Genomic DNA, 56,827 nt, shown 5'->3' on the forward strand with positions numbered 1-56,827 from the left:
TAGAAGAACTATGGCATTTTGGACAATCCATTTTTTTTATTCCAAAAATATAAAATCTATTTTATTTTAACAATACCAAAATAAGTAATACTTTATTTTGCAATTCTATTTGCTCCGCCAGGGTTTCCAGGGTTTGATGGATTTCCAGGAGTGGTAGTAGAAGTGCAAGATTTTGAAGAAACTGTTCTGGTAGTCCCTAATGGACAGCAAAGAAAATACTTAGTTACAACTTTATAAGTAACGGTACAAGAGCCTTCTTGTCTGGTTTCATAACAAACTTTAAACCAACAACATAGTGTTTTTTCACTGTTAGCATTAGCTCTAAGCTCTTTTGTGTTTGCACTCATAAGTGACGAAGTGCTGAATGTTGCAAGTAATAAACCTGCCAAAATTGTTTTTTTCATCGTGAATTTAATTTAAAAATTAGGTTAAAATATTTTTTGTAAAAAGAATTATTAGTAAAAGGCTATTGCCTGAAATCTGGCTCCTGATAAATTGCCACCCTGTTCACAGGAGATATATGGGTTGCATGTACCTTCCAATTTAATCGTGTGGGTTCCTGCATTTAGTTTTATGAAGAAACTGCCAGTGTTATAAAAAATACCAGTTAAAGCAGGAGGTGGAGTAGGTTCATCAGGGTTTACATAATTAGTAACGGTGTTTGTTGATTTTGTAACGATGTTACCATCCACGACCAAATTGGTTCTAAGCATTTTGATTCTTCCATCTTTTGGAGGTTGGGCAGTGCCATGTTCATAAACCTTATTGAGAGGAACAGAAAAATTAATCTGCACCAGAGCATCTTTTGCAAGGGTTAAGGAATTGTTTTGAATTTCAACAGGAGTTCTGGGATTGCTTGCACTGGTATCAGCATCATCAATAGCAGCAATTCCTAAAGAAGTTTGGTCAAATAAAATATCATAGGAAAGAGGGGTAGAAATAGCACTTTCAGGGACAGATTTTAATATTCCGGATGCATTTGCTACTACTATTTTGTCAACACCAGAAACATAAGTATTGGGAACTAAAGTTCTTACACGGGCGGTTCCGTTAACGTCTAATGTGTTGGTAGGAGCATTGGTATTTATGCCTACAGCACTGGCTTGTGCGTTAAGCATCGCTGAAGCAGCAATTGCTATAACAATTGAATAATTTTTTTTCATATTTATGAGTTTAAAAATGTGTTTTTTGAAATGTTTATCAGGTTACAAATAGCAAATGATTTTTAGTATTGATTATTTCACTTTTGGTAGAAGTGGAATCATTATACAAAATGAATTTGATCTATGAATCTTCAAACTTTTCGACTGTGAAACTATATATTTATCACTTCTTTTTGATAAACAATGTATACTACACATATACGACATTTGCATAACTATTTTGTTTACAGTTATATAAATTTGCATAAAACGGGATTTTTAAAATTTTATATCTTTATCAAGGGAAAAAACTAGTAAAAAACGTTTTCTTTTAAAATTTGACCATTAATTTTAATAATAATAATGCATTAAATGTTAATGTTTTTTTACAAATGTCATACTAAAATCTTATATTTTTATTTTACTATAAAGCTTTAGCACGTATATTTTTCTTATCTGATTATAGGTGTAAAAAGAGAATGATATTTCTGATCAAGCATTTTTGTATCAGGTTCTCTCTGTATGAACAGAAATTGTATTCCTTTAATAAAAAAATATTTAAAACTGTCTGATAATTGCAAATAAGGTATTAAATTTGATCATTTGTAACAGTACCAAACTTACTGCTACTAATTACTATACTTATTTAAAAATTAATAAATAAAGACAGTTTATGTGGAAAAATTTCAAACTGAATAAATTTTTACTTCTTATTCCATTAACCAGTCTGATGTTTTGTTTCAACTCGCCAAAGAATGACGATGAAAAGATGCAGACGATCATGGTGAGTGTAAAAAACACACTTTCTTATCTGCATTATAGCCCAAAGACTATCAATGATGCCTATTCGAAGGACGTTTATAAGCATTATTTCGAATTGGTAGATCCGGCAAAAAGATATTTCCTGCAATCTGATATGGATGAATTCAACAAGCATGAAACAAAACTTGATGATTATATCGGCCAGGGAGATCTTACATTCTATAAGCTTACGATTGACAGACTATACCAAAGGGTAGATGAGATTGATAAAATTACACAGGATATCTTCAGCAAGCCCATTAACCTTCAGGAAGATGAAACGCTAACTTTAGAGCCAAAACTTAAAAAAGTACCTGCCAATAAACAGGAACAGTATAATGAGTGGAAGAAGTTCATCAAATACAATATCCTTCAGGAAGTTGAATCGATGAACAGCAAAGAAGAAGCTCAAAAAGAAAAGAAAGACTCTGTTCAGAAATATAAACTGAAAGATACCATCAAATTTAAGCCGCTTACTCAGGACGAAAAGATCAAAAAAGCGACTGATGAAGTAAAAGACCTTGTAAAAGATACCTTTACCAGATTCAAAAAGAGAAAGAAAATGGATTGGTTTACAGTGTATATGAATGCCTATACAGAAGTATTCGATCCGCACACCAACTATTATTCTCCAAAAGATAAAGAAGATTTTGATACCCAGTTTACCGGAAAAGTAATTGGAATCGGAGCTCTTATTCAGGAGAAAAAAGGAAACCTTTATCTGGGGGCTCTTACAATCGGTGCACCTGCATGGAAATCCAAGCAGCTTTCAGAAGGAGATAAAATTCTGAAAGTAAGATCTAAACCTAAAGAAGATGCTGTAAATGTGGTGGGAATGCTTTCTGACGAAGCTGTAAGATTGATCAGAGGAGAGAAAGGAACACCTGTTACACTAACTGTTCAGAAAAAAGACGGTACGATCAAAGATGTAACAATGATCCGTGAAGAAGTGGCTATTGAAGATACTTTCGCAAGAAGTATTGTAGTGAACACTCCAAATGGCAAGAAATACGGATTCATCAACCTTCCAAGCTTTAATGCAGATTTTGAAAATGCTAAAGGAAGAAATGCTTCTGATGACATCAAAAATGAAATCATTAAGCTTAAAGAACAAAATATTCAGGGAATTATTCTTGACCTTAGAAACAACGGAGGAGGGTCACTAACTGAAGTAGGGGACATTATGGGACTTTTCATGGAAGCTGGTCCTTACGTTCAGGTGAAAGACGGAAACGGAAAAATACAGACGCTTAAGAATAAAAATGAAGCACCAATCTGGACAGGTCCGCTTGTGATCATGCAGAATGAACTTTCTGCTTCAGCTTCAGAGATCCTTGCAGGAGTAATGCAGGATAACGGAAGAGCAATGATCATCGGATCTCCACAATCTTTTGGAAAAGGAACCGTTCAGACCTTTGTTGACCTGAACAGATTCCTGAACACGGAAGATGATTTTGGTTCTTTAAAACTGACGATCCAGAAATTCTACAAAATTACAGGAGAATCTACACAGAGAAAAGGGATCGTTTCTGATATCCAGATGAAGGACTTCTTTACTTATGCTGAAGTAGGAGAGCGATATGATGATTATGCCTTAGCTTGGGATAAAATTCCACCTACAAAATTCCAGAAACTGAACTATTTCAATATTCAGGCTCTTGAGAAAGCAAGTGCAGACAGAATGGCTAAAAACAGCAATTATCAGTTATTACTAGAATCTGCTCAGTGGAGAGAAAAACTGGATAAAGAAGAGAATATCACTTTGAATATAACCAAGTTTAATGAGCTTATGAAGAACAGAAAATCTCAGATTGAAAAGTTCAAAGCTTTGACTAAATTTGAGAACGGACTTCAGTTTATGATGTATCCAAGTGAGATTGAAAGAGAGAAAAAAGATGAAGCTTTCAAGAAAAAATCTGAAATGTGGATCAAGAATCTGAAAAAAGATCTTTACCTGCAGGAAGCAATGAATATTGTATCAGATATGGGAGCTAAATCCTAAACATAAAAAAACCGCTAATGAAAATTAGCGGTTTTTTTATTGAGTAACAAGATTACTTAATTTCTACACATCCCACTCTTCCGCCTGCGTTTCCTGTAGGTTGAGTATGGAAGTCATCAGCTGCTGCATGTACAATAAGACCTTTTCCGATGATGTTCTTAGACTCATCTGTACAGCCCAGACACCATTTGTCTGTCTTGAAAGTCAATGTTGCAGTTCCGCTTTGATCAGCAACCAGGTTTCCTATATCTCCCATATGGAAATGTTCAGCACCCCATTTACCGTGATCATTCTTGGAAGGATTCCAGTGACCTCCGGTAGAAGTTCCATCTGCAGCAGAGCAGTCACCCTTTTCATGAATGTGTACTGCATGGATTCCAGGAGTAAGGTTGGTTATATCCAGCTTCATTGTTACCTCATTTCCGTTTTGAGTAAACTTCGCAGTTCCTCCTGTCTGTGTTCCGCTTTTGGCATTTACAGAGTACATTTTTGTTGTTCCGCATGAAACTGCTAAAAATGCAAATCCAGCCAATAATGCTAATGTTTGTACTTTCATTTTTTAAATGATTTATAGTGATTTTACGATAAATTTAAAAAAGATTTTCCAAAGCGCTTTATGATCTTGGTCTTTTTTAAAAAGTTACTTTGATTGATCAACATAATCAGGGTTCGTTTAATCCTCAATTCTGAAACTTTATCATATAGGCTAACTTCTTTAAAAAGAGGCGAAAAAAAGCTTATTTTAGTGGTTAGAAAGCAATTTATAAATCAGGCTTCTCTACAGGGAAAAAAATGATTATTCTGTATACATTCATCAGTGAAAAAGAGCACCAGTCTATTCTTGACAGGTATTTATCTGCTTTTTCTCAGGAGATCAAGCAGAATATTCTGAGGTACAGGAGGTGGCAGGATGCACAGCTTTCTTTACTGGGAAAGGTTCTCTTACAATATGGATTGAAAACGTATTACAACATCCCAGATGCAGAAATAGAGATTCTACCTAACAAAAAGCCTTATTTAAAAGGTCATAATCTTCATTTTAATATATCGCATTCTAAAGATCTTGTGGTCTGTGCAATTGCGGATTATCCTTTGGGTATCGATGTAGAATTCAGTGATTCTAAAGTCAGTTATCTGGATTTTACATTTCAGATGACTGCTGATGAGTTTCAGGAAGTCCATGATTCTGAAGATAAAATAAAGAGTTTCTTTACCTATTGGACAAGAAAAGAAGCTGTAATAAAAGCCCACGGAGCAGGAATGATGCTTCCTCTGGAATCCTTTGAAGTGTTGAACAATGAATGCGTTATTGAGGGTGAAAAATTCTTTACCAAAGAGATTTTTATTCATGAAGGCTACTACAGTTATATTGCTTCAACCGATCAGAGTATTAAAGATGTTATACCCCTTATTAAAGATTTTAAAGAAGAGATTTAGTGAAAAAATGGAGCAAATTTCTCATAATAGCAATAATAAACAACAGAATCTGGTTCCGGAAAAATATCTTTGTAAATTAACAACTTTGAAGTGGAAGAGTATAAAAAACGGATTGTAAAAACAATTCAATATATTGATAATCATATTGATGGGAATTTGTCTCTGGAGAAAGTTTCAGAGGTGAGTGCATATTCGCCATTTCATTTCCACAGGATATTTAAGCTGGTTACGGGAGAAACTCTTCAGAATTATATTATCAGGAAGAAAATAGAAAAAAGTGCTCTTCATCTGGCGATACATAAAAGTATGGAGATCAAAGAAATCTATTGGAATCTCGGATTTTCAAACCACTCAGCTTTCTGCAAAACATTCAAAAAATATTACGGTCTGGCACCTACAGAATTCCGCAGATCGGCTCCGGAAAAATTTCACAAGATTTTACAAACACACAGCAAGAACGGACAAGTTGATACAGTTTTCAGCCAATACATTTGCAACATTGAAAACCTGTTAAACTGGACCAATATGAATTTAAAAATCGAAGTAAAAGAAATGCCTGAAATGAATCTGGCATCCGTAATGAGCCTTGGAATGGCTAATGTAGAACCTTCTTTCAATATCTTGATTGACTGGGCGAAAAAGAAAAACCTGTTTCCTCGGGAGAATGTTAAAATGATTTCTGTATATCACGACAGCTGCAAAATAACACCTCTTGACAAAGTAAGAATTCATGCGTGTATGCTTTTGGATGAAAAACTGAAACAACAGGAGGGAGAGATATTTCCTGAAATCCTAGATGGCGGAAAATACATTGTGGGAAGCGGTGAAGTTACCCTCAACGACTTTGAACAGTGCTGGGTTTCTTTGTTTTTATGGATGAATGAAAACCATTATTCTACAAGAAGAACCTTCCCCTATGAGATCTATCACACCAATTTTAAAGAGCATCCTGAAGGAAAGATGATCGTGGATTTTTGTATTCCGATTCATTAATTACCATTCGGTAGCAAAAGAATGCCTTTCGGTAATAAATTTTTTACAGAAGGGCATTTCTCGTACTATTTTTGACCCAGAAAACAATAAAAATGAAAACACAAGGACAAAACATACTGTTTCTGATTCTCCTTCTCACTTCCATCATGGGATATACTCAGGTGAAAATATCGGGAAAAGTATCCTTTAAAAATAAAGGGGTAGCAGAAGTAAACGTGACGCTGAAAGATACCTACGATGGAACTACAACGGATGCTCAGGGTAATTTTACATTCGAAACTTCCGAAAAAGGAGCTCACGTCATAACTTTTACCCATCCAAAATATGAAAATATTGAAAGGACGGTTTCTATTGAGAATCAAGATATTTCTTTGAATGTAGATCTTAAAGAACAAATCAGTGAGATTGATGCAGTAGTAGTTTCTGCAGGATCTATTGAAGCCAGTGATAAGAAAAGAGCAACCGCATTGCTGAGCCCCATTGATATTTACACCACAGCTGGAGCAGACGGACAGATCTCTTCAGCATTGACGTATCTTCCGGGAGTTCAGAAAGTAGGAGGGACAGAAGGTCTATTCATCCGTGGAGGTACCGGAACGGAATCCAAGATTTTTATGGATGGAAGCCTTATCAATAATTATTTTTCTAATTCTGTTCCGGGAATTGCAGGGAGAGACCAGTTCAATACTTCTCTTTTTAAAGGCAATATCTTTTCAAGTGGTGGTTATTCTGCATTGTATGGGCAGGCTCTTTCTGGAGCACTCATGCTGGAAAGTGTGGATCTTCCTGATGAAAGTTCTTATAATATTGGAATATCACCTATTTTCGTGAATGCCGGATTTCAGAAGCTGGGAGACAATAAAAACTATTCCTATGGAGCTACAGCAGGATATTCTCTTTTAAGCCTGATGCAGAAAGTCTTTAATTTTAATACAGACTTTGTTGAAGCACCACAAGGGCTTAATGGGGATCTGAATTTCAGGTTTAAAACAAAATCAGGAGGCTTCTTCAAATATTACGGAATGTTTAATTCTAATAAAATGGGTGTAAGATCAGAAAGTCTTGAACCCGGATATGATTTCAGCCTGGTCAAACTTAACGGTAAAAATACATTTCACAACCTGTCTTTTAGACAAAAATTTGGAAAATATCTCCTAAATGTAGGTGGTTCTTATTCCTACAACAGATCAGATCTTCATTTTTCTACAGAAACCAATAATATTGAATCCAATAGAAGCCAGTTGCTGACTGATGGAAATTATCTGAATTTTAAAGCTGTTATCGAAAGAAAAATCAACAGAATCAGTGCTGTGAGAGGAGGGATTGAATTGAATAATACCGATGAAAACCTGAATTTTGAAGCCGTACAGAAGCATTATAAAGATTTAATTTCTTCTGCTTTCGTGGAAACGGATCTTGGATTTAGCAATGCATTGTCAGCAAAAATTGGAGTAAGAGCAGAGCATTCTTCTTTTTTAGGTAAGAATAATATTGCTCCACGTTTTGCCATTGCCTACCGTCTTGCAAAGGACTGGACAACTTCCCTGGCTTATGGTCTTTTTTATCAAAACCCGGAAAGTAAATACATCAATGGACCCGCCAATCTTGATTTCCAGAAATCCCAGCATTATATTTTCCAGGTTCAGAGAGCTTCAGAAGGGAGAACTTTACGTTTTGAAGCATTTTATAAAAAATATGACCAGCTGATCAAGACATTTAATGTTACCCCGGATAAGGAGCAAAACCAACAAACCCAGACTGCTTTAAACAATAATGGATACGGATATGCAAAAGGAGTGGAGTTTTTCTGGAGGGATAATAAAAAGACCTTTGAAAATATTGACTATTGGATCAGTTACTCCTATTTAGATTCCAAAAGAGATTTCCTGAATTATCCTGTAAGCCTGCAGCCAAGTTTTGCTGCCCAACACACACTTTCAGCAGTGGCAAAAAGATTTATTCCGGAATGGAAACTAGGTGTAAACTTATCTTATACTTACGCAAAAGGACGCCCTTATTATGATATTGCCTCTACATTAGAGAATGGAAAAGCTATTAATTATACCCGAAATGAAGGAAGATTAAAAGATTACAATGCCTTGAATTTCAGTCTTAACTATTTGCCCAACATCGGTAAAAAAAATGCAAAAGCTTTTCCTGTATTTGTATTGAGTATCAGTAATATTTTAGGATCAAAGAATGTATATGGCTATAATTTTTCCGCAGATGGTTCCAGAAGCTCAGCCATTGTGCCGCCAGTCAATACTTTTGTATTCATAGGAGCATTTATAAGTTTTGGAGTAGACAAAACAGATGATGCTATTAATAATAATTTATAAAAAACATATCTTAGAACAACCAAACATAACTAACTTTTAAAATTTGACTTCATGAAAAAATACATTTTAAGCTTTGCTTTAGCTTTTGTAAGCTTAACCGCTTTTGCACAGGCAGATTATGACAAAATAATGTCTGAAAAAATAGGAAGAATAGAAACCTGTAAAACATCTGAAGATTTCCAGACGCTGGCCAATGATTTTCAGAGAATAGGAAGTAAGGAAAGTACAAAATGGCTTCCGGCCTACTATGCTGCATTTTCTTATATTCAAAAAGGAAGAACCCTGATGAGAGACGGAAAAATGCAGGAACTGGATGTCATTGCGGATCAGGCAGAGAAACACCTGTCCATGGCTCAGAACCTGGCCGGGGCAGATAATGCAGAAATTCATCTGTTGAGAAAAATGTCTTACTCTTTGAGAATGATGGTGAATCCTGCACAACGCTATATGACAGATGGGGCAAGAGCTGCTGAGGAAATGAGTGCTGCAGAAAAGCTAGACCCAGCAAACCCAAGAGTTGCCCTTATCAAAGCGGAAGATGTATATTTTACTCCTGAACAATACGGAGGAAGCAAAACAAAAGGGCTGGAAATGTTTAAAGATGCTCAGGCAAAATTTAAGGCATACAAACCAAAAACAGTTTTAGATCCTAACTGGGGAAAAGCAGAAGCAGATTATTTTCTGAGCTTGCCCACAGAAAAAGCAAAATAATTTTCTCTATATATCACAAAAATCAACCTTCATTCGTGAAGGTTTTTTTATACTGTTCAGGGAGAAAAAATAGCCTTTCGGTAAGAATTAATTTTTGATACCTTTAATAAAAACTAATTTTGAGTCAAGAAAATAGATCATGAAACGGAAAAACTTTATTGTACTATTCTGGGTGTCGCTTACAGTCTCCATGTTTTTCTTTTTTGTCTTTACAGAAGAAAAGAATCTTGAGAACTTTTTATATACCATACTCATCTCATTTATTTATTCGTTTGTGCTGGGAGGAGGAAACGGAATGCTGAACAGCTTTCTGAATAAAAAAATCCCATGGTCAGAAGCTACCACTAAAAGAGCGGTTATAAGTATTATTTCAATTATTGTAGCCAATTTTGTGCTGGTCTATTTTTGTAATTACATCAACTTTGTAGTCATTCAGAAAACGGCCACTACAGAAGAGTTTTTCCTTGGAAAATATAATTTCCTCAATTGGTTTACGATCAATATCGCATTGTTGATCTCCGCTTTCCTTCATGCCAGAAGTTTCATGGAAGAGCTGAAGAAGACTTCCAGAAAAGAAGTGGTGGAACAGAAGCTTATTGCCAAGTCTGCGAATGCCCAGTTTGAAAGTTTAAAAAATCAGCTGGATCCGCATTTCCTTTTCAATTCATTAAATGTTTTAAGTTCTCTGATAGATGAAAACCCTCTTCAGGCTCAAAAGTTTACGGCATCAATGTCAAAGATTTACCGGTATGTACTAGAACAGAAAGACAAAGAACTGGTAACGGTAGAAGATGAAATAGAATTTGCCAAAACCTATTGTGATCTTTTAAAAACAAGGTTTGAAGACAGTGTAGATTTTACTTTTGATGTTGCTCAAGAAGACTATCAGAAATTTGTAGTTCCATTGGCTTTGCAATTGCTGCTGGAGAATTGCATCAAACACAATTTTGCAACGTCATCAAAACCTTTAATCATCAGAATTTTTTCAGACGGAAATACCCTCTGCATTGAAAATAATCTCCAGGTGAGAGAGCAGATCAAAGAAAGCTCAGGGATCGGGCTTGCCAATATTGTACAGCGTTATTCGCTACTTACTGAACGAAATGTTTTTATAGAAAAATCTGAAGATCATTTTAAAGTAAAACTGCCGATGCTTTTAGCTAAGCCACATATTTCCAGTACAAAACCCGAAGATGAAACGGCTGCCTACAAACGTGCACAAAAAAGAGTAAAAGAAATAAAAAGCTTTTATATGAATCTGATTTCTTACTGTACTGTATGTTCCTTTTTGATCTTTATCAATCTTTATACAAGCAGCAGAAATCAATGGTTTTGGTTTCCCGTGCTGGGATGGGGAATAGGGGTTGCGTCTCACGCATTTCAGGTGTTTGGAGTAGGAGAATCATGGCAGGAAAAGAAGATTCGTGAAATTATGAACAAACAAAAAAAATAGAAATATGGAAAGGTTTGACGAAAACGATATTGAATATCAACGTGCCAGAAGACAGGTAGAAAGACTGCGTGGATTTTACGGACATTTATTCGCGTATATCGCAGTAAATGCAATGATTGTTGTATACAATTGTATGCATCTGAAACCTGGAGAAAGCTATTTTCAGTTTAAAAACTTTTTTACGGCTACTTTTTGGGGAATAGGATTGGCAGCACACGCTGTTACTGTTTTTCTGCCTCGTATTAATTTTATCAGAAAATGGGAGGATAATAAGATTAAAGAACTGATGGATAAACAGAAAGACCATTAGAAGAAAAACACTTTTAACCTTTAAAACTTATTGAAAATGAGCGTCTTATCAACCGTGTTTTACATTTCAATGGCCGCCTGGTTTCTCACAGAATTCTTTTATAAGACCATTTTGAAATCTGGAAAGGAAGATCAAAAGAACAAAGATAAATCTACCCTGAATATTTTATGGCTTGCCATTCCTTTTTCTATCGTAAGCTCAATCTTCATGTCTTATAATACTCATTTTCCGATTGTTGAAAGCAGCTGGATTCTTTATGTCGGAGAGTTTTTGATTCTTATTGGGATTATTATAAGATATATTATCATCAGATCACTGGGGAAGTATTTCACAGTTGATGTCACCATCAGACAGGATCATAAAATCAAAAAAGAAGGGTTTTATAAATACCTGAGACATCCTTCCTATGCTTTCTCTCTTTTAACTTCTCTGGGACTTGGTTTATATTTAAATAACTGGCTGTCATTAATCTTTGCTTTCGTACCTCCATTTTTAGCTTTTGCCTATCGGATAAAGATCGAAGAACAGGCTTTGATTGAACAGTTCGGTGATGAGTATATTGAATACAGAAAAAGCACCAAGAAACTGATCCCGTTTATCTATTAAATACAGGTTTTACGGTTCGGATAGCATAATCTACCATTCAGTAATATAAAATTGATTGAAGGTCTTTTCCTGACTTACCTTTGATTCAAGAAAAAAACAAATCAACCTTTAAAACAAAGCATTATGGAAATTTTACCAAATAAAGAGACGATTGCTTACAGAAAAGCTTCAAGAAGAGTAAAAGAATTAAAAGAGTTTTATGGAAACCTTACTTCGTATTGTGTAGTAATTCCCTTTTTAGCAATACTGAACCTTGTGACTGCCCCAGGATATTTATGGTTTTTATGGCCTTCACTGGGATGGGGAATAGGAATTACATTCCATGCAATAAGTGTATTTGGAATTGGAAAAAGCTGGGAAGAAAGAAAAATAAAAGAACTGATGGAGAAGGAAGAAAAACCGAAAATAAAAACTTTTTAAATAATAACCATAACAAAAAATAGATACAACCATGGATTACGAAACTGCCTCTGCAAGAACAAACAGCATCAGAAGATTCTATAAAAGCCTTTTTATATTTGCGATCTTTGCTGTTCTTATCATTCCGGATGATATTTTTGGTGAACACATTGTTCAATTCAGATTGTTTGACAGATATATCATCCTTGGAATCTGGGCATTTATCATTCTTGTAAAAGCTGCAAAACTATTTCTTTTTGATTCCGAATGGGAAAGAAATATGATTGAAAAAGAACTTAGAAAAGAGAAAAAACGAATAGATTATTAAAATTTGCCCTCTTTTATCTAACTTTATTTCCCAAAATCTGAAAACCAAAATTAAAGCTCAATGATCAAAACTGTCATTATAGAAGACGAAAAACCTGCTTCAAGGAAATTAGAAAGAATGCTGAGTACTTTCCCTGAAATAGAAGTAGTTGCTAAAATAGAATCTGTAGAAGAAGGCGTAGCCTGGTTTTCTGAAAACGAACACCCGCAGCTGATCTTTTCTGACATTGTTTTAGGTGACGGATTGTCTTTTGATATCTTTGAGAAAGTGCCTACAAAAGGTTTTATTATCTATACCACAGCTTTCGATCAGTATACATTGAAAGCCTTTAAACTGAACAGCATTGATTACCTTTTAAAACCTATTCTTGATGAAGACCTGCAAGGTGCCGTTGAGAAGTTTAAATCTTTTATCCCAGCCAATGATACCAATGGCTCTCAGGATATCAAACAGTTGATCAGAAAAGAAAAATCTACGCTTTCCAGGGTTCTGGTAAAAATAGGGTATAATCTTAAAATCATACAGACTCCTGAAATAAGCTGTTTTTTCAGTGAAAATAAAATCGTTTACCTTCAGACGGAAGACCGTACTTATCCCTCAGATTTTACGTTGGATGAGCTTGAAGATGTTCTGGATCAGAAAAAGTTTTTCCGCGTCAACAGACAGTTTATTATAAGCTCGGATTATATCAAAAACATCCATACTTCACCTTATTATAAAGTGGATCTGGAATTTCAGCCGGAAGAAGAAATTACGGTAAGCAGAGACCGTGTGAAAGATTTCAAAGACTGGCTGGTCAGTTGATCAATAAGGAAGATATATGATTAAATATACTTCCTAATAACCTAAAAAAAAAACTAACACCATGGACCTTATATTGCTGATTTTTAAATTATTCCTTTCGCTTTTTTATACCTGAAAGAATTATACTCAGGTGTTATAGAAGTCGCTGGCAGATTGTACAAAATCATGAAAAGCTTCTGTAATTTCCTTAGAATGCTTATGGGTAAGCGGAAACGGAACCATATGGGAATATTCAAACGGAAAATCTTTAATTTCAACATCCACTTTGATATTTCTGTAACCTCCCTGTAATGTATTTAATGCTTCTATTGGAGGGGCAACACTATCTTTTTCCAGTACATACGCTTTGACCTGAGACTGAATTTCCTGAATTCTTTCTTCCCTTTCTTTTTGAAAATAATTGTAACGGAGCATCTTTTTGAACCAGCTTTCCTGAGGATGTAAGTCTTCGTTCTGATAATGTTTTAATCTCTTATCTGATTTAAAATCAGAGCTCAATAATTCCGTGAAAACAGACTGCATTTTAACGGTTGCCTGAGTATCCATGATGTATTTGGAAATCGGAAACATCCTGTCGATGGTCATTCCTCCACAAAAACAAAAAACTTTAGAATGGGTAAAATAATGATGAGGATCCGCCATTTTGATAATCAACGAAAGAAAAGAGCCTATAGAATAACCGAATAAATCTATATCTGCCTCTCTGGAAATACTCTTTATTTTACCGTTTTTAATCTCTTTTACCACTTCTGTAATATCAGAATAGGTCTGCAGCCCGGACCAGAAAATTCTTTGAGGATGGGCTTCCAATCTGGAACTTATAGCAGCATTCACGTAGGAATAATTCATGTTTTCCGGATATTTTTTCTTCCTGAAATTGACAACTTCCATCATATGATGGCGGTCACTCCAGATGGGTTCCGCGCGATCCATATGAAATGCAATAGGGAACAAAATAATGGCTTTTCGAGTTCTTTGAGCCAGTTCATACGCCCATGGAAGGTATTTATCCCATTTCTTTTCATTCAGGCCATGGAAGAAAAATATGGCTCCCTGAGCTGTTTCAATATCTGCGCGTTTCAGGATATGGTATTCAAACCTTTTATTGCATTCAATATCAAAATCCTTGATGTCTACAGCTGGCTGACCGTAAAAGAGATAGCCATTTTTGTTGATTTCAAGAACTTGCTGATGTCTACTGCAATGTTGATTTTCTGAACCGTAAAGAAAATCACAAACTTTAGATTCGAAAGAAATTGATTCAATGGTTACGTTCAGTTCTTTAAGTTGAGTCCTGTCTTTTCCGGAATCAAAATGATCTTTCAAAACTTCATACAATTCATAATATTCCATAGCAAGACGATTGAAGGGTTCCTATTTAGAACTATCAATTTAGAGAAATATTGCTGTAATGGATTGATTTTTAAGGGTTAAATGTATTCTAGGCATAGGAGAAATACAATAAGTTCTGAAATATCCCTATTCCAATGTAATCCAATAGGGATATATGTTTGATATAACTATCTGTAATCGATTCTATTAGATTCAGTGTCTTCAAGTTGTTTAATGATAGACTCAGGAATTTCATCACTATCAATCGGGAAGCTTATAGAATCTGAAATAAAGTTTTTCCTGTCCGCCTTTCTGAAAATTTCAAACAAAGCAATCGGTTCCTGATTGAAGCTGATACAAGTGCTTATAAAATGGATTTCTAGGAGTTTATAGTCTGGGTTCTTAAGTTTTTCTTTAATATCTTTTATTCTTGAAATAAAATGCCTTTGTCGGATAAAAGTATTGCTGTTCATGATAATAAAAACATAATCCGAATAAGCCGTTACCTTACCGTAATATTTATGATGATCCCCTCCGCTTCTTTCAATAAAATATTCTCCTGTAGTTTCAGATTTATAAATTTCCATAGCAGAACGCCATATCCGGTCTTCTTTTGCCATCAAAGGATTGTCGGGCAGATTTCTGTTATAAGAATACCAACAGCCCACCAAACGGTCTAAAAGAGACGTATTCTGGGTTACATTATTCATGTCAATCCTCAGATCATTAAAATTAAATGATTCCGTATTGGAATTAATGAAATCTATATAATTTGAATATCCCAAAACTTTTACAATCTGGCTCAGTTTTGCAAGATTGGGCCTGCTCAGAACCGCATTTTCATTCTGTTTGAATTTCTTTAGCTTTTTGATAATCAAATGTTCATACAGATAATTGTTCCCGAGAAGATCAGGTTCTTTTTTGATTTCTTTCTCTGAATGGTTATGGATAACCAGATCCTTCAGTTCATTACTTATATAAGACCATTCTGTTTTGGTAACATCTTCCCAATGGTTTTTCTTTAAAAACTGGCGGCTTAAGAAATTCATCAGCTTCTCAAGATGCAGAATATCTTCCTTTTTCATGGTGTTTATTTATAAGACTAATTTAAGATTTTTATCAAACCAAAAAAGACTTTTCAAAGACTTTTATATTTTAAAATCCATTGATATTTGAGTAGAAAAACAAAAATCAAAACAATGGAAACAAAAATGCTATTAAAAGACGAATCCCTGTGGAACCGAATACAGGAATTTTCTCTGGATGCTCCCGGTGTTGATTTTCCTTTCTCAAAAAAACTGGCAAAAGAAGAACGCTGGAGCCTTGATTTTGCAAGAAAAGCAATTGAAGAATACAAAAAGTTCGTTTACCTCTGCTGCATTCTTCCCAATGGCGCATCTCCCAGTGAAATAGTGGATAAAGTATGGCACATGCATCTGATTTACACCCAGAACTACTGGGAAGAATTCTGTCCTCATATTTTAAAAAGACCGCTTCATCATCATCCATCTAAAGGAGGAGCTGTAGAGAGAGAAAAACACAGGAACTGGTTTGAGGACACTTTAACAAGCTACCAGAAGGTATTTCAGCAGGAAGCGCCTGAAGAAATCTGGAAAGAACTCAGAAAAAAGTCCAAAATACAAACCTGGCTGAGAAAGATGGCTTTTTTTTCTCCAATTCTTATTTTACTCCTTTTATTCTCATGTACAGAGGGAGGTAGTTTTACAGGATTGCTGGTCACAGGATTAATATTTACCATTATTCTGATCCTTGGAACTATAGCGTCAATAGTAGGAGATGGCGAAGTCACAGATCCTAACAGAAAAGATAAGCAGAATAATGATGGAGGAGGAAGTTGTGGGGGGGCAAGCTGCAGTGGAGGCGGTGGTTGTGGAGGAGGCTGTGGCGGCTGCGGGGGCTGCGGAGGATAATAAAAACGAATCATTATGAAGAAACTCATCATTCATTCAGTTCCGGTTGTGATAAGTTTTGCATGGCTTATGACAGAAAACCAGACATTTAATCCAATTATTCTTAAAGGACCAGATTTTCTAAAGTTTTATCTCATCCTGATTTTCGGATTCTACGTTTCTATTTTTCTTTTAAATTCTTTGAAAGAAACCATTTCAAGAACAACACTTTATTTCGCAGGATTTATTTTCTTATTGGGAATTATCAAACTGATAAGAGGAATTATGTTAGGAAAACCGATTGGTTTTTTAATCATGATTTTAATAGTGGAAGTTATTGTTATATTGGTATTTATGTTCAATCATGTCAATAAAAAGATGAATTCATAAACCAGTATACAAAACAAACCCGAAACAAAAATGTTCCGGGCTTTATCATGTCTTGTTGATATTAAATATCTTTCTTTTTTTCTTTCGCTGGCTGATAGCCATATTTTCTAACCATAACGGAAGTAAGGACAACTAAAATAAGGCTGATCGCAATATTGGAGCTTTCCGAATGTACAATAGCCTGATAAAAATTATAACCGAAAATAGCAGATATAATAGCAATCAGAATATTGTTTACATAAGCATACTGGTTTCTTGTAGATGTTTTCATAGTAGTATTTTTTTGTTATTTACTCAGTAAGTATAACAATCTGAATTTCGTTACAAGAAAAATCATTATTCTTTAAATTTTAATCTAAAGGCCTTTTTTGAGTTGAAAATATTTATTTTTCTATTGATGATAAGTAAAACTTTTAATTTTAAAAAAATATTGTTCACAGAGGTTTTCAATAGAGTTCACCGAATTCAGATGTCATATGCTGAATTAGGGTTTTATATTATTTTTTAAAATAAGTTAAAGAAATTAACAAATTTGAGAGAGCAGCACCATAATCAGTTAAACTATTGTTAATTTATTAAAGTATTTGTTTATTCATGAACAATGTAAATGTGAATTGGTGTTAATTAAAAAAACAAATTGCTGTTTTTTGATTAAAAAAAATAAGTAGTATTGCCTTTTTTTAACAAATATATTACATATTTGATACAGATAGCAGTGATATTTAGTCATTTTTGCGGGAGATAGGTAAAGGTATACTTTTGCAAAAAAATGATCAAAAATGTTTCGAATTGTTATAGCTGCTATTTTATTGCCTGCTTTTTCTTATGCTCAAAGCACCTATTCTGTAAGTGGAGTTGTAAAAGATAAAGATACTGGAGAATTGATTTCCGGAGCAATAATTAAAATCAAAGAAAAGCCTGACATCAATATAGAAACCAATGAGTATGGGTTTTATTCTTTTTCATTACCTGAAAACGACTATACTCTGTTGATTAGTTATAATAACCGTAGAAATGACAGTAAGGAAATTCATCTTCAAGAGTCTGTAAAATTAGATTGGGATCTTAAAAAAGAAGAAACTCTTATTGACGAAGTAGAGGTAAAAAAAATTAAAACGGTAGTTTCCAAAAGATCTAAAATGAAGGCAGAGATCATGGATATAGAAGGTATCTCGAAATTACCGGTTTTATTAGGTGAGAAAGATATTCTTAAAACAATACAATACCTGCCGGGAGTAAATTCTCAGGAAGGGAGATCAGGCTTTAGTGTGCGCGGGGGAAGTCCTGATCAAAACCTCATGCTGGTAGATGAAGCACCGGTTTTTAATAATTCGCATCTGCTCGGGCTCTTTAGTACTTTTAATAGTGATGCTTTGAGAAATGTTACAGTTTATAAAGGAAATATACCATCCCAGTATGGAGGGAGGCTGTCGTCTGTTGTTGATGTGAAAATGAAAGATGGAAATAATCAGGGATATCATGTAAATGGCGGGATAGGTCTTATTAGCAGCAGGCTAAGTGTTGAAGGACCTATTCAAAAAGGAAAATCTTCTTTTATTGTATCTGGAAGACGTACCTATCTGGATCTTTTTCTTCCACCACAAAACGGGTCAAAAATGAAAATATATTTTTATGACCTGAATACAAAGGCTAATTTTCAAATTAACAAGAATAACAACATATATCTTTCAGGCTATTTTGGCAGAGATATTTTGTCTCATGAAGACTTTAGAAATAATTGGGGAAATATTACGGGAACCTTGAGATGGAATAGCATTATCAGCAGTAAATTGTTTTCAAATACTTCTTTAACATACAGTAATTATGATTACAGGACAAATGCTCAAAATTATAATGGAGAACCTACCGAAGTCAGGCCCAATATCAGAAATATTGGACTTAAGCAGGACTTTACTCATTATGTTGGTTTAAAGCATACATTACATTATGGCTTGCAGGCTTCTCAATATTATTTTTCTACTCGTCAACTTTCAGAATCTGTAAAATCTGATTTTTTGAGAACACCAAGGACAATGTGGGAGAGTGCTTTATACATTAATGATGATTTTAAACTCAACGATAAACTATTCATTAATTATGGCTTAAGATTGTCAATGCTTTCTCTGCAGAAAACAAATGAAGAAACGAACTCATCTGCTGTGAAAAATCTCGCTAGAAATCAAATCAATCTCGAGCCGCGGGTAATGATCAACTATGAATTTGATAAGAACAATAGCGTAAATCTTGGGTATAATAGGAATATTCAAAATATATACACTTTAAATAATATCAACGGCTACCTTAATAATGACTTATGGATGAATGTGAAAAAACCTCAGGTAGCAGATCAGATCAACCTTGGATACTCCAGAAAATTCAATAACGGATATGAATTGAACACCGATATTTTCTATAAAAAAATGTCAAATCTGGTTGATTACAAAGACGGGGTTCAAATTGATATTCTAGATAATATAGAAAAAAATATTGTAGATAACGGAAAAGGAAGAGCTTATGGATTTGAGATCCTGGCAAAAAAAACCAGAGGAAAACTTACAGGCTGGCTATCATATACATTATCTAAAACCGAAAGACAAAATGATGCAATAAATGGAGGAGACTGGTATAATGCATCTTATGACAGAACACATAATCTATCCATCGTTGCCAATTATCAACTGAGTCAGAAATGGACACTGTCAGGAGCGTTTGTTTATAATACAGGTAATGCTGCTACATTCCCAGGTGGAAAATATGTAATAGACGGTGATACTTACCTTCAATATGGGAAAAGAAACAGCAGCCGTATACCAGCTTCTCACAGGCTTGACCTTAATGCTACCTATGAACCTCAGAACAATAAACGTTTCAAAAGTTCATGGTCATTTGGTATCTATAACGTCTATGCAAGACATAACCCTTATATCATTGATTTCACAAATGAATATAACGGCAATAACACTACAATTCAGGCTAGAAAAACTTCATTTGTTTCATTCGTTCCGAATATTAGCTATAATTTCAAATTCTAAAAACATTGTAATGAAAAATAAAAAATATTTAATTCCTTTTACAGCAATGCTTTTTCTGTTGGGATGCACAGATAGCAGTGTAATTGATCTGCCATTAGAAGATTTGAGTGGTAAGGTCGTAATTGAAGGAAATGTTACAGATAAAAATGGCCCCTATCAGGTGAAAGTTACAAGATCTGACAAGACAACACAAACAACAAATCCTCAGCCTGTTTCCAACGCTGTTGTTGTTATTAGTGATAACCATGGGCAATCCGATGTATTGCAGTATAATAATGGGATATATAAAACAGTTAATCTTACAACCCATTATGGTGACACTTACACCCTTTCTGTAACGGTAGATGGCGTTACTTATAAAGCAGAAAGTAAAATGCCCGAAAATGTAGAATTCACAGATTTAAAACAAAAAAATACATACGACTACGGATATGTTGAAAGAAAGCTTATCCCCATATTTAAAGATCCGGATGTAAAAGGAAATTATTATTTGTTTCGGGTAGATGGGTATTACAATTCAAAGTTTACACTTTTCTCAGATTATACGGGAAATGGAGAAGTCAATGGAAGAGCACTTAATAATTCAGGTTTTTTAAAAGGGAGTAAAGTAAAAGTTGAGATGCAATGTATTGATGAAACTGTTTATAATTATTTCAATGCTCTTTCGAAATTATCATCGGATAACACTATAAATAATTTAACCCCTGTAAATCCTCCAAGCAATATCAGTAATGGGGCATTAGGGTATTTCTCAGCACACACAAGTAGCGAAAGAGAAATTATCATACAGGATTAAACTGTTATAAATAAAAAATAGACTTAGAGTTTTTCTAAGTCTATTTTTTTAATATTTTATTGAAATAAAATTAGGAAATCACACCACTTCCGATAAGTTCATCATCAATATACCATGAAGCAAACTGTCCTTCTGCAATAGCGGACTGAAGCTCATCAAATTCTACATACAAAGCATTTTCAAACTGAAATAGAGTTGCTTTCTGCAAAGATTGTCTGTATCTGAATCTTGCCAGTACTTCCATAGATTTTCCATTTTGAAGTTGCATATCCTCACGTACCCAGTGCAGTTCAGTATTGTCAATTTTCAGGGCTTTTTTGTGAAGTCCTGGGAAATGACTTCCTTCTCCAACAAAAATGATATTGTTTTCCATATCTCTGGAGACGATAAAACAACTTTCTTTATGACCACCTATTCCTAGACCTCTACTTTGTCCGATCGTGAAAAACTGGGCTCCCTGATGTTTCCCGATTACTTTTCCGTCAGATTTTTTATAATTGATTTTTCTTGATAAAAACTCAAGTTCTTCTTCTTTAGATATAAATTCAGGTTTTTCTTCCGAAAATAAAGGAGAATCTTTGAAAATTTCTACAATTTCACCCTCATTAGGCTTTAATTGTTGCTGTAAAAATTGAGGAAGGCTTACTTTTCCGATAAAACACAATCCCTGAGAATCTTTTTTATCTGCGGTTACCAATCCGATTTCTTTTGCAATTTCTCTTACCTGAGGTTTTGTAAGTTCTCCGATAGGGAATAACGCTTTAGAAAGCTGATCCTGGCTTAGCTGGCATAGAAAATAAGACTGATCCTTATTGTTGTCTTTCCCGGCAAGAAGATGGAAAATTTCCTTCCCGTTTTCATCAAAAGTAGAATTTACCCTTGCATAATGTCCTGTAGCCACTTTATCGGCACCCAAAGACATTGCGGTCTTCATAAATACATCGAATTTTACTTCTCTGTTACATAATACATCAGGGTTGGGTGTTCTTCCTTTTTGATATTCGTCAAACATATAATCAACAATACGCTCTTTGTAAAGTTCACTCATGTCTATCACCTGGAAAGGAATTCCAAGCTTTTGTGCCACCATAAGGGCATCATTGCTGTCCTCAATCCAGGGACATTCATCTTCTAATGTTACGGAAGCATCGTTCCAGTTTCTCATAAATAAAGCCACTACTTCATGGCCTTGCTGCTGCAGCAAATAAGCTGTAACACTAGAATCTACACCTCCGGAGAGGCCTACTACTACTTTCATTGTATTTCAATTTTACGAAACTCTTAACGGGAGTCCTTAGTTTGATGCGGCAAAAATACGATTAATAAAGTCGTAAAAAAACCATAATTTTAAACATTGATAAAAACGATAGAATAACCAATCACATTTTTATCATTCTCTGCTGATGGAAACAGATGAGAGCATGCTTTAATACAAATAAATAAGACATATGAAAAAGTTTATTATTTCTATGATGCTGATGAGCTCAGGATCACTTTTTTCCCAGGTTTCAGTAGGTACACAAGTACAGGAAAACAGCAAATGGACGTTCGGAGGAGGCATCGGATTAGGATTTGGGAGTAACAGTTCATTTAATTTGCAGGCTTCTCCAAGAGTAGGTTACAAGCTTACGGAAGATCTTGAAGGCGGAGTTATAGGAAGTGTATCATGGCAGACTTCCAATTCCTATAAATCTACCATGTTTGGGGTAGGGCCGTTTTTGAATTACTATTTTGCCAGATCATTTTATGTAGGAGCCAATTATCAGCATTTCTTTATCAATTATAAAGACAAATATTACGATTATAAATACAATACAGAAGAAAATGCACTATATCTGGGAGGTGGATATATGCAGAGAATTGGAAACAATTCCTTTATGCAGCTGGGGTTGATGTACAATGTACTTTGGAAACAGAATTCCAGTGTGTTTACGAGCGGTCTGATCCCGAATATTGGTTTCGTGGTGGGACTTTAGTTTTATGATTTTATCAATAGGAACGTGCTATTATCCTGAGTTTAGCCGAAGGGAGCCCGTTCAATACAATATTTACAATTTCATTGGCTTTAGCCAAAACCTATAAAAACAAAAATCCCTGAAAAACTTTCCAGGGATTTTTTATTTGAAATTAAATTATTTTATTTCATTAAGATTGAGAAGATTTTTCAGCAGCAGATTTCTTTGCCTTCTGCGTTTTCCCAATCAATGCATCTTTTGCATCATTTACGTCAAGAACTACGGTTTCTCCTTCATTCAATTGTTTGTTTACCAGCATTTCTGCCAATAAATCTTCAATATATTTCTGGATTGCACGTTTCAATGGTCTTGCACCGAAATCTTTATCCCATCCTTTTTCAGAAATAAAGTCTTTTGCTTCTTCAGTAAGATCCACTTTATATCCTAATTTTTCAAGTCTGCCATAAAGCTTGTTCAGTTCAATATCAATAATTTTCTTGATATCATCCTGTACAAGAGAGTTGAAGATTACGATATCATCAATTCTGTTCAGGAATTCTGGAGCAAATGCTTTTTTAAGTGCGCTTTCAATGGTACTTCTTGCTCTGGTATCTGAGCTGGTCTTCTTAGCAGAAGTTCCAAATCCTACACCATCTCCAAAGTCTTTAAGATCTCTTGTTCCGATGTTTGAAGTAAGAATGATGATGGTATTTCTGAAGTCAATCTTTCTTCCTAAACTATCTGTAACGTGTCCTTCATCCAAAATCTGCAGCAGAATATTGAATACATCAGGGTGAGCCTTTTCAATCTCATCCAAAAGAACCACCGCATAAGGCTTTCTTCTTACTGCTTCTGTCAGCTGACCACCTTCTTCATATCCTACATATCCCGGAGGCGCACCAACCAATCTTGAAACGGCAAATTTCTCCATGTATTCACTCATGTCAATTCTGATCAGCGATTCATCGGACTCGAAAAGCTCTCTTGCCATTACTTTCGCCAATTCGGTTTTACCAACCCCGGTTGTTCCAAGGAAAATAAAGGTACCGATCGGACGGTTAGGATCTTTAAGACCTGCTCTGTTTCTTTGAATAGCTTTCACAACTTTCTTCACAGCCTCTTCCTGACCAATCACTTTTCCGTTCAGTTTCTCATCCATTTGGGCTAGTTTGTCAAGCTCGTTCTTACCAACTTTCGTTACCGGAACACCACTCATCATAGAAACCACTTCCGCTACATTTTCTTCTGTTACGGTTTCTTTTTTCTCTTTTACATCTTTATCCCATTTTTCCTGAGCAGCATTCAGTTCCATCTGAAGACGTTCTTCTTCATCTTTAAGCTTTCTTGCTTCAAGATAGTCCTGAGCTTTTACAGCTTTCTGTTTCAGTTCTTTGATATCTTCGATCTTTTTTTCAAAATCAATGATTTCTGTAGGAACTTTCATATTCTTGATGTAAACACGGGATCCTGCTTCATCCATCGCATCAATAGCTTTGTCTGGTAGGAAACGGTCTGTAATATATCTTGATGTCAAATTGACACAAGCCAGAATAGCTTCAGGTGTATATATTACATTATGGTGTTCTTCATATTTGTCTTTGATTTGATTCAAGATCTGAACAGTTTCATCAATAGAAGTAGGTTCCACCATTACTTTCTGGAATCTTCTTTCTAAAGCGCCATCTTTTTCAATATATTGACGGTACTCATCAAGAGTAGTTGCTCCGATGCATTGAATTTCACCTCTTGCCAAAGCCGGTTTGAACATATTGGAAGCATCTAAACTTCCTGTAGAGCTTCCAGCTCCTACAATCGTATGAAGCTCATCAATGAATAAGATGACATCTCTGTTTTTCTCCAGCTCTGTCATAATCGCCTTCATTCTTTCTTCAAACTGACCACGGTACTTAGTTCCGGCAACTAAACTTGCCAAATCTAATGTGATCACACGTTTTCCGTAAAGAACTCTTGACACTTTTTTCTGTTGAATTCTTAATGCAAGACCTTCAGCAATGGCAGATTTACCAACTCCCGGCTCCCCAATAAGAAGCGGGTTGTTTTTCTTTCTACGTGATAAAATCTGAGATACTCTCTCAATTTCTTTTTCACGCCCGATCACTGGGTCTAGTTTTCCATCTCTAGCCAAAGAAGTAAGATCTCTACCAAAGTTATCCAATGTAGGGGTTTTACTTTTCGCAGAACCTAGATTTCCTGCAGGCTTTCTCATTTGCTCAAATTCTTCTCTCTCATCATCATCATCGTAAGCACTCATCTGAGGAGACTGGCCTGAATTTTTAAGCATAGTCTGGTATTCTCTTGAAACTCCTTCGTAGTCGATGTCATAAGCTCCCAGAATATTTGAAGTAGGATCCTCATATTTATAAAGAATACCTAAAAGCAGGTGAACGGTATTAATTTCATTGCTTTTATATTGACGGCATTCTAACTCTGCACGTTTAATGGCATGATCTGCCATCTTGGTGAAAGAAATATTGGTAACCTCTTCAGAAATAGGATTAAGACTTGCTGTATTTAAAGTTTCAATTTTTCTTCTGATTTGTGTTAAATCCGCATTAAGGTTTTGAAGGATTTCTTTTGCAGAGTTTTCCGTTTTTATAATACCTAAAAGTAGATGTTCTGTATTAAGAAATTCACTTTTCAGCCTTTTAGCTTCGCTTTTGCTTTGTTTGAACACCTGGCTCAAACCTTGTGAAAACTTATAATCCATAATATATCTCATTAGAACAAAGGCAACATTACCTTTTATTCATTATCTAAATTACAAATATTTTACCAAAAATCAATTAATGACTTTATGGCAGAAAAAATTTTATTATCTTATTGAAAATGATTATGTTTGTTTACTCTAAATTTTTCCCATGAATAGTGAAATTACCACTTATATAGGCTATTCTGCCTCCCTCTTTATCGTATTGAGTTTCATACTGAAAGATGTGAAAAAAATTAGGGTAGTTAACATGATTGGCTGTATTTGTTTTGTCATTTATGGGATCTTTAATGGGATGCTTTGGCCCGTAATCATCCCAAATGGGCTTATTTGTTTCATTCAGATCTATTATTTAATACTAGATAAGAAAGTTTGATGAAGAAAAAAGTAATAGTATCTGCCTTTAGTAATCTGTATACCGATCAGCGAATTGAAAAGGTATGCAAAACCCTTTTTGATAACGGATATCCTATAGAACTAATCGGAAACGACTGGGATGGAAATGAGAAAATGGATCGTCCCTATCCTTTTTCCAGAATAGGATTAAAGTCAAAAAGTTTAAAGACTGCTTATTTTGAGTTCAACTGGAAATTATACACAGAACTGAAGAAAAAAGCAGACAAAGATACTATCCTTCATGCCAATGACATCGATGCACTTCTGCCAAATTATCTCATTGCCAAAAAATTGAATATTCCTTTGGTGTTTGACAGTCATGAAATTTTCACGGAAATGCCCTCGGTACAAAACAGGTTTTCGCAGAAATTCTGGAGAGTGCTCGAAAGAAAGCTGATTCCTCATGTGAAATTCATGATGACGGAAAGTGAAAGTTATGCAGAGTGGTTCCATGAAAAATACAATGTAAACCCAATAGTTGTTAGAAATATTCCGAGAAAAATACTTTCTACTCCTGAAATTCCGGACAATCATCCTAAAATTATTCTGTATCAGGGAGCGATCAATCAGTCCAGAGGAATTGAGAAAATGATTGTTGCCATGCATCATATTAAAGATGCTGTTTTGAAAATTGCCGGTGACGGGCCGAAGAAAAAAGAATACGAAGAGCTTGTTGTTCATGAAAAATTACAGGAAAAAGTTTTTTTCCTTGGTAAGCTGAAGCCGGAAAATCTTAGAGAAATTACCAAAATGGCTGATGTAGGGTTTAGTCTTGAAGAAAATAACGGAGTGAGTTATTATTATTCTCTTCCTAATAAAGTTTGTGACTATATTCAGAGCAGAGTTCCGCTGGTTATGATTAATTTCCCGGAAATGCAGCGCATAAGAAATCAGTTTAATGTAGGAGAAATTATCAAAGATCATCAGCCTGAAACAATTGAGAAAGCAATTAATCTTGTTCTTGAAAGAGGGAGATTGCATTATCAGAGTGAACTGAATAAGGCTGCAGATGTATTTTGCTGGGAGAATGAGGAAACAAAAATCCTACAGCTTTTTGAAAAAGCATCTCATTAATAAATTTTACAAAAATGGTTATCTTTGCACAAAGAAATTTGATTTAAAATGACCATTAAAGAAAAACAGCAGGAAATAATCGAGGAATTCGCTTTTCTTGAAGACTGGGAGCAAAAGTATGAGTACATCATTGATCTTGGAAAAGAACTGAAAGGCTTACCGGAAGAAAGAAAAACCGAAGAAAATTTGATTAAAGGCTGCCAAAGCAAAGTTTGGATTGATGCCGAATTTAAAGATGGAAAGCTTTTCTTTAATGCTGATTCTGATGGTATTCTGCCAAAAGGGATCGTATCTCTTTTAGTAAGTATTTATAGTGGGCATTCCACTCAGGAAATTCTGGATTCTGATTTCGATTTTATTGCAGAAATAGGATTACAGGAATTTCTCTCTCCGTCCAGAGCCAACGGATTGATGGCCATGACGAAGCAGATCAAGTTTTATGCAGTTGCGTATCAACTGAAATCATAACCGTGACCAGAATTTTAGCATATCGTTTTTCCGCATTCGGAGATGTTGCCATGACAGTACCTGTTTTCAGAGAATTTCTGGAGCAGAACCCCGGTGTGGAAATTATTATGGTCTCCAGGAAAAACTTTGAGGCTCTGTTTGCTGGAATTCCTAATGTAATTTTTAAGGGAATTGATCTGGATGATTATAAAGGTCTGTTTGGGTTAAGTAAACTGAGCAATGAATTGATCAAAGAGTTTAATCCGGACTGTGTTGCGAATCTTCATGATGTAATCCGGACTAAAATTTTAGATAGGATATACAGAAGAAAAGGACTCAAGGTTTTCAAAATAGATAAAGGGAAAGAAGAGAAAGAACATCTTACAGACGTTTGGAACCTGGAAAAAAAACAGCTGAAAAAAACGGTGGAACGTTACGCGGATGTTTTCCGTAGTATGGGATTCAAAGTAGAACTTTCTCATCAATTAAGGCCGCTTTCTGAACATAAGTCAGGAATTGGATTTGCTCCTTTTGCTCAGCATAAAGGGAAAATGCTTCCCCTGGAGAAATCGTATGAATTGGTAAGAATTCTGGCTAAGAAACACACGATATATTTCTTTGGTGGAGGTAAAAAAGAAAAGGAAACTCTTGAAAAATGGGAGCGTGAAATTCCTAATACAAAAAATCTTGCCGGAACATTAAATCTTACAGAAGAACTTAATCATATTGCAGAGCTGGAGTTGATGATTTCCATGGATTCTGCCAATATGCATCTTGCAAGTCTTGTTGGGACAAGATGTGTTTCTATTTGGGGTGCTACTCATCCCTATGCCGGGTTTTTAGGATTTGGTCAGAGTGAAGAAGATGTTGTTCAGGTGAAAGATCTTAGCTGCAGACCATGTTCTGTTTTTGGAGATAAAGAATGTTACAGAGGCGACTGGGCGTGTCTTGAGGAATTTGATATCCAGAAAGTGGTGGATAGGGTTAATTTTTAAAAATAATCTTTACAATCTCTTCAGCTTTAGCTTTATCCGAGTGTATATAATCCAGAATATTCTTTCTGTTTTCGGTATCTTCGTAATCTTTTTCTGCTGAGGTGATAATATGTTGACGAATTTCACTCATATCAGATCCATATAGACATAAATCTGTCAAAACTGGGTCGTCTGTGATATTTCCGTTGATAATAACGAAACGGCTGTTGTAAAGGGTGTTGAATAACTTTACTTTGGTTCCCGAATTCTGGTAGGAGATTAAAATATTGCCGTGGGCATTTTCCAGAAGATGATGAAGTTTTTCCGTAGTTCGAATAGGAGTGAGACTGATATTCTGAACTTCTGAAATTTTCCTTTTAATATCTTCGCTGGCACGGTCGGAAGCTACAACTAATTGATATTGTGGCAGCGTTTTAAATAGATCAATAGTTTCATTCAAAGCTCTTTTGTTGTCGGCAGTCGTAAGATCTCCGTGAAAGAGAAAATAATTTCCCTTTTTATCCAGTTGCTTTACTAATCCGTTACCATGAAAAATGTGAATCAATTGTGCATTTTCAGAATACGTTTCTACTTCGTTATATTCTTTTTCAGACAGACAGAAAACGGTTTCAAATTTTTTTAATAGTTTTTTCTGATATCCTGTGTACTTTAAAGATTCAATCTTGTAAATAATCTTTTTGAATATATTCTTTTCAGAAAAAGAAAGCCCTTTATAATACTCTGTTTCGTTATTGTGATAACGAAGGTAGAGTTTGTGGTCATTGTCTCTTAGAAATCGTATAATATAGGCTGTCTGTAAGCCTTCGAACAAAATAGGAGCTTTTATCTTCTCAAGATTCTTAATTAGTGCTTCGGAATCTCTGATGACAGCTGCAAAAGGTGTTCCTGAAAAATAGAGTAATGGATTCTTTTTCTTTTTATAAAAAAATACATTTTCCGTAATTTCTTCAATTTCCGGATCAATCTTATCAGGGATCTGATCTATAAAACAGTGAAGGTGAATTTTTATTCCCAGAGCAGATAAAGCCCTGATCTTGTAATATACATCAATAATACCACCATATGAAGGAGGGTAGGGATAATTGAATGATATGATATGGAGTTCCTTCACGTCAGGCGGAATTCAAATGCAGGCAAAGGTAAATAAATATAAGGAAAAGTGGAGGACACTTTAAATACTGTTGCTTTGTCGAAGAATTTGATTTGAATAACAGAACGCTTCGGGTAATTAATGAGAATCAGCGGCTATGGGAGATAGATCTGTCAAAGCTATCCCTTCCTTCAAAAATAAATATAAAAAGTAGATATCCTTTTAATCTTTTTATACAAGCTTGGAGTCCTTAAACAATACTTCTACCTTTCATCGTTCTTAGTTTGATTAAAAGTGATCATTTCTAGCCTGTCTATATCTGTTATATAGGAATCAATAGAAAAGCAAGTTATTTTTTTCTCATCTTCATACATATACCAAGTGGTTTTGCTACCATATGGATTAAAGGTAATAACTCCTTCCCAGTTTTCCCATTGTCCAAATGATTTTTGCTTTAGATTACCATTTATAATTCTACTTGCCTGTCTTAGTAATGTAGTATTTTCTTTTGTCTCAAAAGTTAAAATTAGTTTGTAGGCGCTATTGTTTTCTGAAACATACGTTTTTTGGTATTGTTTATTAGAAAAGGATTCAGAATTATCTATTCTTTTTGGTTGACTGCTAACACCGTTTTGTACACCATTTGTTAGCATTTTTTCCATTATTTCATTTTCAAATTTCATATACTGTTTTATGGAAGAAAATCCAATATGTATATCTTCCAAAATTCTAAATGACATTAGAGGCCCCGATTTAGCATAAATTAAGCTAACATTAATAATCACTAAGTCATTGTTTTGAGTATTAGAAACCAAAACTTTTACGGGAATAAAAATTTCTTGGTTAATATCATTTTTTGAGATTCTGTTTTCTTCTATTAAAATTTCTTTCACAAAAGAATGTTTCCAGTCAATCTTAATTTTTTCGTTATCAACTGTAAATACTTTTTTGCAATTAAGAAAATTTTGTATAATGTTATCGCTGTACATTGCATTATTATATTTATAATCCGAGCTATCAGACATTCTCTTATATCGCAATGTATCACCATTTTTCAGATAGTCCTCCAGTAATTGCCTGTAACTTTGATGCTTCTTAAAAAATGAAATTAAATTATCATTCTTTAAAAAATTAGTGATTTCTTTTATGTCTTTTTCTACAGTTTGTGTACGTTGTGAAAAAGAGTTAGTATGTACTGTAAAAATTAGAATTAAACAAACAAAATATTTCATCATTAGCTTTTATTATAAATTATGATTATAAAACCACTTTTTACTATTACTTCAAAAGTGGCTTTATTAGAAAATTAGTTAACCTTCTATTGGAAAAACCTGTCTTACAAACTTGAGCAGTTCCTCAATAGCTTTAAATTCTTTTTCTACAGGAATTTGTCCAGTGAAATAGTTTACATTCATTTTATCACCATTTTTCTCTATTCTAAATATTGAATCTAGCTTGAAATTTCCATTTTCTGGAATGCCCACTGTTAATGAATTAATAAGATTATGAAACTGAGTAGCATAACCTAATTCCTGTAATTCTTCTTGTAACTCACTAATATTCATAATCAAATCTCTATTGGGAAAACTTGTCTTATGAATTTTAAAAGCTCATCTATAGTCTTAAATTCTTTCTCTACTGGAATCTGTCCTAAAGGATATTGTATGATGATTTTTTCTTTTTCAATTCTAATTTGTGATACAGAATTCACTTTAGGATTTCCCTTGTTATCATCAATACTATTAAAAATGATTCCCAATTTTTCTTGTAAATAAGGATTATAACCTTCGTCAGAAAGTTTATTTATAATTTCTTTTATGTTCATTATATATAATTTTAATTATTTCACATGATAACTAGAAGCTCCACCTCGTAACCACGAGTCTGCAAACTCATCCAAGCCAATCACTGCTTCAATTCCTTTTCCTTTTCCTATCCCTTCAGGAGGCCATGGGTCTCGAACAAAGACTTTTCCATCAACAATTTTATCAACAATGATAACATGATAGTTACCATTTTCTGGTAAGACTATACCTATCCATGAACCTTCTTTTGAAATATCTTCTAAAATTAATGGCATCAAATTATCTGGATTTCTGATAAAAGTTCTATCAAGAATCTCTTTATCCTTAAATACTTTTTTCAGTGCGTCTAAAATTCCATCAGGAAAAGTTCCCATTTCTTCAGTAGTTCTTGCAAACTCCCTAATAACTTTTTCAGTCATTTCAATGCCATGATCTTTAGCTAATTGTCTGATACATGCAGCAGCACAAGACATATTATGCTCTTGAGCAACCATATTTCTGGAAAGGACTTCAAGGTATTTTAAAATTCCTCCTGTTCCAGTGCCTATTCTAGGTTTGAGTATCTTACTCCAGAAAGCATTAACCTCTTTAAAATCTCCTTTGAAAATAGGTTTTTCTCTCCATTTCAGAAGATAACCATCTGCTTTAGCCAGAATTTCAATACCAAGCTTTTTAAACCCTATTCTTGCACTGGCAAGAATGTTAAAAATGCTTTGAGCTTTCTTTCCTTGTAACACAATTTCTTCAATCTCCTCTGTTGTCATGGCTAAATCTTCTGCTTTAGCACCATTCTTAGCACCCTGTAATAAGTCCTCAATGAACCTGATAAATCCTTTAAATCCTTTAGCGCATGCCTTCCCAAATCTAATAATAAATCTTGAAAGAAAAGCCAGTAAATCTGTAATTCCTAATGTAGCTACAGAAACAGTTTCTCTTGCCAGAACCTTTAATACACTTGCTGCTTTTTGTACATAAGTAGCTCCTTTTACCACATTCCCTGCACCCTCTGTAAAAATAAGTAACAGAATATTAATTAGTAGTTCAAAGGCAAAAATGCCTACATAAAAAGCTACTGTATATCTTGAAACATCACCAAAATACTCTTTCATCTTATCAAGTATTCCTTTCATATCAGATTGAGAAATGCTTCCACTGGCTTTGAATAGGTCTTTAATTCCCTGTAAGAACTTAGGAACATTCTCTGTTACCCAATCCAGTACATCCTCAGCTTTTTCCATCAAGTCTCTTCTTTCAAGATACTGCTGATAGGAGAAAGCAGTTGTAGGCTGTAAAAGAAACTCTAAAATATACAGCAAGCATTGTATAAGGCTGATCAGTCCACTATTAACACCACAATAAAAAGCATTGGCTATTTTAAGAATCTCTACCCCTTGTTTTATCATGTCACTAAGATCATCTGTTATATTGGTCAGAAAAGATTTAATATCATTAATGACTCCTGTAATCTTATTAACCAGCTTTTTAAAAGCATCAGGAAGGTGTTCTATAGAAGCTTCTTTAACTTTATTAGCTGCCTGTTTCACCATAGCCCATACCTTTGAAAAAGCAACTTCTGCTCCCTGAACAAAAGGATTGTTACCTAAGTTCTCAAAGAACTGTGCTGCTTTATTTATATTAACAGGAACTGCAACACCTCCTATAATAGGGATTAATGGAGAATAATCTTTAGCCTGAGGATTATAATTCTTCTCTGTAGGCTTAAAAACTTCCAGCTTTTCAGCACACCATCCAATGGCATCAGCAGGAATAGAAGAAATATTTCCTATAATCTCTTCAAACCTTCTGTCTCCTGTATAAAACTGATATTCTCTCATTAAAGCCTGATGAACAAGGGTAGCATCTATTTTATCTTTCTCAAAAGTATAAGCAAGCTGAGTCAAATAAGCTGCTTCATCTTCCATAGAGGTAATATTCCTGAAAAACTGACCATTTACATTGGAGGGTAATGGTTCTGGAAATCTCTTGAAGAGCTGTACAAAGTAATCTCCCATCTTGGCAATGTAAAAATCACCAGAAAAGTTTGATTTGTTAGGATTAGGTTTTTCATAGAACAGAAACAAAGCCTGCTTCTTTCGGGCATTGGCCTGATAGCTTCCATATACCTGAGATCCTGTTTCACAGGGCAGAACTTCTGCGTAGTATTCATATCCTTTTTCTCCCTTTTCATTGACTCCTGTTGATGCAAATACAGATACAGGATTATCAGTAAGATAAGAATACCCTAAAGGAGTATTTCTATAGTCATGGAATGGGCTTCTGTAATCAGGAGAATTATCTTTGTTGACTATATAATCACCCAAAGCGTTCTTGTCACCCACAAATCCCTTTTTTAGATCCTCCTGGGAAATGACCTTGAATTTAGAGAGGTCATGACTCCAATCGTCATCAAATTGTTTTTTCATAAGCTGTGTTTTAGTAATTAATATTTTGTTTTATTGTTACTAAAGCAAAGCTAATCCTTACCTACGCCAGAACTTGACGCGTTAAATTATAAATGAATTAAAATGAAAAAGAGTCTGATATTAGAAAAGTAGAATTTCATCTTGGGTTAGATAGCAAAAAAATCTCCCAGTTTTCTGAGAGATTTTTGTGGGCCCTGAGGGATTCGAACCCCCGACCCTCTGGGTGTAAACCAGATGCTCTGAACCAACTGAGCTAAGAGCCCTGAAATTTTTTGAAAGGCTTCAGTATCCTTTTCTGTGGGTCCTGAGGGATTCGAACCCCCGACCCTCTGGGTGTAAACCAGATGCTCTGAACCAACTGAGCTAAGAACCCTCTAGACTTGTTCTCTTGTTTAGAGTGGTGCAAATATACGACTTATTCCTTAATCTCCAAATTTTTTTCTAAAAAATCTCCCACTACAAAGTTGCTTCCGCCGATAAAAATCATTTCTTCGTTTGTACATTGTTCTTTTGCAGCGAGATACGCTTCTTGTACAGAATCAAAAATTTTATAAAAAATTTTCGCCTCCTGAAGCAGATTTTCATAATCTTCCGGGTGTCTTCCCCTGTTTACAGATGGTTTTGCAAAATAAAACTCAGAATTTTCAGGAAGTAAATTCATTACTTCATCTATTTTTTTGTCATTCACAAACCCCAAAATGACATGCTTGTGGCGGTTAATTGAATTTAATTGTGAAAAAACATACTCCAAACCTGCCTGATTGTGCCCCGTATCACAAATTGTAAGTGGATTTTGTGAAAATTCAAACCAGCGGCCAATAAATCCGGTATTCTGATGAACATGAAGTAGCCCGTTTTCAAGGGCTTCATCGGAAATAGGTATATTCAGCTTTCTTAATTCTTCCACAGAAGCCAATACCACCCGGATATTCTTTTTCTGATAATTTCCTTTCAGATCAGATTCAAGGTTTGTATTAATAAGAGCAGCATCTATAAACGGAGCATTTTCTTTAATTGCTTTCTCAATGATAATATTTTTGACCATTTCATTCTCGTCTCCGAAAATAATCGGGATATTGTGCTTAATAATTCCTGCTTTCTCCGTTGCTATTTCTTCAATGGTGTCTCCTAGAATATTCTGGTGATCCAGCTGAACATTCGTAATTGCAGAAATCAAAGGTTTAATAATATTTGTTGAATCCAGTCTTCCTCCCAATCCTACTTCAATAATAGCAAAATCTACCTGCTGCAGATAAAAATATTCAAAAGCCATGATCGTAGTAAACTCAAAGAAAGAAGGGCGGATGTCTTCGGGAATGGTTTTCAACTTTTGAATAAAATCAAAGACAAACTCTTTGTCACAGTTTTTTCCGTCGACTTTAATACGTTCCGTGAAGTCTATAAGATGTGGAGAATTGTATAATCCGGTTTTATAGCCAGCTTCCTGAAGTACGGACGCCAGCATATTACTTGAAGAGCCTTTTCCGTTTGTGCCTCCAATGTGGATGCATTTGATCTTGTCCTGTGGATTTCCAAAGAAAGCACAAAGCTTTGTAATATTATCTAATCCTGGTTTATAAGCCTTCTGACCATCTATCTGGTAGTTCGGCATCTGTACGAAAAGCCAGTCGATAGCTTCCTGATATTGTTCGTTTGTCATGATACAAAATTCTCAAAAGTTTTTTTAAAATAAAATATAATTTTTCAATCTGTAACTTTTTTATATTTAATTCGTCTAATATTGAAAAATCTTAATATAGAATTGCTCTCATTTGTAAGTATAAATGCTTGATGAAGATAATGTGATTCTATATGACCATTAAAAACAAATAAACATATACAATATGAAAAAAGTTTGGATCATTGTTTTTGGATTAGGTTATCTGGGTTTAAGCGCTCAGAAGAAATGGTCCTTAAAAGAATGTGTAAGCTATGCAGTGGAGCATAATCTTCAGGTTATCCAAAATCAGTATAACAAACAAAACCAGGAATATAATCTTAAAGCAGCCAAAAAAGAATATTTGCCTTCCGTATCTGGGAGTGTTACTAGTGGGGTGAGTTTCGGACAAGGATCATTAGGAGCAGGAAGTTATAGAAACGATAGATTCAATAACAGTGTGGGGCTGGGTGCCGATATGTTGGTCTATAATAATGGGAGATTGGAGAAGAGCGTAAGAAAAGCTCAGTTTGATGTAGAAGCAAGCCAATATGATATTGAAACCATTAAAAATGATATTTCTCTTCAGATTGCTCAACAATATCTGACTACTTTGTTGAATAAAGAGATTGTGAAAATTTCTCAAAGTGCAGTAGGAAATGCTCAGAAACAGTACGACAGAGCCAAAATTACAACTCAGGTGGGAACAACTGCCCAGACGGTTCTGGCAGAGGCTGAAGCAGCGCTGGCACGAGAAAAACAAAATCTTAAAACAGCAGAAGTAAATGTTGGACGTGCTTTGTTTGCCATTGCTCAGCTTTTACAACTGTCAGATTATAAAGGTTTTGATGTGGAAGATGTAAATGTTCCGGAAAAGCTTGATTTACAACTTACGACCGCAGATGAAGTGCTTGCAACTGCTTATGAGATACAACCTCAGATAAAAGCAGCGGAAAGCCGAATAAGATCTGCCGAAGCACAAACTGAAGTAAGTAAAACAGCATTCTGGCCAACATTAACAGCCAGTGCTGGTCTTAACACATTCTACAATAAGCAATTTAATGTTCTGCCAGGTGTTGTGCAGGGAACTTTTTTTGAGCAATATAAAGATCAGTTTGGACAAAATGTAGGATTATCACTTAATGTACCGATCTTCAATAAAGGGAAAACTAAATTACAGGTGGAGCAGTCCAAATTAAACGAAAGTATTGCTAAAAATACATTGGAACAGCAGAAACAAACTGTAAGACAGAATGTTCAGAAAGCTCAGTTTGATGCAGATGCCAATTATGAAAATTATCTGGCTGCTGTGGAAGCAGAGAAAAGTTCCAAGCTGGCACTTGATTTTGCGGATAAAAGCTATTCGGCAGGAAGAGCCACCATCTATGACGTCAATGTGGCAAGAAATAATTATGCAAATGCACAGGGATCAGTAGCGCAGGCAAAATATAATTATCTTTTTAGTCTTAAACTATTGAATTTCTATGCAGGAATTCCATTAAGTTTGTAAAATGCCAATTCAATCTTTAGAAAAATATTTACCACAAAATACTCTTAAATATTTAAGAATCTGGTTTTCAGATTACTATATACATATAAAAGTTACAAGAAATAGGAATTCAAAACTGGGAGATTACAGAAAGCTTCCGGACAATTCTCATGAAATAACGGTAAACTCTACACTCACTCCACAGCTTTTCTTCTTTGTACTGACCCATGAGCTGGCACATCTGATTGCATTTGAAAAATATGGGCGAAGAATATCTCCTCATGGTAATGAATGGAAAGAAACGTTCAGAAATATGCTCATGGAAAGTCTTGAAATTTATGATGAAGAACTAAAGCCTATCATTATCAAGTTTTCAAAATCACCTAAAGCTAATTTCATGGCGAGCCCTGATCTGGTAAGGTATTTTCATACTGAAAAACAAGATGATACTCTTCACTTTATTGAAGAACTTCAGAAAGGTGAGTTTTTTATATACCGCAATGAAAAGTATTTATTAGAAGGTTTAGTTAAAAAAAACTATCTTTGTAAGAACCTGGCTACCGGAAGAAAGTATTCTTTCAAGCCTCTAGCAAGGGTAGAAAAATGTAGCTAAGAATGTTAAAGTCAGATAGATACTGCGTTATAATGGCGGGAGGGATCGGGAGCCGGTTCTGGCCGATGAGCACACAGAAATTTCCCAAACAATTTCAGGATATTCTAGGGACCGGGCGTACTATGATTCAGCAGACGTATGACAGAATCAGCAAGGTAATTCCTAAGGAGCAGATATTCGTGATTACGAATAAAGAGTATGTAGCTCTTTCCCATCAGCAACTTCCGGAGATTCCTGAGGAAAACATTGTAGGTGAACCGCTTATGAAGAATACAGCGGCTTGTAATCTGTATATGGCCAATAAGATTGCTGAGATCAATCCGGATGCAACAATGATTGTCCTTCCGGCGGATCATCTGATCCTTAAAGAGGATGTATTTTTGGAAAAGGTGGAGCTGGCTTTCGAATTAGCTTCAAAACATGACTACCTGGTAACATTGGGAATTACTCCCACAAGACCTGATACAGGCTACGGATATATTCAGTTTGTAGAAAAGAAAGGCTCTGAGTATTTTAAAGTGAAAACATTCACAGAAAAACCTATTTTGGAGATTGCCCAAAGTTTCCTGGAAAGTGGTGATTTTCTTTGGAATGCAGGGATCTTTGTGTGGAATGTAAAAAGTATTCACCATGCTTTCGATCTTTATCTTCCAGAGATGATGCAGCACTTTATGGCTTGCGAATACAATTCGGAAAAAGAAAACAGCTGCATTGAAACCATCTATCCGAAAGTTCAGAAAATTTCTATTGATAACGGAATTTTAGAAAAAGCAAAGAATGTATATGTAATCCCGTCAGATTTAGGATGGAGTGATCTTGGAACCTGGACGTCAGTCTATGAAAATACTGAAAAAGATAAAAATGGAAATGCTGTAAAACTAAAGCATCTGCTATCTTATAATTCAAAAGGAAATATTATCCGCTTAAGAAATAATAACAAGGCTGTAATCATTGATGGGCTTGAAAACTACATTGTTGTAGACACAGATAAAGCTCTTCTTATCTGCCCGCGGGATAACGACCAGCTTATTAAGGATTATGTCCTTGACTTAAAAAACTTTAAGAAAGGAGAAAAGTTTATGTAATATTTGGTACATTTTCTGCTGATTTTTAAAATTATGATTAAAGCTACAACCCGATTTACAATTCTTATATTTTTACTTTTGGGAATCTTAGGATATTCTCAGGAGAAGAAAAAATTTTCAAGCATTCCCAATATTTTACAGCAGATCGAGCCAAGCAATAAGATAGGCTCATGGGTATTGGTATACAACAGCTATGGAAAAGGGCAAGAAATAAAGATTTCGGGAAAGGTAGATTATACCCCTCAGTTTTCAGGATTCAATCTTTTTCCTAATGAAGACAGCTTTTACTACATCGCTTATTCGGAAGGAGGGAAAGTAAATTATATTACTGATGTGGAAGGCCTTAAAAAGTTTATAGACCGAATTGATAATGCTCAGGAGGCCGCTGTAATGATGGCTGCTGAAGGTTACATGGTAGATGAGGAGTTCAAGGATCTTGCAGGGAACTATCATGAAGATAAATCGAATTATTATCTTGACCTTGGAAAGCTGACTTCAAAGGAATGTCCCTATCAAAAAACACATTATACAGTAACTGTAAACAAATCTACAGGAGCAGTAAGCAATGTAAAGGATAATGGAACCTATATTGAGCTTTACAATAAAAAATGTGCTAATAACCCGAGATTGTTAAAAATCGAAAAAAAAGAAGAACCAAAGAAAGATGAGCTCAAAAAAACACCCAAGCGCAAATAATACCTATGAGACTGAACGATTAATCCTTCGTCCAATGTCCCGTGAAGACAAAGATTTTGTCTTTGAACTTTATAACCGACCAAAATTTATTCAACATATTGGTAATCGAAATGTTAACTCTATTGAAGATGCTGAAAACTATATCCTAAACAGATTTGCCCCACAGATTGAAAGACTGGGATTTGGAAACTATCTTTTAGTGACCAAAGAAGGAAATGAAAAAGTAGGAGCAGTAGGAATATTCGAAAGAGAAGGACTTGATATTGTAGATATTGGATATTCTCTATTGGAAGAGTTTGAAGGGAAAGGGTATGCTTTTGAAGCCGCTCAAAAGGTTAAATCTATTGGAATGGATGATTTTGGGTTAACAAAGATATCCGCGATTATTTCAAAAGATAATATTTCTTCCCAAAAGCTTATTGAAAAACTGGGATTGAGGTTTAAAAAACATGTAACCCTTCCTGGTGAAACTGAAGAATTAAATTACTACGAAACAGAGTAAAACATATAAAAATGCTTTCACAAATAACGTTTAGATTTTTAATCGTGTTACTTGTGAAAGCATTTGTGATCTTTGTATTAAAAATAATTATCCTTCCAGAATCTGTTCTGCAGCAGTTTTCGAAGTTACTTTTTCAATCACTCTTGTACAAACTCCAGTTTCATCAAAAATAAAAGTGGTTCTTACAATTCCCATATACGTTTTTCCAAACGTCTTTTTTTCCTGCCATACCCCAAATTTTTCAATGATATTACGATTTTCATCTGCAATAAGATCATAAGGAAAAGCAAATTTACTGTGGAAATTTTTCTGTTTCTTTACAGAATCGCCGCTTACACCCAATAATTGAAATCCAGCCTTTTTAAGCTTAGCATAATTATCACTCAGGTTGCAGGCTTCTACTGTACACGTTGGTGTATTGGCCTGTGGATAGAAGAAGACCACCAGTTTTTTTCCAAGTAATTTTGATGAGGTTACTGTTTCTCCGTCTTGATTGAATCCTTCAAATTCAGGTAATTTATCTCCAACTTTCAGCATAATGATTTAATTTTGTTCAAATTTAAGGCATACATGACAAAAAAACAAAGAGCTGAGCTCGTTCAGATAGAACTGGATAAATTATATCCCACCACACCTATTCCGTTAGATCACACCGATCCCTATACATTAATGGTTGCTGTTGCCCTTTCTGCCCAGACTACAGATAAAAAAGTAAACCAGGTTACCCCCGATCTTTTTGCCGTGGCAGGAACGCCGCAAAGAATGGCTAAGCTGGAAGAATTTGAAATTAAAGAACTGATTAAAGAAATAGGACTGTCTAATACAAAGGCCAAAAACCTGAAAAGAATGGCAGAACTTCTCTTAGAAAGGCACAACGGTATTGTTCCCCAGACTTATGAAGAATTGGAGGCTCTTCCGGGAGTAGGACATAAGACTGCTTCAGTCGTGATGAGCCAGGGATTCGGATTTCAGGCATTTCCGGTAGATACTCATATTCATCGTCTGATGACACAGTGGAAATTGACCTCCGGAAAAAATGTAGTAGAAACAGAACGTGACGCAAAGAATTTATTTCCGGAAGAAGTATGGAATAAGCTTCACCTGCAGATCATTTTCTATGGAAGAGAATATTCTCCGGCGAGAGGAAAAGGAGAGAAGGATTTTATTACGAAAATGATGTTTGAGAAATAATTCAGTAGTTTTAGCGCTATGATCGCTAAGATTTTATAAAAATTACGTTGAAATAGCTCGCAAGGGCACTTCTTTCAGCAAAGGCAATATTTTCTTTGCTGAGTGAAACTTCTTTGCGAACTAAAAATAAAACGCAACAATTCCTTTGTGATCGGTGCGTTTTTTTATTGATGGATTAAATATCCAATAACCTTCTATGATAATTAATCTGTCCCAAATGATAATCCAGATGAGCAACCAGATGGATCAGGAAGTAATCTGTAGTCATTTTGCTTTCAAAAACAACCAAAGGATATTCTTTTTTAACATCCTCTTCAGACAATTGTGGCAGAACGGAATCTATCATAGCTATAGTAGCTTCAATTTTTTCAATAAGTTCTGCTCTTGGAACATCTTTTAAAGAAAATTCCAGCTCGCGGTGTCTTATATAGCCAGTGCTTCCTAGCTGTGCTCCTATAAAATGATTGATGTTTCCTATTAAATGTAGACAAAGATTTCCGGCAGAATTGGCTATACTTTTATCAATTATCCAAAGGTTTTCTTCATTCTGATAGGCTTCTATCTCTATTTTTAATTTATTTAAATCCCTGTTGAAAAGAGATCTTATGCTTTCTGTGATCATATCAATTTTGTTTATTTAGAAGAAAGAAATAAAAAAGGGTACCGATTGAATGAAGTACCCTTTTTTATTACTATAATTTATTTTTGTTTTTTGCCCAAAGCTCCATTTTTCTGTTCAAAACATCCAAAGGAAGACATCCTTGGCTTAATACTTCATCGTGGAAACTTGCCAGATTGAACTTATTCCCCAATTCTTTCTGGTATTTTTCTCTTAGCTCACGGATTCTTAAAGACCCTATTTTGTAGCCTAAAGCCTGCCCAGGCATTGCCATATATCTTTCTACTTCTGCAGTGGCAGATCCTTCGTCGTAAGAAATATTGCTTAGGAAATATTTGATGGCTTCTTCACGAGACATTTTTCCGGTATGAAGCCCTGTGTCTACTACCAATCTTACTGCTCTCAGCATCTGATCACTCAGATATCCCATTTTCTGATAAGGATCTGTATATAAACCAAACTCAGGACCTAATGTCTCACAATAATGAGCCCATCCTTCTCCATACGCTCCAAACCATCCGAATCTCATGAATTTAGGAAGTTTAGTATTTTCCTGTTGCAAAGAAACCTGATAATGATGCCCAGGAATTGCTTCGTGAAGGAAAAGAGACTCCATTCCTGAAGTAACATTGAATTTGGTAGGGTCAGGAAGCGGAACATAAAATATACCCGCTCTTTTGCCATCCGGTGTTCCCGGAATGTACTCTGCACTGGCACTTGCTTCTCTGAATTTCTCCGTTTGTCTGATCTCAAACTTGGTTTTTGGCGTTACGTTGAACATGGTTTTCAGTTTTGGAGTGATTTTCGTTAAAATACCGTTGAATGCATTCAAAACCTCTTTAGAAGTCTTATAAGGCATTGCTTTTGGATCCGTTTTTACAAAAGTGATAAACTCTTCCAATGTTCCGGAGAAACCCACCTGCTGTTTTACTTTTTCCATTTCTGCACGAAGCATAGCCACCTGCTGTAATCCGATTTTATTGATCTCTTCGGGAGATTTCTTCGTGGTAGTCCAGCTTTTTACATAATAGCTGTAAATTTCATTTCCATTAGGAAGGCTGTTGTATCCGTCTGTATCTCTAGCTTTTGGAAGATAATCTTTTTCCAAAAAGACTCCCATTTTAGCATAAGCAGGAATAATTTTTTTGGTAATGGCATCCTTGTAAAGTGCTGAAAATTTGTCTTTCTGATCCTGAGTGAAGCTTTTCGGGAAATTTCTGATAGGACCGTAGAAAATATTTTTTTCCATATCAGGAGTTGTGATTTCTTCAGCCTTCATCTGAGGAATCATTTTGATCACCAGCTTTTTAGGAAGTACAATTTTATTGCTAATTCCTTCCCGGAAGTTATCTGCTGCGGCATTCATCCATTCCGGGAACTTTTCCATTCTTTTCAGCCAGTCGCTGTAATCTTTTTCGGTTTTGAAAGGCTGGCTGCCCTGCCCGCTTCCATAGAGTGGAAAAGTAAGCGGAAGACCACCGAATTGGGTAAAAGGAATATATTCCGGATGATAGGCATAGGCCTCAATTTTATCTTTTAAAGTATAATCCAGTACATCGTACACCACTTTGTCTTCATCAGAAAGGCTTTTGTAATCTACATGATCCAACTGCTTCTGTACAGAATTATAGAATGCTATTTCTCCTGAGATAAAATCTTTATCAATATTGATAGGAAGCTGGTCGTTGTATCTTGTATCTCCCTGAGAGGTAGCATCTAAAGGGTAGAGCTTAAGGTATTGCTCATAATAGTTGGAAGCAATAGAATCCAGGTTGCTGGGGGTTACTTTTGTAAGGGGAGAGTCCGATTTTTTGCATGAAGCAAGACCAATCATCAGCCCCAATCCCAGAATACCCTTTGATAAGATGTTTTTCATTTTCAGAATCTTTATGAAAACAAAAGTAAGTATTATTGGGATATTCAGTAGTATTGTAGAAGCTGATTTTAAAAAATTATTTTCAAAATCCTTTCAACTTTGAATCAATTTTTTATCTTTGTCTAAAACGTTTAACAATCATATTATTACAGTTCTTTTTTAAGAAAAAATGAAAGGGATTTTAAAAATTTACCATCCGGAGGAAATGCTAAAATACAATATCAGAAATACTTATTGTAAGGCAGTTTACAGCAACCAGCAGCATTTTTTAGAGGTTGAAGTTATTACGGATGACAGTTTGGATCACGTAGATGATGATTCATTACAGTACAACTTTCCGCAACTTTCACTTGAGGTGTTCGATTTTCCTATCGAATCAGCGGAGATTGAAGGAAAAACTATAAAAATCAATGATTCTGAGGAAGATACCTATACAGAAGTAGATCTTTTCGATGATGAAGATGCTTATATCTATGATAACGAGCTTCTTTTCGAAAAAAATGAAGAAGGAGAGCTTCAGGTGGTCTGGAAAGGAACCATTGATGATTTCTATACCGGATCAGATACTCCGATTCCTTTTAGATTAAAATGCGAATTCAGGCAGGATGATATTGAGGTAGACGAAGACTAACAAAAAGCTTCTATCTTTTTTTACCAAGTTTCTTTTCAAGATTATTTTTTGGAAAGAAATTTGCTATTGATACAATTGTAACAAATTTTAAGTAGTTTTTAAGCAATTTTTAAGAGTTTAACTCATAATATTCTACTACATTTGTCGTTGAAAATTTAATAAAATTCACATTTAATGCTGTTAACGGAACTTTCTCAGATTTTATTTGCACAAATCGCTACACCCGCAGTTGCTACAGACAATTTAGAATTTTCCTTTTGGAAGATCATGTTCCACGGAGGAGCTTTCGCTAAAATAGTGATGGTCACCGTATTGCTGTTGGGCGTATTTTCTCTATATCTGTTTTTTGAAAGATTTTTCTTTATCAAAAGACTCGCTTCAAAGACAGATTCCAACTTTATGAATAATATTGAAGACTTTATTAAAGCTGGAAAAATAGAGGCGGCAGCAGATTACTGCAAAACACAGAACTCTCCGGAAGGAAGAATTTTAGAAAAAGGAATTTCAAGATTAGGACGTCCTGTGTCTGATATTGTAAGTGCTATGGAATCACAGGCTCAGGTAGAGGTTGCCAATATGGAGAAAAACCTGAATCTTTTGGCTGTAGTACCAAGTATCGCACCTATGTTGGGGCTTTTAGGAACGGTAATCGGGATGATTATCGCTTTCTTCAACTTATCCCATGCCACAGGATCTTTCTCTCCAAAAACACTTTCTGAAGGTATTTATACCGCTTTGGGACAGACCGCTGTAGGTTTGGCAGTAGCAATTCCTGCTAACTTCTGTTACAACATCCTTTTGACAAGGATTGACAAATTTGTACTGAAGGCGCAGAACATGTCAGGAGAATTTTTAGACCTTATCAACAAACCTTTATAAATCTTTCTTACGATGAAAATTCAAAGAAGAAATAAAGCAAACCCGGAATTCAGTTTAGCAGCGATGACAGACGTTATCCTGTTGATGCTGATTTTCTTTATGATCACCTCTTCAGCAGCCAATCAAAGTGCTATTGATGTGAATCTGCCGAAAGCCGGAGCTGTTGACGACAATATACCTAATCCTGTGACAGTAAGTATCAAGCCGGATGGATCATTCTTTGTGGATGATAATCCTGTAAATAAAGGGGAATTGGAGAAGGTTATTGTAGATAAATTGGCCAGCCAGACCAATCAATCATTCACAATTAGAGCGGACGAAAATACATTGCATAAAGATGTTGTTTTTGTCATGGAAATTGCTGAGAAACATAAATTTAACATTGCTATTGCAACCGTTAAAGATAAATAACGGAAAGAATTACTTTTTAAGATGAGAAGCTATACAGCAAACAAAAATGAAGAAAACAAAGACAGAGTAAAGAGCGCCCTGCTTTCTATTCTTATTTGGGCTGCTATTCTGCTTTTTGTTTTTTTGTATAAATTAAAACCTGAGCTGGATAAAGATCCTGAAGTGGTTACTACCATGCTGGTGAACTTCGGAGACAACAGAAACGGAAAAGGAATTGAAGAACCTGCTGAACAACCAGGAAGTCTTGCTGCAGCAACAGAAGAAGTAACTCCTGAACCTGCTGAAACTCCAGTTCCGGAAACAAAAACTGTTGTAAAACCAGAACCAATACCTACTCCTGAACCAAAGAAAGCAGAAGTGAAGGAAAAGGTTATCACAGGAAAAAACTCAAAAACAACTGTTTCTAAAAAGGAAGAATCAAAAAAAGCTGAGAAAAAAGAAGCGACAAGTACAACGGCTTCAAAAAATACGAAGAAATCTGGAGCTACTACAGCCAATTCAAAAACAGGAAACGGGGACGGAAAAGGAAATGCTGCTATCGGAAATCTTATCAAAGGAAGAGGAACAAAAGCCGGAAGCCAGGGCACGGGTGATGGTATTGGAAATGCCGGAGATCCTTTAGGTGGTGATGGAAACGGAGACAGCAAAGTCGGAATAGACAGAAAACTGATAGGCTACATTCCCGGAACAATGGGAAGAGGCGGTGCACAGCCATCTCACAGCTGTACTGCAAGCGGATCCATTACCGTTGCCTATACTGTAGATAAAGCAGGAAATGTAGTGTCTGCAAGAAGATCAGGTGGTGTTTCGGATCCTTGTGTATCTTCTACATCAGTTGCCTGGGTAAAGAAATACGTAAAGGCAGAGAAAGCCAGTACTTCTTCCACCGGAACCTATAAAATTACTTTCTAAAAATACAAAAGCACTTTATTCAAGTGCTTTTTTTAATTCATTTATTCTGTTGATAATGGGAAGTGCAAAAATACCGCTGGTCTGAAGGTACAGCTCGTAGAATGTCTTTGCTTTATCCTGAAAATCTTTGTTTTGATCATGTCTGCTGTTGAAGTAGAAAAGATTTCCAAGCATTTCATAATAATCCTTGTGGTCTCTTTCCTGTCTTTCGTTAACAATAGCAATCATTTCTTCCTTTGTTTTAGAAGATACTTCTGTAAAACTCATCTTGAAAATGTCTCTCATCAGGGTGTCAAAATCCAGTTCTTTCTGCATTAAACTTTCTTCAGGCTTGTCCAGAATAAGTTTTTCCAAAGCTTGGGTTAATTGGCGAATGAGTCTTAGGGTAAATTCTTTATCTGTAATCATAATGGTAATTTTGTTGCTAGTTGCTAGTTGCTAGTTGCTAGTTGCTAGTTGCTAGTTGCTAGTTGCTAGTTGCTAGTTGCTAGTTGCTAGTTTGGGTTATGTGCGCCAGTTTAATTGGACGTATTTTATAAAGTTGTTGATTTTTCCTCCTAAGAGTTTATATTGTTCTGATTTTTCTTTAAAGTTCAAATTTAATTCCGGATAAAGTCTGTTAATTTTTGACAAATGGCATACCGTTTCATCACAGCTTGCCTGAGAATAAGTGAGAAATCTTATAAAGTCACCTTTGTAATTGTTTCTTCCATAGCCTTCTGCAATATTTGTAACAACAGAATCAGCAGATCGTCTTAATTGGCTACCCAATTCATATAATTCATAATTTGGCAGTTGGAGTGAGAGTTTATGTGTTTCAATAAACAACTCAAAAGCAATATTATAAATATCAAGTTTCTCGTAACTCATTAATACATTTTTAACGGTAAAAAAACTAGCAACTACCCAACCTGCAACGTTTAATTGAATTAAGCAAAAAATAGATAAGCCAACGCAATAGCAGTGATAACACCAATTAAATCGGCCAGAAGCATGGCAATTACCGTGTATCTTGTATTCTTAACGGCTACGGCGCCAAAATAGACTGCAATCACGTAGAACGTAGTATCTGAGCTTCCCTGAAGTACGGCTGCCAATTTCCCCTGAAAACTATCTGCTCCGAAGGTTGACATCGTGTCTACCATCATTCCTCTTGCTCCGGAACCGGATAAAGGCTTGATCAACGCTGTCGGAAGTCCGTCTACAAATCTTGGATCCATATTGGCGACGTTGGCCACCCATTTCATTCCGTCAATGATCACATCAAAAACACCGGAAGTCCTTAATAATGAAATAGCAATCAGCATTCCAACCAGGTAAGGAATAATCTTAACACAGGTCGTGAATCCTTCTTTTGCCCCTTCAATAAAGGCATCAAAAACGTTGATTTTCTTATAAACGGCTCCCAATACAATTGCAAGGAAAATAAATAGGATTAAACCATTGCTTAATACTTTACTGAAGTCATCCAGTTCATCTTTACTCAATTGCACAAGGTATACTACCAATAATGCTATTACTGCTGAAATTCCACCTACATAAGCAATTACTACAGGACGAAGAAGATTAATTTTCTGATATAAAGAAACAATAATCATCGCTGCTAAAGTTGCCGCAAAAGTAGCGATCATACAGGGTAGAAAAATATCGGTAGGCGTTTTGGAACCCATAGATGCCCTGATCGCGATAATGGAAACGGGGATCAACGTCATTCCTCCGGCATGAAGACACAGAAACATGATCTGTGAATTACTGGCAGTATCTTTATTAGGATTTAAGGATTGCAGGCTTTCCATAGCTTTTAAACCAAAAGGAGTAGCGGCATTGTCCAATCCCAGGAGATTGGCACTGAAATTCATCAGCATATGCCCGAAAGCGGGATGGTTCTTAGGGATATCAGGAAATAATTTGGAGAAAAATGGCTGAATCAAACGGCTTAAAAGGTTAATTCCTCCAGCTTTTTCAGCAATGCTCATGAATCCCATAAATAAAGTCATGATCCCGATAAGGCCAAGGCATATCTTCACTGCAGTTTCAGAGGTTCCGATGACACCATCGGCTTCCTGAACACGATAAACGTTTACATTTTGTTTTAAAGAATCTGTTTTATAATGAATTCTGCTGTCTGCAAAATCATTCTTTTTCAGCAGACTGTCTCTGACAACAGGGGAGAGGCTGTTCATAGATTGGGATGCAATCTTCACTGTATCACCGCCTTTTCCCACCACCATATCATTGAAAATGGTTTTGTAGTTGCTGGACGAAACATATTTTATACTGGCAATGGCAATGGCAATGATAATGAAAGCCGACCAAATTCTGCTGAGAACCATCTGATTGATTTAATTGTTTAAACTTATCAAAAATACTTTAAACCACAAAAATAACTAAAGTCTTTTGTTATTCTGTTGTGAAAGAGAACTAATGATAGCTGCTTATTTTTAAGCTTAAAGCGAACTTATCTTAATACTCTTAAAACCTTATATCAATTTTAATGTTTCAAAATAAAGGTTTAAACAATTATTCCTCTAGGTAAACAAGATATCCTTCAAACTCGTCATCCAGATTTTTCAGAACCTTGGCTTCCTCCATTTTTTTGATTAGTGCATCAACAAAAAAACTCTTTTCAAAAAACTGGCGGTGAATTCCGGGCAGAATTTCCATGAAATAATCCATTCCGATTTTGTTGTTGTGAAGATCCATTTTAGTTTCCAGAGGTTCATTAGGGAACAGTTCTTCATGCATATCTGTTATTCTTTTGCAGAAATCAAGCGCCTTTTTTGGAGAAGAAATTTTGCAGCAGTACATCATAATAAAGCAGCACCACAAGGCATGTCTGAAAGCATTTCCAATTCCATTAGTGGAAGCTGTCTTAGGAAATTTTTTCTGAGCTATGGTAAATGCTTTTACGGTAGCATGGAAACTCATCAGTGCAAAAAGAGGATGGGGAAGAACAAGTGATAAAAGACGCATAATCTTATTAAAACTCATGCTTCTGATGGTATTGAAAAATATCTTAAAAGTCCTCATAAATAAAAATCTCTCCCTAATTAGAGAGAGATTGTATTGTTTTTGTTACAGAAACTATGCTTTTACAGTCAATAAATTAACTGTTTTTGCCACAGTATCCTGAATTTCAGTTCTTTTTACGATGAAATCTACAAATCCTTTTTCCTGTAAGAATTCAGATGTCTGGAATCCTTCCGGTAGATCTCTACCGATCGTTTCACGGATTACTCTTGGTCCTGCGAAACCGATCAATGCTCCCGGCTCTGCCATAATAATATCAGCAGTCATGGCGAAAGAAGCTGTAATTCCTCCAAATGTAGGGTCACAAAGATAAGCGATGTATAAAAGTCCTGCTTCAGAAAGCTGAGCTAACTTAGCCTGAACTTTTGCAAGCTGCATCAAAGAGTATGTAGCTTCCTGCATTCTCGCTCCTCCGGACTGACAGATAATCATATACGGAAGTTTGTGTGCGATACAGTAATCTACTGCTCTTCTGATCTTTTCTCCCATTACAGAACCCAAAGATCCACCAATGAAAGCAAAATCCATACAAGAAACTACCATTTCAGTTCCTTTTACAGTTCCTACAGCATTTCTGATAGAATCTGTAAGCTTTGTTTTAGCTTTTACTTCTTTCAGACGATCTTTGTAAGGCTTTGTATCTTTGAAGTTTAAGATATCAATACTTTCAACATTGGCATCCAGTTCGGTAAATTTACCACCGTCAAAAAGGATGTCAAAAAATTCTGCACTTCCTATTCTTACATGAAATCCGTCTTCAGGAGAAACATAGTTATTTCTCTTTAGTTCATCATGTTCCACTACTTTTCCGGATGGAGTCTGATGCCAAAGTCCTTTGGGAACGTCCTTTTTCTCATCAGTAGAAGTGGTTATGTTTTTTGCTTTTCTTTTAAACCAGTCGAATGCCATTTTTGCGTGTATTAATGTATAAATGTAAAATGTACCAATGTAAATGTATTTTTATGAATACTTTTTACATTGATACAAATGTACAGTTCTTATTTTAAAGTATCTACGTTATTTAAATCTTCAAATGCTTTCACCAATCTTGTAGAGAATGTTTCCTCACCTTTTCTTACCCATACTCTTGGGTCATAGAATTTCTTGTTCGGCTTTTCTTCTCCTTCAGGGTTTCCGATCTGAGCTCTTAAATAGTCGATGTTGTTTACCATATAATCTCTTACTCCTTCTGTATATGCAAACTGAAGGTCAGTATCGATATTCATTTTGATTACTCCGTAGTCGATAGCTTCTCTGATCTCTTCTAAAGTAGATCCTGAACCTCCGTGGAATACAAAGTTGATAGGTTTAGCAGCTGTTCCGAATTTCTCCTGAACATATTTCTGAGAATTGTCAAGGATTTTTGGAGTAAGAACTACGTTTCCTGGCTTGTAAACTCCGTGTACGTTACCGAAAGCAGCAGCAATTGTGAAGTTATCAGAAATAGCTTTTAATTTTTCATAAGTATAAGCGATATCTTCAGGCTGAGTATATAATTTAGAGTTATCAACATCTGAGTTGTCTACACCGTCTTCTTCACCACCAGTTACTCCGATTTCTACTTCAAGAGTCATCTGAAGCTTAGCCATTCTTTCGAAATATTGTGCTGAAATCTCAAGGTTTTCTTCTAAAGATTCTTCAGAAAGATCCAGCATGTGAGAAGAGTAAAGAGATTTTCCTGTCTGCTTGAAGAAATCTTCGTTAGCATCCATTAATCCGTCGATCCAAGGAAGTAATTTCTTTGCACAGTGATCTGTGTGTAAAATTACCGTTGCTCCGTAAGCTTCAGCAAGAGTATGAATATGTTTTGCTCCAGCGATAGATCCTAAGATAGCAGCTCTTTGTCCGTCATTGTTTAATCCTTTTCCTGCGTTGAAAGCAGCTCCACCATTAGAAAACTGGATAATTACAGGAGCGTTCAATTTCGCTGCAGTTTCCATCACAGCATTAATGTTGCTTGATCCAATTACGTTTACTGCAGGTAATGCAAATTTGTTTTCTTTAGCATACTGAAAGATATCAGTAACTAACTGACCTGTGGCAACTCCTGCCGGAAAAATTCTGCTCATGTTTTACTTTTTGTTATAAATTTATTAGGTGTTTTAATTTCGTGTAAAGGTAATCATTTTTAAGAAATTACTAATTTCTTTTATCTCTGCCCCAAAGTAGCTTCTGACGGATGGTTTCGTAGAAACTTAGGCCGTTCGGCTGTACCAAAAGCAGCTGGAATTTTGCCTTTTTGATAATGATTTCCTTGTCAGTTTCTATATGTATCAGTCGGGAGTCTAAAGAAAGAGAGTATTGAGGAACACGGCTTTCCACCCTGAATTTTATTTCTACTTTATCATTCACTACTAAAGGTCTTACATTCAGATTGTGAGGAGCGATTGGAGTGATGACAAAGTTTTCGTTATTCGGAGAAATGATAGGTCCGCCACAGCTCAGAGAGTAAGCGGTAGATCCTGTAGGGGTTGAAATGATAACACCATCACCCCAGAAAACATTCAAAAACTCATCATTGATATAAGAATCCACAGTAATCATGGATGTTGTTTCTTTTCTGGAAACAGTAACATCATTCAAAGCATAAGGAAAAGCACCTTCAAGTTTGGGAGAAACCACTTCAATAACAGAACGGCGGCTTGTTTTAACTTCTCCTTTTAAGATAGAATCCAGTTCTTTAAAGGCTTCTTCTTTCGTGAAAAAAGCCAAAAAACCAAGTCTTCCGGTATTGACTCCTACCACCGGAATTTCAAGATCCTCAATGAAGGTTAAAGAGTTTACAATGGTTCCATCTCCACCGAAAGTAAAGAACAAATCCACTTCTTTATCCAGAAGATCCTGCTTACAATTGAAAGTTTCGAATATTTTTGAAAACTGAAGTGCTTCAGCCATTTCATCAAACAGAACAGATTTTACACCTCTGGTTTCAAGTTCAGAGATAAACTTGCTTAAATATAAAAAAGTATCAAGATCTTTTTTCTGAGAATATATGGCTGCCTTCATGTTATATTTCTATGAATTTTTGTAAAAAACCAAATCGGTCTTTAAACAGATCGGATTTCTCATCAGAATAGTATTTTTCAACAATTCTGTAGTCGTACCGGTCAAAAGTAGAATCTATCGAGGCCAGGTTTTCATTGCTGATCTTTATCGTGATCTGTACCACTTCATCAGACATAAAGCTTATAAATCCTCCATAAAATTTCGAATTATTGCTTTCTATGATGTTGGCAATTTCCGTCATTGAATATTTTCTGGCAGAAGTTTCTATTGTAAGAATAGCTCCTGTTTCTGAAAACAGCGGATAACGGGAAAAGTCCTGAAAGATATCGTCACATGTGATATATCCCAGATATTTTTCATTTTTATTAATCACCGGAATCACATTGGTACTGAACGTATAAAACAGACGAATGCTGTCCATAATATTATTGTCTTCCAGAATGGCAAACCGTTCAATCTGGTGCTCCAGATCCTTCAGTGTTCCTCCATCTTCCTCATACAGAAAATCCATTGCAAGAGCTCCGTAGAAGTGATGAGATTTTTTGATGAAAACATGGGAATATCCAAAATCTTCCAACGTATTTCTGGCCGACTCGATGGAGTCAGACAGGCTAAAACACAGAAAGTCTTTTGAGATATAGTCCTTGATAAACATTGTGCTAATTTATAAAAAATTAAATGAAACTTTTTCTGAAAACGTTACTTTTTTTAATGTGAATCAAAAAAAGTGCCGTCAAAATTTGTTCATAAAGAAAAATAAAGTACCTTTGTCGCCTTTCATTTTTACTTTTTATTAGATTTATTTCAAACTGCACTGTCTATTAAGGACATATGCAGTTTTTTTATTTTAATGCTTTTGCAAATTCCCACATCACAATTCCGGCGCACACACTTACATTAAGAGAATGCTTTGTTCCAAGTTGTGGAATTTCTAAAAATACATCAACATTTGGAAGTACTTCATCACTGATTCCTTCTACCTCGTTCCCTAAAATCAAAGCATATTTTTTCGATCGGTCAATCGTAAAATCAGTAATAAGCTGGCTTCCGGTAGTCTGCTCAATTCCGATGATTTCATATCCTTTACTTTTCAGATCAGCAATAGCAGTGTTGGTTTCTGTTTCATGAGACCAGTCTACACTTTCCGTTGCACCCAATGCCGCTTTATGAATTTCACGATGGGGTGGCTGCGGGGTAATTCCGCAAAGAATGATCTTTTCAATTAAAAAGGCATCTGCCGTTCTGAAAGCTGCACCTACATTGTGCATACTTCTGATATTATCTAAAATGATGACCAACGGAATTTTTTCAACCTTCTTAAATGTTTCTACATCTATTCTGTTGAGTTCTTCCAGTTTTAGTTTCTGTACCAATTGTATTATTTTGTTGAGATTAATTTTCCGTCTTGATAGACCTCTGTCTTTTCTATGCTTCCGTCTTCACGGTAATGAACTCTGTTGCCATTTCTTTTATCGTTGGCGAATTCCGTTTCACGCTGTAGTTTTCCTGATGGATAAAGCACTTTCCATTTTCCGGTAGCAAGTCCGTTATCATACTGGCCGATTTCTTTTATTGATTTTCCGTCCTCATGGAAGGTTCTGCTTTCTCCCTGTAATTTATTGAATTTATAGTTAGAAATTTCAGTTATTTTACCTGCAGGAGAATAAAAAGTAGCCGTAAGACTGTTATCATAAATATTCTTTTCTCCATTTCTGAATTCCTCTTTGGAAGTAAGCACGCCATTCTTATCAAAATAAGACCATTCTTTTACTTTGAATCCTTTCTTATATTCTCCCTTTGACTGTACTTTTCCATTATCATAATAAAAAATGGCATCTCCGTCCAATTTCCCCTTTTTCCATTCCACCGTATTTTTTACCTGGCCGTTGTCATAGAATTCTTTGCAGGAGCCTTCCTGTAATCCGTCTTTATATCCACAAGGTTTCTGTGCCATGATGAGGACAGAGGTGGAAAAAAATAATAGAAATAGGTGCTTCATAGCTATTTTTATTTCAAAAATAGTAAAATACTTATATTTGACTCAAAAATATACTATGAAAAAATTATTCACATTATTCATACTGGCGTGGGGATTTATATATCTGAGTGCTCAAAACACGTATTATCCTCAAGCTTTTTTCGATAAAAAGCTGGCGAGAGAAATGCTGGGGTTTGGGAATTCTACCATTGAAGGAGTGGCTTCTACCAAACAAAAAAACAACTGGGGCATCAAGCCGTTGCTTGGAGAGAAACATTATGCACCTAAAGGAACCGTTGTCATGCTTTTTCCTGTAACTCCTTATTTTCAGGAATTTTATGATATGAGAAGGAAATATGAAAACAAGAAAACTACGGTATACATGTCTGAAGAAGCTTTTAAATATAGAGTAGAAGCTTTAACAGATGACCATGGCAGGTTTAAATTCGAAAAACTGAAACCGGGTAAATATTACCTTGAAACGATCGTCAACTTTACCGCAACGGCAAGCTATCAGCAGCAAACCGGAACTTCAAATGCTTATAACGGATATGGAGCTTATCTGTATTCAACACCTATATACAGTACATTTTTCTATGGATATTCTGCTGCCAACAGGGAAAGCAAATTTGTTGAAATAAAACAGGACGGAGAACTCAAAGAAATCAAGCTTTAATAGCTTGATTTTTTATTTTCTGTTCATAATCTGATGAACATTCTTCTCAATATTCTGAGCTAAGGTTTCCATAGGAATGTCATTTTCATCATTATTGAACGGATCTTCAATTTCTTCTGCAATAAGTTCAAGACTCATCAGTACATAATATACAAAAACAGTTAGCGGAATCATGAAAAGTCCTATCGTAATCACATAGGCAATAGGCAGAGCAAAAACATACAGAATGATAAATTTCTTGATGAAAGAAGAGTATGAATAAGGAATCGGAGTATTTTTGATTCTTTCACAGCCTCCGCAAACATCCAGAAATCCAGAAATCTGAGTGTCTAAGTAGAGCATTTCAACATCTGAAACCTTCCCTTCTTTTTTTAATTGGTTCAATTTATGGCTAAGCAGAATCACTATTTCGCTGGGACCATGATTTTTTAAAGAACTTTCAATTTCAGAATAATCTTCATCCAAAGCCAGTCTTGTAGATTCTTTGGAAAGATGTTTGGCTAAAAAGTGAGGAAAGTATTTTAAATATCTTGCAATTTGGTCAATATCCTGGCGATTATCACCCAAGATGGTATTGATTTTTATGGCAAAGTTTCGGGTGTCATTGACCAGTTTCCCCCAAAGTTTTCGTCCTTCCCACCATCTGTCATAAGCGGTATTGGTTCTGAAAACCAATAAAAGGGAAAGCACAAAACCCAGCAGAGAGTGAATCATGCCTACATTACTGACTCCTGATTTTGTCGTAAGATGCAGATATTCCACTTCCAGATACTGAATTCCCCAGGAGTATAACCCGACAAGAATCATACTTGGAAAAAGAATTTTTAGAGTATCACTTTTGTGTAAACTGAAAAGGATTTTAATGAAATGTTTGGTATTGTAGACTCTCATAAACTCACTTATTATTACAAATATAAATTTTTTCGTTTAGTGCTGAAGGATAAAAACCCGTGAAATTTGATTTTAAAAGCTCTTTCTATTTAAAATTTTTTCAAGTTTCAAAAAAACACTATTTTTATTTCGCATTAAATATAAAGTACATGATCCTCGAAAACGTAGATATTGTAAATGATATCAGTAAAGAAGATTTTCAGAAAAATTATTTCAAAAAGCAAAAACCTCTTTTAATTAAGAATTTTGCCAGCAGATGGGATGCTTTTGATAAATGGAACCTTGCTTATATTCGCGAAAAAGCGGGTGATCAGGAAGTTCCGTTGTATGATAATAAACCGGCTGATGCTAAGAAAAGCTCTGATGCTCCGGTAACCCGAATGAAAATGAAGGAGTATATTGATATCATTAAAAGTAATCCTTCAGATCTGAGAATTTTTTTCTATATCATCACAGACAGGCTTCCTGAGTTGCTGAAAAACTTTACCTATCCGGATCTTGGAATAAAATTTTTTAAAAGACTGCCTACTTTATTCTTCGGAGGAAGTGAAGCTCATGTTTTAATGCATTATGATGTGGATCTGGGGGATTTTATGCATATTCATTTCGAAGGAAAGAAAAGAATTCTGCTATTTGATCAGAAACAGTCTCCGTTTTTATATAAAGTGCCTTTGTCTGTTCATACTGTTTACGATGTAGACTACGAAAATCCGGATTATGAAAAGTTTCCCGCGCTGAAATATGCAAAAGGATATGAGATTTTTATGGAACATGGTGATGCGCTCTTTATTCCGGGTGCTTTCTGGCACTTCAATAGATATCTGGAACCTGGTTTTTCTCTTTCACTAAGAGCACTTCCTAATAAACCGAATGTCTTTGCCAATATGCTGTATCATGTCTTCATTATGAGGTACACAGATAAACTGATGCGTAAGCTTTTCAAAGCCAAATGGATCAATTACAAGCAGAAATGGGCCTACAAGAAAA

At 35.3% G+C, this 56,827-nt stretch carries 60 protein-coding genes and 2 tRNA genes (1 of these 62 cut by a window edge); 32 read left to right on the forward strand and 30 right to left on the reverse strand.

What is annotated here, in order from left to right:
* Positions 1–92: 92 nt before the first annotated feature.
* Both CQ046_RS00005 and CQ046_RS00010 read right to left on the reverse strand, forming a co-directional pair.
* Positions 93–389, reverse strand: coding sequence for a hypothetical protein (locus CQ046_RS00005; RefSeq protein ID WP_123906545.1), 297 nt, complete (start codon positions 387–389; stop codon positions 93–95).
* Positions 390–455: 66 nt separating this feature from the next.
* A complete protein-coding gene (locus tag CQ046_RS00010) occupies positions 456–1,163 on the reverse strand; it encodes a hypothetical protein (protein WP_105700294.1) in 708 nt (235 codons plus the stop codon).
* 652 nt (positions 1,164–1,815) lie between these two features.
* On the opposite strand from CQ046_RS00010, the gene CQ046_RS00015 reads away from it, so the two are divergent.
* Entirely contained in the window at positions 1,816–3,945 is a 2,130-nt protein-coding gene (locus CQ046_RS00015; protein ID WP_105700295.1) for a carboxy terminal-processing peptidase, read from the forward strand.
* Positions 3,946–3,997: 52 nt separating this feature from the next.
* Here the strand turns inward: CQ046_RS00015 and CQ046_RS00020 are convergent, their stop codons facing one another.
* Positions 3,998–4,501, reverse strand: coding sequence for a superoxide dismutase family protein (locus CQ046_RS00020; protein ID WP_105700296.1), 504 nt, complete (start codon positions 4,499–4,501; stop codon positions 3,998–4,000).
* Positions 4,502–4,737: 236 nt separating this feature from the next.
* Here CQ046_RS00020 and CQ046_RS00025 point away from each other — a divergent pair, with 236 nt between their 5' ends.
* The 10 genes from CQ046_RS00025 (at position 4,738) to CQ046_RS00070 (ending at position 13,325) form a co-directional block, all read left to right on the forward strand.
* Positions 4,738–5,382 carry a 4'-phosphopantetheinyl transferase family protein gene (locus CQ046_RS00025; RefSeq protein ID WP_105700297.1) on the forward strand — a complete coding sequence of 215 codons (645 nt, stop codon included), beginning with the start codon at positions 4,738–4,740 and terminating at the stop codon, positions 5,380–5,382.
* A gap of 90 nt (positions 5,383–5,472) precedes the next feature.
* Positions 5,473–6,375, forward strand: a complete 903-nt coding sequence (locus CQ046_RS00030) for a GyrI-like domain-containing protein (RefSeq protein ID WP_105700298.1) — start codon at positions 5,473–5,475, stop codon at positions 6,373–6,375.
* A gap of 92 nt (positions 6,376–6,467) precedes the next feature.
* A complete protein-coding gene (locus CQ046_RS00035; protein WP_105700299.1) occupies positions 6,468–8,714 on the forward strand; it encodes a TonB-dependent receptor in 2,247 nt (748 codons plus the stop codon).
* Positions 8,715–8,765: 51 nt separating this feature from the next.
* Complete coding sequence (locus tag CQ046_RS00040) at positions 8,766–9,425, forward strand: hypothetical protein (protein WP_105700300.1); 660 nt, start codon at positions 8,766–8,768, stop codon at positions 9,423–9,425.
* A 139-nt stretch (positions 9,426–9,564) separates the two neighbouring features.
* The gene (locus tag CQ046_RS00045; protein WP_105700301.1) at positions 9,565–10,878 is read left to right on the forward strand and encodes a 2TM domain-containing protein; all 1,314 of its coding nucleotides are present in this window, start codon (positions 9,565–9,567) and stop codon (positions 10,876–10,878) included.
* A 4-nt stretch (positions 10,879–10,882) separates the two neighbouring features.
* Positions 10,883–11,188 (forward strand): 2TM domain-containing protein, encoded by a 306-nt coding sequence (locus tag CQ046_RS00050; protein ID WP_105700302.1) that lies wholly within the window; start codon positions 10,883–10,885, stop codon positions 11,186–11,188.
* 36 nt (positions 11,189–11,224) lie between these two features.
* On the forward strand, positions 11,225–11,794 hold the full coding sequence (locus tag CQ046_RS00055; RefSeq protein ID WP_105700303.1) for a methyltransferase family protein: 570 nt from the start codon (positions 11,225–11,227) through the stop codon (positions 11,792–11,794).
* Positions 11,795–11,917: 123 nt separating this feature from the next.
* On the forward strand, positions 11,918–12,214 hold the full coding sequence (locus tag CQ046_RS00060) for a 2TM domain-containing protein (protein WP_105700304.1): 297 nt from the start codon (positions 11,918–11,920) through the stop codon (positions 12,212–12,214).
* Between the two features lie 31 nt (positions 12,215–12,245).
* Entirely contained in the window at positions 12,246–12,521 is a 276-nt protein-coding gene (locus tag CQ046_RS00065) for a 2TM domain-containing protein (protein ID WP_105700305.1), read from the forward strand.
* A 60-nt stretch (positions 12,522–12,581) separates the two neighbouring features.
* The gene (locus CQ046_RS00070; protein ID WP_105700306.1) at positions 12,582–13,325 is read left to right on the forward strand and encodes a LytR/AlgR family response regulator transcription factor; all 744 of its coding nucleotides are present in this window, start codon (positions 12,582–12,584) and stop codon (positions 13,323–13,325) included.
* Positions 13,326–13,451: 126 nt separating this feature from the next.
* On the opposite strand, the gene CQ046_RS00075 is transcribed toward CQ046_RS00070, so the two are convergent.
* Both CQ046_RS00075 and CQ046_RS00080 read right to left on the reverse strand, forming a co-directional pair.
* On the reverse strand, positions 13,452–14,678 hold the full coding sequence (locus CQ046_RS00075; RefSeq protein ID WP_105700307.1) for a DUF6051 family protein: 1,227 nt from the start codon (positions 14,676–14,678) through the stop codon (positions 13,452–13,454).
* A 167-nt stretch (positions 14,679–14,845) separates the two neighbouring features.
* A complete protein-coding gene (locus CQ046_RS00080) occupies positions 14,846–15,742 on the reverse strand; it encodes a hypothetical protein (protein WP_105700308.1) in 897 nt (298 codons plus the stop codon).
* 114 nt (positions 15,743–15,856) lie between these two features.
* On the opposite strand from CQ046_RS00080, the gene CQ046_RS00085 reads away from it, so the two are divergent.
* Both CQ046_RS00085 and CQ046_RS00090 read left to right on the forward strand, forming a co-directional pair.
* On the forward strand, positions 15,857–16,588 hold the full coding sequence (locus CQ046_RS00085) for a glycine-rich domain-containing protein (protein ID WP_105700309.1): 732 nt from the start codon (positions 15,857–15,859) through the stop codon (positions 16,586–16,588).
* Positions 16,589–16,603: 15 nt separating this feature from the next.
* Positions 16,604–16,957: a hypothetical protein gene (locus CQ046_RS00090; RefSeq protein WP_105700310.1), complete on the forward strand. Its 354-nt coding sequence runs from the start codon at positions 16,604–16,606 to the stop codon at positions 16,955–16,957.
* 61 nt (positions 16,958–17,018) lie between these two features.
* Here the strand turns inward: CQ046_RS00090 and CQ046_RS00095 are convergent, their stop codons facing one another.
* The gene (locus tag CQ046_RS00095; protein ID WP_105700311.1) at positions 17,019–17,228 is read right to left on the reverse strand and encodes a hypothetical protein; all 210 of its coding nucleotides are present in this window, start codon (positions 17,226–17,228) and stop codon (positions 17,019–17,021) included.
* Between the two features lie 508 nt (positions 17,229–17,736).
* On the opposite strand from CQ046_RS00095, the gene CQ046_RS00100 reads away from it, so the two are divergent.
* Positions 17,737–19,989, forward strand: a complete 2,253-nt coding sequence (locus CQ046_RS00100; RefSeq protein WP_105700312.1) for a TonB-dependent receptor domain-containing protein — start codon at positions 17,737–17,739, stop codon at positions 19,987–19,989.
* A 10-nt stretch (positions 19,990–19,999) separates the two neighbouring features.
* A complete protein-coding gene (locus CQ046_RS00105) occupies positions 20,000–20,785 on the forward strand; it encodes a DUF4249 domain-containing protein (protein ID WP_165790433.1) in 786 nt (261 codons plus the stop codon).
* A gap of 70 nt (positions 20,786–20,855) precedes the next feature.
* Here CQ046_RS00105 and mnmA read toward each other — a convergent pair whose 3' ends face one another.
* Positions 20,856–22,043 carry a tRNA 2-thiouridine(34) synthase MnmA gene (gene mnmA, locus CQ046_RS00110; protein ID WP_105700314.1) on the reverse strand — a complete coding sequence of 396 codons (1,188 nt, stop codon included), beginning with the start codon at positions 22,041–22,043 and terminating at the stop codon, positions 20,856–20,858.
* Positions 22,044–22,233: 190 nt separating this feature from the next.
* Here mnmA and CQ046_RS00115 point away from each other — a divergent pair, with 190 nt between their 5' ends.
* Positions 22,234–22,761: a hypothetical protein gene (locus CQ046_RS00115; protein WP_105700315.1), complete on the forward strand. Its 528-nt coding sequence runs from the start codon at positions 22,234–22,236 to the stop codon at positions 22,759–22,761.
* A 169-nt stretch (positions 22,762–22,930) separates the two neighbouring features.
* Here the strand turns inward: CQ046_RS00115 and CQ046_RS00120 are convergent, their stop codons facing one another.
* On the reverse strand, positions 22,931–25,468 hold the full coding sequence (locus tag CQ046_RS00120; RefSeq protein ID WP_105700316.1) for an ATP-dependent Clp protease ATP-binding subunit: 2,538 nt from the start codon (positions 25,466–25,468) through the stop codon (positions 22,931–22,933).
* Between the two features lie 151 nt (positions 25,469–25,619).
* Here CQ046_RS00120 and CQ046_RS23810 point away from each other — a divergent pair, with 151 nt between their 5' ends.
* The 4 genes from CQ046_RS23810 to CQ046_RS00140 are packed head-to-tail and all read left to right on the forward strand — an operon-like array spanning position 25,620 to position 28,380.
* Positions 25,620–25,844, forward strand: coding sequence for a uroporphyrinogen decarboxylase (locus CQ046_RS23810; protein ID WP_105700317.1), 225 nt, complete (start codon positions 25,620–25,622; stop codon positions 25,842–25,844).
* A complete protein-coding gene (locus tag CQ046_RS00130; RefSeq protein ID WP_105700318.1) occupies positions 25,844–26,938 on the forward strand; it encodes a glycosyltransferase in 1,095 nt (364 codons plus the stop codon). The genes CQ046_RS23810 and CQ046_RS00130 overlap by 1 nt, the downstream gene beginning before the upstream one ends.
* A gap of 48 nt (positions 26,939–26,986) precedes the next feature.
* The gene (locus tag CQ046_RS00135; protein WP_089693246.1) at positions 26,987–27,406 is read left to right on the forward strand and encodes a SufE family protein; all 420 of its coding nucleotides are present in this window, start codon (positions 26,987–26,989) and stop codon (positions 27,404–27,406) included.
* 50 nt (positions 27,407–27,456) lie between these two features.
* Positions 27,457–28,380 (forward strand): glycosyltransferase family 9 protein, encoded by a 924-nt coding sequence (locus tag CQ046_RS00140; RefSeq protein ID WP_105700638.1) that lies wholly within the window; start codon positions 27,457–27,459, stop codon positions 28,378–28,380.
* On the opposite strand, the gene CQ046_RS00145 is transcribed toward CQ046_RS00140, so the two are convergent.
* The 8 genes from CQ046_RS00145 to CQ046_RS00180 all read right to left on the reverse strand — a co-directional run bounded on the left by CQ046_RS00145 (position 28,370) and on the right by CQ046_RS00180 (position 35,358).
* On the reverse strand, positions 28,370–29,491 hold the full coding sequence (locus tag CQ046_RS00145; RefSeq protein WP_105700319.1) for a hypothetical protein: 1,122 nt from the start codon (positions 29,489–29,491) through the stop codon (positions 28,370–28,372). The genes CQ046_RS00140 and CQ046_RS00145 overlap by 11 nt on opposite strands.
* Before the next feature lie 242 nt (positions 29,492–29,733).
* Positions 29,734–30,702 (reverse strand): hypothetical protein, encoded by a 969-nt coding sequence (locus tag CQ046_RS00150; protein ID WP_228406821.1) that lies wholly within the window; start codon positions 30,700–30,702, stop codon positions 29,734–29,736.
* A gap of 78 nt (positions 30,703–30,780) precedes the next feature.
* Positions 30,781–31,035: a hypothetical protein gene (locus CQ046_RS00155; protein ID WP_105700321.1), complete on the reverse strand. Its 255-nt coding sequence runs from the start codon at positions 31,033–31,035 to the stop codon at positions 30,781–30,783.
* Positions 31,036–31,037: 2 nt separating this feature from the next.
* Positions 31,038–31,295, reverse strand: coding sequence for a hypothetical protein (locus CQ046_RS00160; RefSeq protein ID WP_105700322.1), 258 nt, complete (start codon positions 31,293–31,295; stop codon positions 31,038–31,040).
* A 15-nt stretch (positions 31,296–31,310) separates the two neighbouring features.
* Positions 31,311–33,698, reverse strand: a complete 2,388-nt coding sequence (locus CQ046_RS00165) for a cysteine peptidase family C39 domain-containing protein (protein WP_105700323.1) — start codon at positions 33,696–33,698, stop codon at positions 31,311–31,313.
* Positions 33,699–33,886: 188 nt separating this feature from the next.
* Positions 33,887–33,961, reverse strand: a tRNA-Val gene (locus CQ046_RS00170).
* Positions 33,962–33,996: 35 nt separating this feature from the next.
* Positions 33,997–34,071 (reverse strand) — tRNA-Val (locus CQ046_RS00175).
* A gap of 42 nt (positions 34,072–34,113) precedes the next feature.
* The gene (locus CQ046_RS00180) at positions 34,114–35,358 is read right to left on the reverse strand and encodes a bifunctional folylpolyglutamate synthase/dihydrofolate synthase (protein ID WP_105700324.1); all 1,245 of its coding nucleotides are present in this window, start codon (positions 35,356–35,358) and stop codon (positions 34,114–34,116) included.
* A gap of 184 nt (positions 35,359–35,542) precedes the next feature.
* Between CQ046_RS00180 and CQ046_RS00185 the strand changes: the two genes are divergently transcribed.
* The 5 genes from CQ046_RS00185 to CQ046_RS00205 are packed head-to-tail and all read left to right on the forward strand — an operon-like array spanning position 35,543 to position 39,740.
* Entirely contained in the window at positions 35,543–36,865 is a 1,323-nt protein-coding gene (locus CQ046_RS00185; RefSeq protein WP_105700325.1) for a TolC family protein, read from the forward strand.
* A 1-nt stretch (position 36,866) separates the two neighbouring features.
* Positions 36,867–37,457 carry a SprT-like domain-containing protein gene (locus CQ046_RS00190; protein WP_105700326.1) on the forward strand — a complete coding sequence of 197 codons (591 nt, stop codon included), beginning with the start codon at positions 36,867–36,869 and terminating at the stop codon, positions 37,455–37,457.
* A gap of 2 nt (positions 37,458–37,459) precedes the next feature.
* On the forward strand, positions 37,460–38,542 hold the full coding sequence (locus CQ046_RS00195; protein WP_228406822.1) for a mannose-1-phosphate guanylyltransferase: 1,083 nt from the start codon (positions 37,460–37,462) through the stop codon (positions 38,540–38,542).
* 33 nt (positions 38,543–38,575) lie between these two features.
* Complete coding sequence (locus CQ046_RS00200; protein WP_105700328.1) at positions 38,576–39,238, forward strand: hypothetical protein; 663 nt, start codon at positions 38,576–38,578, stop codon at positions 39,236–39,238.
* The gene (locus CQ046_RS00205; RefSeq protein WP_105700329.1) at positions 39,207–39,740 is read left to right on the forward strand and encodes a GNAT family N-acetyltransferase; all 534 of its coding nucleotides are present in this window, start codon (positions 39,207–39,209) and stop codon (positions 39,738–39,740) included. Before CQ046_RS00200 ends, CQ046_RS00205 begins: the two co-directional genes overlap by 32 nt.
* A gap of 87 nt (positions 39,741–39,827) precedes the next feature.
* On the opposite strand, the gene bcp is transcribed toward CQ046_RS00205, so the two are convergent.
* Positions 39,828–40,277, reverse strand: a complete 450-nt coding sequence (gene bcp / locus CQ046_RS00210) for a thioredoxin-dependent thiol peroxidase (RefSeq protein WP_105700330.1) — start codon at positions 40,275–40,277, stop codon at positions 39,828–39,830.
* A 33-nt stretch (positions 40,278–40,310) separates the two neighbouring features.
* Between bcp and CQ046_RS00215 the strand changes: the two genes are divergently transcribed.
* On the forward strand, positions 40,311–40,931 hold the full coding sequence (locus CQ046_RS00215) for an endonuclease III domain-containing protein (protein ID WP_105700331.1): 621 nt from the start codon (positions 40,311–40,313) through the stop codon (positions 40,929–40,931).
* Between the two features lie 175 nt (positions 40,932–41,106).
* On the opposite strand, the gene CQ046_RS00220 is transcribed toward CQ046_RS00215, so the two are convergent.
* Positions 41,107–41,553 (reverse strand): DinB family protein, encoded by a 447-nt coding sequence (locus CQ046_RS00220; RefSeq protein ID WP_105700332.1) that lies wholly within the window; start codon positions 41,551–41,553, stop codon positions 41,107–41,109.
* A gap of 70 nt (positions 41,554–41,623) precedes the next feature.
* The gene (locus CQ046_RS00225) at positions 41,624–43,426 is read right to left on the reverse strand and encodes a DUF885 domain-containing protein (RefSeq protein ID WP_105700333.1); all 1,803 of its coding nucleotides are present in this window, start codon (positions 43,424–43,426) and stop codon (positions 41,624–41,626) included.
* Between the two features lie 169 nt (positions 43,427–43,595).
* On the opposite strand from CQ046_RS00225, the gene CQ046_RS00230 reads away from it, so the two are divergent.
* From CQ046_RS00230 to CQ046_RS00245, 4 genes are all read left to right on the forward strand, one after another.
* Entirely contained in the window at positions 43,596–44,057 is a 462-nt protein-coding gene (locus CQ046_RS00230) for a hypothetical protein (protein WP_105700334.1), read from the forward strand.
* A 174-nt stretch (positions 44,058–44,231) separates the two neighbouring features.
* Complete coding sequence (locus tag CQ046_RS00235) at positions 44,232–44,936, forward strand: MotA/TolQ/ExbB proton channel family protein (RefSeq protein ID WP_105700335.1); 705 nt, start codon at positions 44,232–44,234, stop codon at positions 44,934–44,936.
* Between the two features lie 12 nt (positions 44,937–44,948).
* Positions 44,949–45,347, forward strand: a complete 399-nt coding sequence (locus tag CQ046_RS00240) for an ExbD/TolR family protein (RefSeq protein WP_105700336.1) — start codon at positions 44,949–44,951, stop codon at positions 45,345–45,347.
* Positions 45,348–45,368: 21 nt separating this feature from the next.
* On the forward strand, positions 45,369–46,259 hold the full coding sequence (locus tag CQ046_RS00245; protein ID WP_105700337.1) for a ferric siderophore ABC transporter substrate-binding protein: 891 nt from the start codon (positions 45,369–45,371) through the stop codon (positions 46,257–46,259).
* Positions 46,260–46,274: 15 nt separating this feature from the next.
* On the opposite strand, the gene CQ046_RS00250 is transcribed toward CQ046_RS00245, so the two are convergent.
* The 10 genes from CQ046_RS00250 to CQ046_RS00295 form a co-directional block, all read right to left on the reverse strand.
* On the reverse strand, positions 46,275–46,667 hold the full coding sequence (locus CQ046_RS00250; RefSeq protein ID WP_105700338.1) for a hypothetical protein: 393 nt from the start codon (positions 46,665–46,667) through the stop codon (positions 46,275–46,277).
* A 96-nt stretch (positions 46,668–46,763) separates the two neighbouring features.
* On the reverse strand, positions 46,764–47,129 hold the full coding sequence (locus CQ046_RS00255; protein ID WP_089693214.1) for a four helix bundle protein: 366 nt from the start codon (positions 47,127–47,129) through the stop codon (positions 46,764–46,766).
* Positions 47,130–47,188: 59 nt separating this feature from the next.
* On the reverse strand, positions 47,189–48,592 hold the full coding sequence (locus CQ046_RS00260; RefSeq protein WP_105700339.1) for a nucleoside recognition domain-containing protein: 1,404 nt from the start codon (positions 48,590–48,592) through the stop codon (positions 47,189–47,191).
* Between the two features lie 187 nt (positions 48,593–48,779).
* Positions 48,780–49,289: a DUF6973 domain-containing protein gene (locus tag CQ046_RS00265; protein WP_105700340.1), complete on the reverse strand. Its 510-nt coding sequence runs from the start codon at positions 49,287–49,289 to the stop codon at positions 48,780–48,782.
* Between the two features lie 54 nt (positions 49,290–49,343).
* Positions 49,344–50,198, reverse strand: coding sequence for an acetyl-CoA carboxylase, carboxyltransferase subunit beta (accD, locus tag CQ046_RS00270; protein ID WP_105700341.1), 855 nt, complete (start codon positions 50,196–50,198; stop codon positions 49,344–49,346).
* 89 nt (positions 50,199–50,287) lie between these two features.
* On the reverse strand, positions 50,288–51,358 hold the full coding sequence (gene fbaA / locus CQ046_RS00275; RefSeq protein ID WP_105700342.1) for a class II fructose-bisphosphate aldolase: 1,071 nt from the start codon (positions 51,356–51,358) through the stop codon (positions 50,288–50,290).
* 70 nt (positions 51,359–51,428) lie between these two features.
* Positions 51,429–52,295: an NAD kinase gene (locus CQ046_RS00280; protein WP_105700343.1), complete on the reverse strand. Its 867-nt coding sequence runs from the start codon at positions 52,293–52,295 to the stop codon at positions 51,429–51,431.
* Position 52,296: 1 nt separating this feature from the next.
* Positions 52,297–52,950, reverse strand: coding sequence for a CBS domain-containing protein (locus CQ046_RS00285; protein ID WP_105700344.1), 654 nt, complete (start codon positions 52,948–52,950; stop codon positions 52,297–52,299).
* Positions 52,951–53,137: 187 nt separating this feature from the next.
* Positions 53,138–53,668 (reverse strand): RNA methyltransferase, encoded by a 531-nt coding sequence (locus CQ046_RS00290; RefSeq protein WP_105700345.1) that lies wholly within the window; start codon positions 53,666–53,668, stop codon positions 53,138–53,140.
* Between the two features lie 5 nt (positions 53,669–53,673).
* Complete coding sequence (locus CQ046_RS00295; RefSeq protein ID WP_228406823.1) at positions 53,674–54,294, reverse strand: toxin-antitoxin system YwqK family antitoxin; 621 nt, start codon at positions 54,292–54,294, stop codon at positions 53,674–53,676.
* A gap of 55 nt (positions 54,295–54,349) precedes the next feature.
* On the opposite strand from CQ046_RS00295, the gene CQ046_RS00300 reads away from it, so the two are divergent.
* Positions 54,350–54,949: a hypothetical protein gene (locus tag CQ046_RS00300; RefSeq protein ID WP_228406824.1), complete on the forward strand. Its 600-nt coding sequence runs from the start codon at positions 54,350–54,352 to the stop codon at positions 54,947–54,949.
* A gap of 12 nt (positions 54,950–54,961) precedes the next feature.
* On the opposite strand, the gene CQ046_RS00305 is transcribed toward CQ046_RS00300, so the two are convergent.
* Positions 54,962–55,840: a bestrophin family protein gene (locus CQ046_RS00305; protein WP_105700347.1), complete on the reverse strand. Its 879-nt coding sequence runs from the start codon at positions 55,838–55,840 to the stop codon at positions 54,962–54,964.
* A 149-nt stretch (positions 55,841–55,989) separates the two neighbouring features.
* Between CQ046_RS00305 and CQ046_RS00310 the strand changes: the two genes are divergently transcribed.
* Positions 55,990–56,827, forward strand: the 5' portion of a protein-coding gene (locus CQ046_RS00310; protein ID WP_105700348.1) for a cupin-like domain-containing protein. Its footprint extends 38 nt past the window's final position; only the first 838 of its 876 coding nucleotides appear in the window; it begins with the start codon at positions 55,990–55,992; the stop codon falls past the right edge of the window.

The organism is Chryseobacterium sp. MYb7 (assembly GCF_002979455.1).
In the GTDB taxonomy this organism is placed as follows: Bacteria; Bacteroidota; Bacteroidia; order Flavobacteriales; family Weeksellaceae; genus Chryseobacterium.

Coding starts and splice junctions, on each gene's coding strand:
- CQ046_RS00010 (WP_105700294.1), bottom strand. CDS start 1,163: ATGAAAAAAAATTATTCAATTGTTATAGCAATTGCTGCTTCAGCGATG.
- CQ046_RS00015 (WP_105700295.1), top strand. CDS start 1,816: ATGTGGAAAAATTTCAAACTGAATAAATTTTTACTTCTTATTCCATTA.
- CQ046_RS00020 (WP_105700296.1), bottom strand. CDS start 4,501: ATGAAAGTACAAACATTAGCATTATTGGCTGGATTTGCATTTTTAGCA.
- CQ046_RS00025 (WP_105700297.1), top strand. CDS start 4,738: ATGATTATTCTGTATACATTCATCAGTGAAAAAGAGCACCAGTCTATT.
- CQ046_RS00035 (WP_105700299.1), top strand. CDS start 6,468: ATGAAAACACAAGGACAAAACATACTGTTTCTGATTCTCCTTCTCACT.
- CQ046_RS00040 (WP_105700300.1), top strand. CDS start 8,766: ATGAAAAAATACATTTTAAGCTTTGCTTTAGCTTTTGTAAGCTTAACC.
- CQ046_RS00045 (WP_105700301.1), top strand. CDS start 9,565: ATGAAACGGAAAAACTTTATTGTACTATTCTGGGTGTCGCTTACAGTC.
- CQ046_RS00050 (WP_105700302.1), top strand. CDS start 10,883: ATGGAAAGGTTTGACGAAAACGATATTGAATATCAACGTGCCAGAAGA.
- CQ046_RS00055 (WP_105700303.1), top strand. CDS start 11,225: ATGAGCGTCTTATCAACCGTGTTTTACATTTCAATGGCCGCCTGGTTT.
- CQ046_RS00060 (WP_105700304.1), top strand. CDS start 11,918: ATGGAAATTTTACCAAATAAAGAGACGATTGCTTACAGAAAAGCTTCA.
- CQ046_RS00065 (WP_105700305.1), top strand. CDS start 12,246: ATGGATTACGAAACTGCCTCTGCAAGAACAAACAGCATCAGAAGATTC.
- CQ046_RS00070 (WP_105700306.1), top strand. CDS start 12,582: ATGATCAAAACTGTCATTATAGAAGACGAAAAACCTGCTTCAAGGAAA.
- CQ046_RS00075 (WP_105700307.1), bottom strand. CDS start 14,678: ATGGAATATTATGAATTGTATGAAGTTTTGAAAGATCATTTTGATTCC.
- CQ046_RS00080 (WP_105700308.1), bottom strand. CDS start 15,742: ATGAAAAAGGAAGATATTCTGCATCTTGAGAAGCTGATGAATTTCTTA.
- CQ046_RS00085 (WP_105700309.1), top strand. CDS start 15,857: ATGGAAACAAAAATGCTATTAAAAGACGAATCCCTGTGGAACCGAATA.
- CQ046_RS00090 (WP_105700310.1), top strand. CDS start 16,604: ATGAAGAAACTCATCATTCATTCAGTTCCGGTTGTGATAAGTTTTGCA.
- CQ046_RS00095 (WP_105700311.1), bottom strand. CDS start 17,228: ATGAAAACATCTACAAGAAACCAGTATGCTTATGTAAACAATATTCTG.
- CQ046_RS00100 (WP_105700312.1), top strand. CDS start 17,737: ATGTTTCGAATTGTTATAGCTGCTATTTTATTGCCTGCTTTTTCTTAT.
- CQ046_RS00105 (WP_165790433.1), top strand. CDS start 20,000: ATGAAAAATAAAAAATATTTAATTCCTTTTACAGCAATGCTTTTTCTG.
- mnmA (WP_105700314.1), bottom strand. CDS start 22,043: ATGAAAGTAGTAGTAGGCCTCTCCGGAGGTGTAGATTCTAGTGTTACA.
- CQ046_RS00115 (WP_105700315.1), top strand. CDS start 22,234: ATGAAAAAGTTTATTATTTCTATGATGCTGATGAGCTCAGGATCACTT.
- CQ046_RS00120 (WP_105700316.1), bottom strand. CDS start 25,468: ATGGATTATAAGTTTTCACAAGGTTTGAGCCAGGTGTTCAAACAAAGC.
- CQ046_RS23810 (WP_105700317.1), top strand. CDS start 25,620: ATGAATAGTGAAATTACCACTTATATAGGCTATTCTGCCTCCCTCTTT.
- CQ046_RS00130 (WP_105700318.1), top strand. CDS start 25,844: ATGAAGAAAAAAGTAATAGTATCTGCCTTTAGTAATCTGTATACCGAT.
- CQ046_RS00135 (WP_089693246.1), top strand. CDS start 26,987: ATGACCATTAAAGAAAAACAGCAGGAAATAATCGAGGAATTCGCTTTT.
- CQ046_RS00140 (WP_105700638.1), top strand. CDS start 27,457: ATGACAGTACCTGTTTTCAGAGAATTTCTGGAGCAGAACCCCGGTGTG.
- CQ046_RS00150 (WP_228406821.1), bottom strand. CDS start 30,702: ATGAAATATTTTGTTTGTTTAATTCTAATTTTTACAGTACATACTAAC.
- CQ046_RS00155 (WP_105700321.1), bottom strand. CDS start 31,035: ATGAATATTAGTGAGTTACAAGAAGAATTACAGGAATTAGGTTATGCT.
- CQ046_RS00160 (WP_105700322.1), bottom strand. CDS start 31,295: ATGAACATAAAAGAAATTATAAATAAACTTTCTGACGAAGGTTATAAT.
- CQ046_RS00165 (WP_105700323.1), bottom strand. CDS start 33,698: ATGAAAAAACAATTTGATGACGATTGGAGTCATGACCTCTCTAAATTC.
- CQ046_RS00180 (WP_105700324.1), bottom strand. CDS start 35,358: ATGACAAACGAACAATATCAGGAAGCTATCGACTGGCTTTTCGTACAG.
- CQ046_RS00185 (WP_105700325.1), top strand. CDS start 35,543: ATGAAAAAAGTTTGGATCATTGTTTTTGGATTAGGTTATCTGGGTTTA.
- CQ046_RS00190 (WP_105700326.1), top strand. CDS start 36,867: ATGCCAATTCAATCTTTAGAAAAATATTTACCACAAAATACTCTTAAA.
- CQ046_RS00195 (WP_228406822.1), top strand. CDS start 37,460: ATGTTAAAGTCAGATAGATACTGCGTTATAATGGCGGGAGGGATCGGG.
- CQ046_RS00200 (WP_105700328.1), top strand. CDS start 38,576: ATGATTAAAGCTACAACCCGATTTACAATTCTTATATTTTTACTTTTG.
- CQ046_RS00205 (WP_105700329.1), top strand. CDS start 39,207: ATGAGCTCAAAAAAACACCCAAGCGCAAATAATACCTATGAGACTGAA.
- bcp (WP_105700330.1), bottom strand. CDS start 40,277: ATGCTGAAAGTTGGAGATAAATTACCTGAATTTGAAGGATTCAATCAA.
- CQ046_RS00215 (WP_105700331.1), top strand. CDS start 40,311: ATGACAAAAAAACAAAGAGCTGAGCTCGTTCAGATAGAACTGGATAAA.
- CQ046_RS00220 (WP_105700332.1), bottom strand. CDS start 41,553: ATGATCACAGAAAGCATAAGATCTCTTTTCAACAGGGATTTAAATAAA.
- CQ046_RS00225 (WP_105700333.1), bottom strand. CDS start 43,426: ATGAAAAACATCTTATCAAAGGGTATTCTGGGATTGGGGCTGATGATT.
- CQ046_RS00230 (WP_105700334.1), top strand. CDS start 43,596: ATGAAAGGGATTTTAAAAATTTACCATCCGGAGGAAATGCTAAAATAC.
- CQ046_RS00235 (WP_105700335.1), top strand. CDS start 44,232: ATGCTGTTAACGGAACTTTCTCAGATTTTATTTGCACAAATCGCTACA.
- CQ046_RS00240 (WP_105700336.1), top strand. CDS start 44,949: ATGAAAATTCAAAGAAGAAATAAAGCAAACCCGGAATTCAGTTTAGCA.
- CQ046_RS00245 (WP_105700337.1), top strand. CDS start 45,369: ATGAGAAGCTATACAGCAAACAAAAATGAAGAAAACAAAGACAGAGTA.
- CQ046_RS00250 (WP_105700338.1), bottom strand. CDS start 46,667: ATGATTACAGATAAAGAATTTACCCTAAGACTCATTCGCCAATTAACC.
- CQ046_RS00255 (WP_089693214.1), bottom strand. CDS start 47,129: ATGAGTTACGAGAAACTTGATATTTATAATATTGCTTTTGAGTTGTTT.
- CQ046_RS00260 (WP_105700339.1), bottom strand. CDS start 48,592: ATGGTTCTCAGCAGAATTTGGTCGGCTTTCATTATCATTGCCATTGCC.
- CQ046_RS00265 (WP_105700340.1), bottom strand. CDS start 49,289: ATGAGGACTTTTAAGATATTTTTCAATACCATCAGAAGCATGAGTTTT.
- accD (WP_105700341.1), bottom strand. CDS start 50,198: ATGGCATTCGACTGGTTTAAAAGAAAAGCAAAAAACATAACCACTTCT.
- fbaA (WP_105700342.1), bottom strand. CDS start 51,358: ATGAGCAGAATTTTTCCGGCAGGAGTTGCCACAGGTCAGTTAGTTACT.
- CQ046_RS00280 (WP_105700343.1), bottom strand. CDS start 52,295: ATGAAGGCAGCCATATATTCTCAGAAAAAAGATCTTGATACTTTTTTA.
- CQ046_RS00285 (WP_105700344.1), bottom strand. CDS start 52,950: ATGTTTATCAAGGACTATATCTCAAAAGACTTTCTGTGTTTTAGCCTG.
- CQ046_RS00295 (WP_228406823.1), bottom strand. CDS start 54,294: ATGAAGCACCTATTTCTATTATTTTTTTCCACCTCTGTCCTCATCATG.
- CQ046_RS00300 (WP_228406824.1), top strand. CDS start 54,350: ATGAAAAAATTATTCACATTATTCATACTGGCGTGGGGATTTATATAT.
- CQ046_RS00305 (WP_105700347.1), bottom strand. CDS start 55,840: ATGAGAGTCTACAATACCAAACATTTCATTAAAATCCTTTTCAGTTTA.